The 54610-nt window shown below is 60.8% G+C and carries 57 protein-coding genes and 1 riboswitch (2 of these 58 running past the window's edge); of the genes, 26 read left to right on the forward strand and 31 right to left on the reverse strand.

Translation table 11 applies throughout. The annotated features are described in order from the left end of the window. The 4 genes from prmC to KBY08_RS07450 form a co-directional block, all read left to right on the forward strand. Nucleotides 1-535 carry the 3' portion of a peptide chain release factor N(5)-glutamine methyltransferase gene (prmC, locus tag KBY08_RS07435; protein WP_096134981.1) on the forward strand. Its footprint begins 299 nt before the window's first position, so only the last 535 of its 834 coding nucleotides appear in the window; its start codon lies beyond the left edge, outside the window; it ends in the stop codon at nt 533-535. After that, nucleotides 529-1299 (forward strand): molybdopterin-synthase adenylyltransferase MoeB, encoded by a 771-nt coding sequence (locus tag KBY08_RS07440; RefSeq protein WP_161806352.1) that lies wholly within the window; start codon nt 529-531, stop codon nt 1297-1299. The genes prmC and KBY08_RS07440 overlap by 7 nt, the downstream gene beginning before the upstream one ends. Further along, complete coding sequence (gene murI / locus KBY08_RS07445) at nt 1292-2107, forward strand: glutamate racemase (protein WP_111522467.1); 816 nt, start codon at nt 1292-1294, stop codon at nt 2105-2107. The genes KBY08_RS07440 and murI overlap by 8 nt, the downstream gene beginning before the upstream one ends. Before the next feature lie 118 nt (nt 2108-2225). After that, nucleotides 2226-2744: an acyloxyacyl hydrolase gene (locus KBY08_RS07450; protein WP_002552154.1), complete on the forward strand. Its 519-nt coding sequence runs from the start codon at nt 2226-2228 to the stop codon at nt 2742-2744. A gap of 303 nt (nt 2745-3047) precedes the next feature. On the opposite strand, the gene KBY08_RS07455 is transcribed toward KBY08_RS07450, so the two are convergent. The 12 genes from KBY08_RS07455 to KBY08_RS07510 all read right to left on the reverse strand — a co-directional run bounded on the left by KBY08_RS07455 (nt 3048) and on the right by KBY08_RS07510 (nt 12999). After that, nucleotides 3048-3404, reverse strand: a complete 357-nt coding sequence (locus KBY08_RS07455; RefSeq protein ID WP_046722219.1) for a YkgJ family cysteine cluster protein — start codon at nt 3402-3404, stop codon at nt 3048-3050. After that, nucleotides 3359-3868, reverse strand: coding sequence for a DUF2878 domain-containing protein (locus KBY08_RS07460; protein WP_024641569.1), 510 nt, complete (start codon nt 3866-3868; stop codon nt 3359-3361). Before KBY08_RS07460 ends, KBY08_RS07455 begins: the two co-directional genes overlap by 46 nt. Next, nucleotides 3861-5129, reverse strand: a complete 1269-nt coding sequence (locus KBY08_RS07465) for an SAM-dependent methyltransferase (RefSeq protein WP_111522468.1) — start codon at nt 5127-5129, stop codon at nt 3861-3863. Before KBY08_RS07465 ends, KBY08_RS07460 begins: the two co-directional genes overlap by 8 nt. Further along, nucleotides 5116-5916 carry a DUF1365 domain-containing protein gene (locus KBY08_RS07470; protein WP_004406949.1) on the reverse strand — a complete coding sequence of 267 codons (801 nt, stop codon included), beginning with the start codon at nt 5914-5916 and terminating at the stop codon, nt 5116-5118. Before KBY08_RS07470 ends, KBY08_RS07465 begins: the two co-directional genes overlap by 14 nt. Next, complete coding sequence (locus tag KBY08_RS07475) at nt 5913-7160, reverse strand: NAD(P)/FAD-dependent oxidoreductase (protein ID WP_024641570.1); 1248 nt, start codon at nt 7158-7160, stop codon at nt 5913-5915. The genes KBY08_RS07470 and KBY08_RS07475 overlap by 4 nt, the downstream gene beginning before the upstream one ends. Beyond that, nucleotides 7157-7945, reverse strand: a complete 789-nt coding sequence (locus tag KBY08_RS07480) for an SDR family NAD(P)-dependent oxidoreductase (protein WP_004406947.1) — start codon at nt 7943-7945, stop codon at nt 7157-7159. Before KBY08_RS07480 ends, KBY08_RS07475 begins: the two co-directional genes overlap by 4 nt. Next, nucleotides 7942-8364, reverse strand: a complete 423-nt coding sequence (locus KBY08_RS07485) for a nuclear transport factor 2 family protein (protein WP_111522469.1) — start codon at nt 8362-8364, stop codon at nt 7942-7944. Before KBY08_RS07485 ends, KBY08_RS07480 begins: the two co-directional genes overlap by 4 nt. Further along, nucleotides 8357-9805 carry a deoxyribodipyrimidine photo-lyase gene (gene phrB, locus KBY08_RS07490; RefSeq protein ID WP_004406945.1) on the reverse strand — a complete coding sequence of 483 codons (1449 nt, stop codon included), beginning with the start codon at nt 9803-9805 and terminating at the stop codon, nt 8357-8359. The genes KBY08_RS07485 and phrB overlap by 8 nt, the downstream gene beginning before the upstream one ends. Nucleotides 9806-9814: 9 nt before the next feature. Beyond that, nucleotides 9815-10717: a MerR family transcriptional regulator gene (locus KBY08_RS07495; RefSeq protein WP_004406943.1), complete on the reverse strand. Its 903-nt coding sequence runs from the start codon at nt 10715-10717 to the stop codon at nt 9815-9817. 3 nt (nt 10718-10720) lie between these two features. Beyond that, complete coding sequence (locus KBY08_RS07500; protein ID WP_024640149.1) at nt 10721-11683, reverse strand: YbgA family protein; 963 nt, start codon at nt 11681-11683, stop codon at nt 10721-10723. Between the two features lie 117 nt (nt 11684-11800). Next, a complete protein-coding gene (locus KBY08_RS07505; RefSeq protein WP_004406940.1) occupies nt 11801-12016 on the reverse strand; it encodes a TIGR02450 family Trp-rich protein in 216 nt (71 codons plus the stop codon). Then, the gene (locus tag KBY08_RS07510; RefSeq protein WP_111522470.1) at nt 12013-12999 is read right to left on the reverse strand and encodes an NAD(P)/FAD-dependent oxidoreductase; all 987 of its coding nucleotides are present in this window, start codon (nt 12997-12999) and stop codon (nt 12013-12015) included. Before KBY08_RS07510 ends, KBY08_RS07505 begins: the two co-directional genes overlap by 4 nt. A 288-nt stretch (nt 13000-13287) precedes the next feature. On the opposite strand from KBY08_RS07510, the gene KBY08_RS07515 reads away from it, so the two are divergent. Together KBY08_RS07515 and hemH are read left to right on the forward strand one after the other, a co-directional pair. Beyond that, the gene (locus KBY08_RS07515; protein ID WP_024640147.1) at nt 13288-14190 is read left to right on the forward strand and encodes a TIGR01777 family oxidoreductase; all 903 of its coding nucleotides are present in this window, start codon (nt 13288-13290) and stop codon (nt 14188-14190) included. Nucleotides 14191-14217: 27 nt separating this feature from the next. Then, on the forward strand, nt 14218-15240 hold the full coding sequence (gene hemH, locus KBY08_RS07520; protein WP_004406934.1) for a ferrochelatase: 1023 nt from the start codon (nt 14218-14220) through the stop codon (nt 15238-15240). Between the two features lie 177 nt (nt 15241-15417). On the opposite strand, the gene KBY08_RS07525 is transcribed toward hemH, so the two are convergent. Both KBY08_RS07525 and upp read right to left on the reverse strand, forming a co-directional pair. Continuing rightward, complete coding sequence (locus tag KBY08_RS07525) at nt 15418-16695, reverse strand: uracil-xanthine permease family protein (RefSeq protein WP_011266747.1); 1278 nt, start codon at nt 16693-16695, stop codon at nt 15418-15420. 4 nt (nt 16696-16699) lie between these two features. Beyond that, complete coding sequence (gene upp / locus KBY08_RS07530; RefSeq protein WP_024642275.1) at nt 16700-17338, reverse strand: uracil phosphoribosyltransferase; 639 nt, start codon at nt 17336-17338, stop codon at nt 16700-16702. Between the two features lie 207 nt (nt 17339-17545). Between upp and KBY08_RS07535 the strand changes: the two genes are divergently transcribed. From KBY08_RS07535 to KBY08_RS07545, 3 genes are all read left to right on the forward strand, one after another. Beyond that, entirely contained in the window at nt 17546-18103 is a 558-nt protein-coding gene (locus KBY08_RS07535; RefSeq protein WP_003318214.1) for a hypoxanthine-guanine phosphoribosyltransferase, read from the forward strand. Between the two features lie 66 nt (nt 18104-18169). Then, nucleotides 18170-18673, forward strand: coding sequence for a hypothetical protein (locus tag KBY08_RS07540; protein WP_004406917.1), 504 nt, complete (start codon nt 18170-18172; stop codon nt 18671-18673). A gap of 66 nt (nt 18674-18739) precedes the next feature. After that, nucleotides 18740-19027 carry a PA4642 family protein gene (locus tag KBY08_RS07545; protein ID WP_004406914.1) on the forward strand — a complete coding sequence of 96 codons (288 nt, stop codon included), beginning with the start codon at nt 18740-18742 and terminating at the stop codon, nt 19025-19027. Nucleotides 19028-19326: 299 nt separating this feature from the next. On the opposite strand, the gene KBY08_RS07550 is transcribed toward KBY08_RS07545, so the two are convergent. Both KBY08_RS07550 and KBY08_RS07555 read right to left on the reverse strand, forming a co-directional pair. Beyond that, nucleotides 19327-20160, reverse strand: a complete 834-nt coding sequence (locus tag KBY08_RS07550; RefSeq protein ID WP_057458246.1) for an amino acid ABC transporter permease — start codon at nt 20158-20160, stop codon at nt 19327-19329. Further along, complete coding sequence (locus KBY08_RS07555) at nt 20157-20978, reverse strand: ABC transporter substrate-binding protein (RefSeq protein ID WP_054091882.1); 822 nt, start codon at nt 20976-20978, stop codon at nt 20157-20159. Before KBY08_RS07555 ends, KBY08_RS07550 begins: the two co-directional genes overlap by 4 nt. A 110-nt stretch (nt 20979-21088) precedes the next feature. On the opposite strand from KBY08_RS07555, the gene KBY08_RS07560 reads away from it, so the two are divergent. Further along, complete coding sequence (locus KBY08_RS07560; protein WP_058398340.1) at nt 21089-21985, forward strand: homocysteine S-methyltransferase family protein; 897 nt, start codon at nt 21089-21091, stop codon at nt 21983-21985. An 85-nt stretch (nt 21986-22070) separates the two neighbouring features. Here the strand turns inward: KBY08_RS07560 and mqo are convergent, their stop codons facing one another. From mqo to KBY08_RS07575, 3 genes are all read right to left on the reverse strand, one after another. Further along, nucleotides 22071-23579, reverse strand: coding sequence for a malate dehydrogenase (quinone) (mqo, locus tag KBY08_RS07565; protein WP_111522471.1), 1509 nt, complete (start codon nt 23577-23579; stop codon nt 22071-22073). A 362-nt stretch (nt 23580-23941) separates the two neighbouring features. Then, nucleotides 23942-24118 carry a hypothetical protein gene (locus tag KBY08_RS07570; RefSeq protein ID WP_154232346.1) on the reverse strand — a complete coding sequence of 59 codons (177 nt, stop codon included), beginning with the start codon at nt 24116-24118 and terminating at the stop codon, nt 23942-23944. A gap of 182 nt (nt 24119-24300) precedes the next feature. After that, nucleotides 24301-24534 carry a hypothetical protein gene (locus tag KBY08_RS07575; RefSeq protein ID WP_060400323.1) on the reverse strand — a complete coding sequence of 78 codons (234 nt, stop codon included), beginning with the start codon at nt 24532-24534 and terminating at the stop codon, nt 24301-24303. Between the two features lie 228 nt (nt 24535-24762). Here KBY08_RS07575 and KBY08_RS07580 point away from each other — a divergent pair, with 228 nt between their 5' ends. Further along, the gene (locus tag KBY08_RS07580) at nt 24763-25344 is read left to right on the forward strand and encodes a YajG family lipoprotein (RefSeq protein ID WP_004406899.1); all 582 of its coding nucleotides are present in this window, start codon (nt 24763-24765) and stop codon (nt 25342-25344) included. A gap of 75 nt (nt 25345-25419) precedes the next feature. Here the strand turns inward: KBY08_RS07580 and KBY08_RS07585 are convergent, their stop codons facing one another. After that, the gene (locus KBY08_RS07585; protein WP_003346138.1) at nt 25420-25626 is read right to left on the reverse strand and encodes a hypothetical protein; all 207 of its coding nucleotides are present in this window, start codon (nt 25624-25626) and stop codon (nt 25420-25422) included. A 258-nt stretch (nt 25627-25884) separates the two neighbouring features. Further along, nucleotides 25885-27051 carry a 1-acyl-sn-glycerol-3-phosphate acyltransferase gene (locus KBY08_RS07590; protein ID WP_003421706.1) on the reverse strand — a complete coding sequence of 389 codons (1167 nt, stop codon included), beginning with the start codon at nt 27049-27051 and terminating at the stop codon, nt 25885-25887. A gap of 103 nt (nt 27052-27154) precedes the next feature. On the opposite strand from KBY08_RS07590, the gene KBY08_RS07595 reads away from it, so the two are divergent. The 4 genes from KBY08_RS07595 to KBY08_RS07610 all read left to right on the forward strand — a co-directional run bounded on the left by KBY08_RS07595 (nt 27155) and on the right by KBY08_RS07610 (nt 29259). Further along, complete coding sequence (locus tag KBY08_RS07595) at nt 27155-27337, forward strand: CPXCG motif-containing cysteine-rich protein (protein WP_004406898.1); 183 nt, start codon at nt 27155-27157, stop codon at nt 27335-27337. Continuing rightward, complete coding sequence (locus tag KBY08_RS07600) at nt 27337-27597, forward strand: putative signal transducing protein (RefSeq protein ID WP_003318203.1); 261 nt, start codon at nt 27337-27339, stop codon at nt 27595-27597. Before KBY08_RS07595 ends, KBY08_RS07600 begins: the two co-directional genes overlap by 1 nt. A 29-nt stretch (nt 27598-27626) precedes the next feature. Continuing rightward, entirely contained in the window at nt 27627-28256 is a 630-nt protein-coding gene (locus KBY08_RS07605) for an SOS response-associated peptidase (protein ID WP_004406897.1), read from the forward strand. Nucleotides 28257-28440: 184 nt separating this feature from the next. Further along, on the forward strand, nt 28441-29259 hold the full coding sequence (locus KBY08_RS07610) for a M48 family metallopeptidase (protein ID WP_004406896.1): 819 nt from the start codon (nt 28441-28443) through the stop codon (nt 29257-29259). 54 nt (nt 29260-29313) lie between these two features. Here KBY08_RS07610 and KBY08_RS07615 read toward each other — a convergent pair whose 3' ends face one another. Further along, nucleotides 29314-29898 carry a TMEM165/GDT1 family protein gene (locus tag KBY08_RS07615; RefSeq protein WP_024641248.1) on the reverse strand — a complete coding sequence of 195 codons (585 nt, stop codon included), beginning with the start codon at nt 29896-29898 and terminating at the stop codon, nt 29314-29316. Between the two features lie 13 nt (nt 29899-29911). After that, a riboswitch (yybP-ykoY riboswitch) is annotated at nt 29912-30105 on the reverse strand. A 39-nt stretch (nt 30106-30144) separates the two neighbouring features. Then, complete coding sequence (locus KBY08_RS07620) at nt 30145-31143, reverse strand: class I SAM-dependent methyltransferase (protein WP_003346154.1); 999 nt, start codon at nt 31141-31143, stop codon at nt 30145-30147. A 301-nt stretch (nt 31144-31444) separates the two neighbouring features. On the opposite strand from KBY08_RS07620, the gene KBY08_RS07625 reads away from it, so the two are divergent. The 5 genes from KBY08_RS07625 to KBY08_RS07645 all read left to right on the forward strand — a co-directional run bounded on the left by KBY08_RS07625 (nt 31445) and on the right by KBY08_RS07645 (nt 40508). Next, entirely contained in the window at nt 31445-32077 is a 633-nt protein-coding gene (locus tag KBY08_RS07625; protein ID WP_024660939.1) for a LysE family translocator, read from the forward strand. Between the two features lie 169 nt (nt 32078-32246). After that, nucleotides 32247-33929, forward strand: a complete 1683-nt coding sequence (locus KBY08_RS07630; protein WP_024640140.1) for a fatty acid--CoA ligase — start codon at nt 32247-32249, stop codon at nt 33927-33929. A gap of 309 nt (nt 33930-34238) precedes the next feature. Further along, nucleotides 34239-36176, forward strand: a complete 1938-nt coding sequence (locus KBY08_RS07635) for a DUF1302 domain-containing protein (RefSeq protein WP_004406890.1) — start codon at nt 34239-34241, stop codon at nt 36174-36176. Nucleotides 36177-36204: 28 nt separating this feature from the next. Beyond that, on the forward strand, nt 36205-37569 hold the full coding sequence (locus KBY08_RS07640; protein WP_024660938.1) for a DUF1329 domain-containing protein: 1365 nt from the start codon (nt 36205-36207) through the stop codon (nt 37567-37569). A gap of 209 nt (nt 37570-37778) precedes the next feature. Beyond that, on the forward strand, nt 37779-40508 hold the full coding sequence (locus tag KBY08_RS07645) for a LuxR C-terminal-related transcriptional regulator (RefSeq protein ID WP_024660937.1): 2730 nt from the start codon (nt 37779-37781) through the stop codon (nt 40506-40508). A 24-nt stretch (nt 40509-40532) separates the two neighbouring features. Here the strand turns inward: KBY08_RS07645 and KBY08_RS07650 are convergent, their stop codons facing one another. The 6 genes from KBY08_RS07650 to rutA form a co-directional block, all read right to left on the reverse strand. Then, nucleotides 40533-41714 (reverse strand): HD-GYP domain-containing protein, encoded by a 1182-nt coding sequence (locus tag KBY08_RS07650; protein ID WP_004406885.1) that lies wholly within the window; start codon nt 41712-41714, stop codon nt 40533-40535. Nucleotides 41715-41970: 256 nt separating this feature from the next. Then, complete coding sequence (gene rutF, locus KBY08_RS07655) at nt 41971-42507, reverse strand: NADH-dependent FMN reductase RutF (protein WP_024652678.1); 537 nt, start codon at nt 42505-42507, stop codon at nt 41971-41973. 26 nt (nt 42508-42533) lie between these two features. Further along, a complete protein-coding gene (gene rutD, locus KBY08_RS07660; protein ID WP_096134975.1) occupies nt 42534-43313 on the reverse strand; it encodes a pyrimidine utilization protein D in 780 nt (259 codons plus the stop codon). A 41-nt stretch (nt 43314-43354) separates the two neighbouring features. Continuing rightward, on the reverse strand, nt 43355-43738 hold the full coding sequence (gene rutC / locus KBY08_RS07665; protein ID WP_003408714.1) for a pyrimidine utilization protein C: 384 nt from the start codon (nt 43736-43738) through the stop codon (nt 43355-43357). A gap of 10 nt (nt 43739-43748) precedes the next feature. Then, nucleotides 43749-44486 carry a pyrimidine utilization protein B gene (gene rutB / locus KBY08_RS07670; protein ID WP_011266760.1) on the reverse strand — a complete coding sequence of 246 codons (738 nt, stop codon included), beginning with the start codon at nt 44484-44486 and terminating at the stop codon, nt 43749-43751. Beyond that, complete coding sequence (rutA, locus tag KBY08_RS07675; protein WP_054092400.1) at nt 44486-45568, reverse strand: pyrimidine utilization protein A; 1083 nt, start codon at nt 45566-45568, stop codon at nt 44486-44488. The genes rutB and rutA overlap by 1 nt, the downstream gene beginning before the upstream one ends. Nucleotides 45569-45861: 293 nt before the next feature. Between rutA and rutR the strand changes: the two genes are divergently transcribed. From rutR to KBY08_RS07705, 6 genes are all read left to right on the forward strand, one after another. Beyond that, a complete protein-coding gene (gene rutR / locus KBY08_RS07680; protein WP_024640133.1) occupies nt 45862-46590 on the forward strand; it encodes a pyrimidine utilization regulatory protein R in 729 nt (242 codons plus the stop codon). Between the two features lie 213 nt (nt 46591-46803). After that, nucleotides 46804-47895, forward strand: coding sequence for a BMP family ABC transporter substrate-binding protein (locus KBY08_RS07685; protein WP_004406878.1), 1092 nt, complete (start codon nt 46804-46806; stop codon nt 47893-47895). Next, nucleotides 47892-49403: an ABC transporter ATP-binding protein gene (locus KBY08_RS07690; protein ID WP_011266762.1), complete on the forward strand. Its 1512-nt coding sequence runs from the start codon at nt 47892-47894 to the stop codon at nt 49401-49403. Before KBY08_RS07685 ends, KBY08_RS07690 begins: the two co-directional genes overlap by 4 nt. Next, nucleotides 49396-50505 (forward strand): ABC transporter permease, encoded by a 1110-nt coding sequence (locus KBY08_RS07695; protein ID WP_011266763.1) that lies wholly within the window; start codon nt 49396-49398, stop codon nt 50503-50505. Before KBY08_RS07690 ends, KBY08_RS07695 begins: the two co-directional genes overlap by 8 nt. Beyond that, entirely contained in the window at nt 50505-51431 is a 927-nt protein-coding gene (locus KBY08_RS07700; protein WP_003316999.1) for an ABC transporter permease, read from the forward strand. Before KBY08_RS07695 ends, KBY08_RS07700 begins: the two co-directional genes overlap by 1 nt. Nucleotides 51432-51537: 106 nt before the next feature. Beyond that, on the forward strand, nt 51538-52227 hold the full coding sequence (locus KBY08_RS07705; protein WP_003319364.1) for an OmpA family protein: 690 nt from the start codon (nt 51538-51540) through the stop codon (nt 52225-52227). A gap of 246 nt (nt 52228-52473) precedes the next feature. Here KBY08_RS07705 and KBY08_RS07710 read toward each other — a convergent pair whose 3' ends face one another. Next, complete coding sequence (locus KBY08_RS07710; protein WP_024640129.1) at nt 52474-53379, reverse strand: acyltransferase; 906 nt, start codon at nt 53377-53379, stop codon at nt 52474-52476. A gap of 63 nt (nt 53380-53442) precedes the next feature. After that, nucleotides 53443-54610 carry the 3' portion of a phosphate acetyltransferase gene (gene pta, locus KBY08_RS07715; protein ID WP_003408730.1) on the reverse strand. Its footprint extends 923 nt past the window's final position, so only the last 1168 of its 2091 coding nucleotides appear in the window; the start codon falls outside the window, past its right edge — the gene reads right to left on this strand; the stop codon is at nt 53443-53445.

A 54610-nucleotide genomic window follows, 5' to 3' on the forward strand; every position in this document is an offset into this window, starting at 1 on the left:
GGCACTGGAACTGGTGCCTGCCTTCGCACCCGCTCAGGTGCTGGACCTCGGCACCGGCACCGGCGCAATTGCGCTGGCGCTGGCCAACGAACGCCAGCAATGGAAGGTCACCGCGGTTGACCGTGTGCCAGAGGCCGTCGCCTTGGCTGAACGCAACCGGCAGCGCTTGCAACTGAACAACGCCGAAGTCTTCGAAAGCCACTGGTTCAGTGGCCTGCAAGGTCGACAGTTCGACCTGATCATCAGCAACCCGCCGTACATCTCCGACGCCGATCCGCATCTGTCGGCCGGTGACGTGCGTTTTGAGCCGAGCAGCGCGCTGGTGGCCGGTTCCGACGGGCTGGATGACTTGCGCACGATCATCGAACAGGCGCCTGCACATCTCAATGCGGATGGCTGGCTGCTGCTGGAGCACGGCTACGATCAGGGACCTGCGGTGCGTGAGCTGCTGATTCGCCAGGGCTTCGAGCGTATTCAGACGCGCCGTGATCTGGGCGAGCATGAGCGCATCACCTTCGGATGCAAGCTGTGCTGAGTGATCAGGAGCTGCTGCGCTACAGTCGCCAGATTCTGCTGCAACATGTTGATATCGATGGCCAGCTAAGACTCAAGCAAAGTCGTGCGCTGGTCGTGGGCGTCGGCGGGCTTGGCTCGCCGGTGGCCCTGTATCTGGCCGCCGCCGGGGTTGGTGAGCTGCATCTGGCGGATTTTGATCACGTCGACCTGACCAACCTGCAACGCCAGATCATCCACGACACTCAGAGCATCGGGCAGGCCAAGGTAGATTCGGCCATCACCCGGCTCAATGCGATCAATCCCGAGATCACCCTTGTCGCTCATCGTGCAGCGCTGGATACCGACTCACTGGACGCGGCGGTACAGGCTGTCGATCTGGTGCTCGATTGCTCGGATAATTTCGCCACTCGCGAAGCGGTCAACGCCGCCTGTGTCGCTGCCGGCAAGCCGTTGGTCAGTGGTGCGGCCATTCGGCTTGAAGGGCAGTTGTCGGTGTTCGACCCGCGTCGTGCGGACAGCCCTTGTTACCATTGTCTGTACGGGCATGGCAGCGAAGCCGAACTGACCTGCAGCGAGGCCGGTGTCATCGGGCCGCTGGTCGGTCTGGTTGGCAGCCTGCAAGCGCTGGAGGCGTTGAAACTGCTGGCCGGCTTTGGCGAACCCATGGTCGGTCGACTGTTATTGATCGACGCCTTGAGCACGCGTTTCCGTGAACTGAAGGTCAAGCGTGACCCGGCGTGCAGCGTCTGTGGTCCGGCCAGTGTGCAGCGCGAGCATGCTTGACGTGCATATGAGCCATGGCGGCGATGCACCGGTCGGAATCTTCGATTCCGGGGTCGGTGGTCTGTCGGTGCTCAATGAAATCCGCCAGCTGTTGCCCAGCGAGTCGCTGCTGTATCTGGCGGACTGCGGGCACATTCCCTACGGTGAAAAGACTCCCGAATTCATCATCGAGCGATGCCTGACGATTGCCGGGTTTTTCCGCGAGCAGGGGGCCAAGGCGCTGGTCGTCGCCTGCAACACGGCTACTGCCGCAGGTGTGTCGCACCTACGTCAGCGCTACCCGGACTGGCCGATTGTCGGTATGGAGCCAGCGGTCAAACCGGCTGCCGAGGCGACCCGCAGCGGCGTTGTCGGTGTGCTGGCGACTACCGGAACGCTGCAAAGCGCCCGCTTTGCGGCCTTGCTGGACCGTTTTGCCAACGATGTGCGGGTCGTGACCCAGCCGTGCCCCGGGCTGGTCGAGCTGATCGAAACCGGCGACCTGGTCAGTCCGCAAATCCGTCAGCTGCTGCAGCACTATGTCGAGCCATTGCTGGCAGCGCGCTGTGACACGATCATTCTGGGCTGTACTCATTACCCGTTTCTCAAGCCATTGCTGCGCGAAATGCTCCCCGAATCGGTCACCCTGATCGATACCGGAGCCGCAGTGGCGCGGCAGCTGCAGCGTCTTTTGGCGCGGTCCGGCCTGCTTGCCAGTGGTGTCGCCCGAGACACTGTGTATTGGTCTAGTGACATACCGGACAATTTCAGAAAAATCCTACCTTTTTTGTCGCAAAACGTCGGCAATGTGAGAAGCTTCTGTTTGTAAAAAAAACGTGAAAAAAAGCGCTTTTGGGGTGAACTTACGTCGCCTCCGCGGCTTCTATAAAAGCGGCTGATGAATTCCAACACTTTTCGTACAATTTAATATATTTAGGACGTTTCTCATGAAGAGACTCTTTTGCCTGGCCGTGATTGCGGCCGCTTTGGCAGGGCAAGCTTCAATCGCGCAGGCTGATGGTGTTGAGTTTTCGGTCGGTCAGACCGGCGAGTCGACCATGACTTATCGTCTGGGCGTGCAGTTTGATTGGGATAAAACCTGGCTGCAAAGCGACATCGGTCGTCTGACCGGCTACTGGGATGGCGCTTACACCTACTGGGATGGCAAGGACTACAAGGATAACCACAGCCTGTCGTTCTCCCCGGTTCTGGTCTACGAGTTCGGCAACGGCAACGTCAAGCCATACGTAGAAGCCGGTATCGGCGTCTCGGTGTTCTCCAACACCCAGGTCGAAGACCGCAAGTTCGGTTCTGCCTTCAACTTCGAAGACCGTATCGGTTTCGGTCTGCGCTTCGCGGGCGGGCATGAAGTCGGTATCCGTGCGACCCACTACTCCAACGCCGGCATCAAAGAGCCGAACGACGGTATAGAGAGCTACGCACTGCACTACAAGATGCCGTTCTGATAAAACAGCTGCCTCTCATGCCAGCGCCCCGCGTTGGCATGCATTTCGTGACGCTCCGCTCCGGACCATCCCCCCCCCCGCAGAAGAGCCCGGGTGACGGCGCTTTCAGGCTTCTGCCCGCAGGGCGTAGGAGCGAACTTGTTCGCGAAAGGGCCGGTATATTCACCGAAAATACTTCGTCTGAACTGACGCCTTCGCGAACAAGCGAAGCGTCGCCCGGTCCGCTCCTACGGCCTTCGGCCAGAATCAAGAACAGATTTGTGTATAACGCTTAGCACAGCGCGTGGGGACGATAGTGATGAATCAAAGATAAGCCGTCGCAATCCCTTTGCGTTCGTTCAGGCAGTCTTCCGCACCCGCTTCGAATTCACGACAGATCAACGGGCGTTTCTCGTAGATCGTGCACATCATCGTGTTGCGATCCAGCGCAGCGCACCAGCCGTCATCCAGGCGCAACATGACCTCGCCACCCCACTCATCGGTATCGATGTAACGCTCAGGCACGCCCGTGTCGGTGATCAGCATCACTTCCAGTTGGCAGCAGCAGGCTGCGCAGGTCGAACAAGTGACTGCCGGTTCGCCGTGGACCTCGGCGAGCGGAATGAGTGTAGCGTTCAGAGCGTTTCTCCCGAGTGTCTGGCGGCGCGGGCTGCCAGCCATTGCAGCAGGGGAAATATACCCGCCCAGACCAGCCCCAGCACCAGCATGCCTGGCCACACTCCGAGGGGAAGGTGGACCTGGGCCAGTTGCGAGCCGGCATAGTACGACATCGGGCCGCCAATAGCGCCCAGCACGACTGCACGCCATAGCGGCTTCGCCGTCCAGGCCAGGCAATGATTGAGCGTGGTGCCCAGCACCGCCCACAACAGCGCCAGCCACAACGGCAAGAGGTAGCCGCCCGTGCCGAAATCAAAAACGCCGAGTGTCATCAAGGTACTGTCCAGCACGATACCGATCAAGGTCACCGTCAGAATCAGCCGGCCTTCCGCTGCCCATGAGCTGATCCACAGAAAATGCACCGCCAGCACGCCCACGGCGATCAGCAGCCAGAAGCTGTTGCCGCCCAGTACGCAGGCGAACCAGCCGATCTGAAACAACAGCGCGTTGGCAATGGATTTAAGCATTGAAGCGCCCAAGCAGCGGTTCGCGCAGCGCTTCGGGCTTGGCGAGCAGCAGTTGCGCGGTGCCTATGGTCCGCTCCAGGAAGCCGCCTTCGCAGTAGCACATGTAAAACTCCCACAGGCGCAGGAAATGCTCGTCGTAACCCAGCTCGGCGAGTTTGCCGTGGGCGTTTTTGAAGTTGTCGTGCCACAGGCGCAGGGTGCGCGCGTAGTGCAAGCCGAAATCTTCCATGTGCAGCAGGTTCATGTCGGTATCGCTGCCGACGATGTCGAGCATCTTCGCCACCGAGGGCAGGGCGCCACCGGGGAAAATGTAACGCTGGATGAAGTCCACAGTGCGCTTGGCCTGTGCGTAACGCTGTTCGCGGATGGTGATCGCCTGCAGCAGCATCATGCCGTTGCTTTTCAGCAGGTTCGCGCATTGCTTGAAGTAGGTGGGCAGAAAGCGATGGCCGACCGCTTCGATCATCTCGATGGACACCAGCTTGTCGTACTCACCGGTCAGGTCCCGGTAGTCGGTCAGCAGCAACGTCACGCGATCCTGCAGGCCCAGTTCGATCAGTCGTCGCTCGGTGTAGGCGAACTGCTCCTTGGACAGGGTCGTAGTGGTCACCTGGCAGCCGTAGTGCTGCGCCGCGTAAATAGCCATGCTGCCCCAGCCGGTGCCGATTTCCAGCAAGTGATCGGTGGGCTTCAGGGCGAGTTTCTGACAGATGCGCTCGAGCTTGTTCAACTGCGCCTGTTCCAGCGTGTCGTCTTCGCTGAGGAACTGTGCGGCTGAATACATCATGGTCGGGTCGAGAAACTGCTCGAACAGCGTGTTGCCCAGGTCGTAGTGGGCCGCGATATTTTTCTGCGAGCCTTCGCGTGTATTGCGGTTGAGCCAGTGCAACGCGTGAATCAGCGGGCGGGTCAGGCGCGCCATTCCGCCCTCCATCGCATCCAGCACATCCAGATTGCTGACAAACACCCTGATCACCGCCGTCAGGTCTGGTGTCGTCCAGTAGCCATGAATGAAGGCCTCGCCCGCACCGATGGAACCGTTACTGGCGACCATGCCCCAGGCTGCCGAATCGAGAAGGTGGATTTCAGCCTGAATCAGCGCGCCGTTCTTGCCGAACACATGGCGCTCACCCCGTTCGACAATCACCAACTGGCCGTTGCGCAGTCCGGCGAGTTGCCGCAGCACGCCTCGGCGCAGGAGGTTGGCAGTCAAACCATTAGTGCCCAGATTGGCAGAAAAACTACTGCTACTGCTTTTCATGGAGTGAGTCCTTGGATTGCGCGGCGGCAGCACGGTACTCGCCGTCAGCGGCCTGATGGGAAAAGATGGGTATGCGTTTGACCAACAGGCGCATGGCCTGCCAATAAATGGCCAGACAGGTTTTCGCGGTCATCCATGGATAAGCGATCAGATAGCGATGCAGCGTCTTGCGGTTGAGACTCTGGCGGGTCAGATTGAGCGTGGCGTCAAACATCTTCAGTTCGCCTTGCCAGTCAGCCATGTGTACACCGATCCGTTCGGCGGGCTGGCTGAAGCTCATGCGGTACTCGAGATCACGTGGCAGAAACGGTGAAACATGAAAGGCCTTGGCCACGGCGAAATGCTGATGGCCTTCGCCGGTGGCGGGCAGCACATAGCTGTAGCGCTCGCCCCACGGGGTATTGGTCACTTCACACAGAATGCCGGCCAGTGTGCCGTCAGCTTCGTGGCAGTAGAAAAAACTCACCGGGTTGAACGACAGCCCCCAACTGCGCGCCTGCGTCAGCAGGCAGACGCGGCCAGACGGGATGCGCCCCAACGCTTTGCCGACCCGCTCGCGGACCGCCTCGATGAGCGTCAGTCCTTGCCCGGTCAGCTCTGGCAGATAGTCTCGCTCACGAAACGAGAACGGCGCAAAACGCCCCCGGCCTGCCAGTGGGGAGAGCCCCAGCACGCTGTCCTGTTCATCCAGATCCAGATAGAGCAGGCCTATCCGATAGGTGAACTCATGGGCGCGCGGTGCAAACCGCCGGTGGCTGATCCAGCCACTGTAAAGGGCGCTGTTCACAGCGTTTCACCAAAGGCCTGGGCGACACGCAGGCCGCTGACCACGCCGTCTTCGTGAAAGCCATTGGCCCAGTAGGCGCCGCAGTACCAGGTGTGGTCGACACCGTTGATTTCCTCCCAGCGCGCCTGTGCAGTGATCGCATCGAGGCTGTATTGCGGATGGGCATAGCGGTAGCGGCCAAGGATTTTGGCCGGGTCGATGGCCGCAGTCTGGTTGAGGCTGACGCAGAACGTCGTGTCGCTCTCGATCCCTTGCAGAATGTTCATGTCATAGGTGACGGCGGCCGACTGCTGTTCGCCGCCGCCCAGGCGATAGTTCCAGCTCGCCCAGGCCAGTTTGCGCTTGGGCAGCAGTCGCGTGTCGGTGTGCAGCACCACATCGTTTTCGGCATAGCGCAGCGCGCCGAGAATCGACTGCTCGGCACTCGATGGCTGTGCCAGCAGGGCCAGGGCCTGATCGCTGTGACAGGCAAACACCACCTTGTCGAAACGTTCGCTGCCCATGGCGCTGTGCAGCGTCACACCTTCGCTGTCACGCTCGACACGTGTGACCGGGCAGGACAGACGAATGCGCTCGCGGAACGAGGCTGTCAGCGGTTCCACATAACTTCTGGAACCGCCTTCGATCACGCACCATTGCGGCCGATGAGTGACTGAGAGCAGGCCGTGATTCTTGAAAAAGCGCACGAAGAACTGCAGCGGGAAGCCGAGCATGTCGGCCAGCGACATCGACCAGATCGCCGCGCCCATGGGCACGATGTAATGATCGATGAAGCGCTGGCCATAACCGCCGTTCTTCAGGTACTCGCCCAGCGTGGTGTCTGCCGCGATGCGCTGGTTTTCCAGATCATCGACCGATTGACGATTGAAGCGCAGGATATCGCGCAGCATGCCCCAGAACCGCGGCGACAGCAGGTTGCTGCGCTGGGCGAACAGGCTGTTGAGGTTGTTGCCGTTATATTCCACGCCAGTACGCGGATCATGTACCGAAAAACTCATTTCCGCAGGCTGGAAGCCGACACCCAGCTGGCCTAGCAGGCGAATGAAATTGGGGTAGGTCCAGTCGTTGAAGACAATGAAACCGGTGTCGATCGCGTAGGCGCGGCCTTCGACCTGCACATCCACCGTGTGAGTATGCCCGCCGATCCAGTCCGAAGACTCGAACACGGTCACCTCATGCGCGCGGTTGAGCAGGTAGGCACTGGTCAGGCCAGAAATCCCGCTGCCAATGACTGCGATCTTCATTGCGCGTCCTTATTCGACGATTCGCTGCGCGCCATGCGTTTGCCGAGGGCCAGTCGGGCGCGTGCCGGGAGCAGGGCCAGTAAGCTCATGCTGAAGATGAACAGCGCCGGAAAGGCGATATCCAGCGGACGTTTGTTGCGCCCCAGTTTGCTGGCGATATGTTTGGCTGCCTTCTCGACAGGCCAGCGCATGGGCATGGGGAAATCATTTTTCTGCGTCAGCGGCGTGTCGACGAACCCGGGGCTGACCACTGTCACGTCGATGTTTTCGCTGGCCAGGTCCAGCCGCAGCGCTTCGAGCAGATAACGCAGGCCGGCTTTCGACGCGCCGTAGGCTTCGGCGCGGGGCAGGGCCAGGTAGGTCACCGCACTGGCCACGCCGACCAGGTGCGGCTGATGACCTTTGCGCAGCAGCGGCAACGCGTGCTCGATGCAGTAACTGCTGGCCAGCAGGTTGGTGCGTACCACGCGTTCGACCATGGCCGCTTCAAACTGTCGGGCGTCGATGTATTCGCAGGTGCCCGCGTTGAAGATGGCCGTGTCCAGGGCTCCCCATTGCCGGGCGATGTCGTCGGCAATCGCCTTGACTTGCTCGGGGTCGGTGATGTCACCGGTCACCAGCAGCACCTGCGTGGGATAAACGTTCGCAAGGTTCTGCAATGGCTCAAGCGTGCGGGCGGTCAGCGCGAGCCGGTGACCGGCGTTGAGCAGTTCTTTGGCCAGTGCCAGGCCAATGCCGCTGCTTGCTCCGGTCAACCAGATGCGTCGTGCAACAGGAGTGCTCATCCCAACCTCTTCTTCAACCAATGGATGACTCGACCCATGATGGGCAGATGTTCGTAGAGCAATGCACCGGCATCGAAGTAGTCCCGGTGTCGATAAACCTTGTCGCGCCACTTCAGTTGCGAACAGCCTTCTACCTGAATTGTCCGGCCGGCGGCCAGACGCGGGTGCGAATAACTCATGGTCCAGACCAGATAGCCCTCGCCGGGGCGCACCTCGTCGAAGGCGTGGAAGTCGAAATGCAGGTCCTGGACGTTGGCGTACAGCTCGCCGAAATAGCGGCGCATGGCGGCAAGGCCGTGGATATCGTGCATCGGGTCGCTGAACGACACGTCTTCGCTGTACAGCTCGGCAACCTGATCAAGGTTGTCCTTGTTCAGCGCGGCAAAACCCTCGGCGAAGCGATGCAGGAAATCAGCCATGTTCGACTCCTGCGGCCGGCTGTCGAGCCGGGAGCGCCTTGAACGCTGCCAGGGCGCGGGCGCGGCTCTTGCTCAGGTCGACGATGGGTTTCGGGTAGTCGGCAGCGCCAAATAGGTCACCGATTAACGACGGGTCGTGAATCTGCTTTTTATTCATATCCGCCAGTTCCGGCAGCCAGCGCTTGATGAACACGCCCTCGGGGTCGAAGCGTTCCGACTGCGACAGCGGATTGAAAATACGGAAGTAGGGCGCCGAGTCGGTACCAGTGGACGAGCTCCACTGCCAGCCGCCGTTGTTGGATGCCAGATCACCGTCGATCAGGTGGCGCATGAAAAAGCGCTCGCCCTCACGCCAGTCGATCAGAAGATTTTTGGTGAGAAACATCGCAACGACCATCCTTAGCCGATTGTGCATCCATCCGGTTTCCAGCAACTGGCGCATCGCTGCGTCAATGATTGGCAGCCCGGTACGCGCTTCTTGCCAGGCGCGCAGTTCTTCAGGTGCATCGCGCCACTTCAACGCCTCGGTTTCCGGGCGAAAGGCGCGATGACGCGAGACGCGTGGGTAGCCGACCAGCGTGTGTTTATAGAACTCTCGCCATAATAGCTCGTTGATCCAGGTCACGGTGCCCACGTCGCCAGTCTCGAACTCGCCCTGATTACTGGCCAGTGCCGCGTGCAGGCACTGGCGCGGCGAAATCACCCCGGCCGCCAGATAGGCCGACAACTGGCTGGTGCCGGGCTTGGCCGGAAAGTCGCGTTCGGTCTTGTAGTAGCTGATCTGCTCGTCGGCGAAGGCGTCCATGCGCCGTCTGGCTTCGGCCTCACCGGCCGGCCACAGGTCACGCAAGGCTTTCGAGGGCGTGGCAAAGCCCTTGACCTGCTCGGGAACCGCATCGCTTTTCATCGACTGTGCCGCCTGCGCTTGCGGGGTGCGCACCGGGTGCGGCATGGCCTCGTGCAGTCGGGTGTAGCAGACCTTCTTGAACTGGGTGAATACCTGAAAATAGTTGCCGGTCTTGGTCAGGATGCTGCCAGGCTTGAATAACAGCTGATCGAGGTAGCTGTTGAAGTGCACACCGGCTTTTTCCATTGCCTTCTGCACCGCCTGGTCGCGGCGGGTTTCGTTGATGCCGTATTCCTGATTGAGGTGCAGGCCCTCGACCTTGAACTGTGTGCACAGTGTTGCCAGCACTTCAGGCGCCTGATCCCAGGTGTCCGCCTCGCGGATCAGCAAAGGAACGTTCAACTCGCCCAGCGCCTTCTCGAGCTCGACCAGATTGCGCAGCCAGAAGTCTACCTTGCAGTCGGCATCGTCATGGCTGCGCCACTGCGCAGGACTGAGCAGGTAGACCGCCAGCGTCGGACCGCGCTCCATGGCGGCGGTCAGGGCAGTGTTGTCTTGAGCGCGCAGGTCGCTACGCAGCCAGATCAGTTGCATGAGAAGTCCTTAGATAAGTCCGAGCTTGCCCAGCTCGATTTGAGCGCTGAGTACGTCGTGGGCAAGGGTCAGTCCAGATATCTCCGTGGCCTGTACGAGCAACTCGGCATTATGGATCTGCACCGTTGGTCCGCCCAGCACGACAGGGCAGGTGATATTGGCCAGCAATCGGGGCAGATGGGGCACGTTCAGCGACTTGCTGGAATACAGCACTATGCCGCGTGGCTTCAGGTATTCGGCTGCCAGCGCCAGCTCGCCGACCGGCAACGGCCAGTCGAACACCTCGACCGGGCAATCGGCGCTGCTCACCAGCCAGGCCGCCAGCCACAGGTGCGGCTCCAGCGGCAGATCGGACTGATTGACCAGCAGCAACGGGGTGCCATTTAGCTGACGATTGTTGTGGTAGATGCGTGCGCCAAACTTGCTGCGCAGCCAGGAGTAGAAAAACGTGCGCTCCAGTTGTGCGCCGAACTTGCCTTGCCAGCGCTGTTCCAGTTCGGCCAGCAGCGGCAGCAGCAATTGCTCACACAGCGTGCGCGGCGGGTACAGCGACATCGCCTGATTGAACACGTCATCGACCCGGCGTTCGGCCAGCTCGCCGATCGCGACCAGCAAGGTCTGACGCAATGCGTCCCAGTCGTTGGTCGGCGGCAGGGCGTCCTTGCGATTGTCATCGATCAGCCCCTTGACCTGACTGACGGACACACCGCGGTTAAGCCAGGTCAGAATCTTCATGACGCGCTGCACATGCTCGTCCGAATACAGCCGATGACCTTTGGCGGTGCGGTGCGGGACGATCAGCCCGTAACGACGCTCCCAGGCACGCAGGGTGACGGCGTTGACGCCTGTCTGCCGTGCAACCTCGCGGATCGGCAACCAGTCGCCCGGTACCTCTGTGTCTGTTTCATTCATGAGTCAAATCGCATTGCGCAGGCTGAGGTTTTCCGGGTGGGGCTGCATGTACACCTGCAGCGCCACATACGGGTCCGGATGTTGGCGAAAATGATGCTTGAGCAGCGTCAGCGGCACGATCAGGGGCACGATGCCCTGGTGATACTGGGCGATGACCTGCTGGATTTCCTGCTTGTCTTCACTGGTAATGGTTTGTTTCAAATAACCACACAGGTGCTGCAGGACGTTGGTATGAGTGCTGCGCGTAGCGCACTTTTTCAAGGCTGCCATCAATTGGCTGAAGTACAGCGGCGCGATTTCGTTCGGGTCGGTGCGGCCCATGCTGCCGAGCATCTTGCCCAACGCCTTGTATTGCACCGGGTCGTTGGCCATCAGCTGGTATTTGTAGCGCGAGTGGAATTCGGTCAGGGCGCGCCGGGTGACGCCTTCTTTCAGCAACTGTTGCCAGGCCGCGTAGGCAAACACGCGGGTGACGAAGTTTTCGCGCAGCACGGCATCGTTGAGCCGGCCGTCTTCCTCGACGGGCAGATCGGGGTGACGTTCGCAAAAGGCCTGCGCATAGATCCCGCGACCGCCGCCATCGACCGGGGCGCCGTTTTCGCGGTAGACCTTGACCCGCTCCAGGCCGCATGAAGGGGATTTCTGCATGAAGATGTAGCCGCAGATATCGCCCAGCTCAGCGGCCATCTGTATGCCGTAATCCGCCAGGGCCTGGGTAACGTCCAGGTCACGATTGACCGTACCAAGCGCCTTGGGATTTTCTGCGTCGCCCACCAGCCTGATCGGCTCGCGCGGGATGCCCATGCCGATAGCGACTTCAGGACACGCCTGGACGAAATCGAAGTACTTGCTCAACGCCTGCGTACACAGATGAGATTCCTTGTGTCCGCCATTGAAGCGAACCTCGGCACCCATCAGGCAGGCACTGATGCCGAGTTTGGGTTTTTCGATTGCGGACGCCGCCATCAGTCACCTCTACAGAAGACTTGTACAGATAGTTCGTGCTGTACAACTTGTCTTCATCATAGGGGTGTAATTGTACAAGTCAAATTCTTTGTAGAGGGCGGTAAGGGCTGATTCCAGCTACTTCCAGCCCATCCGCCATGTATCTGACTGTTGCAGCACTTGCCACGGCAGTCGCTCGCTGCGCTGGGTCAGCACGGCCTGCAGCTCTATTTCCAGGACGGTGCCTTCTTCGTCCTTGAACAGCTCGGTGACCAGAAAGTGTTTTTCCCGGTTGAGCGGGGTGGCTGCTGTCCATTTCGACAGCAGCAGCTTGCGCGGGTTGATCTGATTCATTGCACGTGTTCCAGCAATCGACGCGCGGCTTCCTGCCCACTCAGCCATGCGCCTTCCACGCGTCCGGACAGGCACCAGTCGCCGCACACGTAAATGCCCAGATCGGCATCCGACAGGGCGCCCCATTCGTGAGAGCCGGCAGGCCGTGCATACAGCCAGCGGTGGGCGAGGCTGAACACTGGCGCGGGCATGGTGCAATCGATCAATTCCGCGAAGGCGCCGTGCAACTGTTCGGTCACCTGTTCTCTGGAGGCGTCGATATTCTGCTGGCTCCACTGGCTGGTGGCGTGCAGTACCCAGGTATCGAGCGTGGCGTCGCGCCCGGCTTTGCTGCGGTTGCGGGCCAGCCAGTCCAGCGGGCTGTCCTGCACGAAGCAACCCTGCATGGGCGTCTGCAACGGGGTTTCGAAGGCCAGCGCCACAGCCCAGGTCGGGTCCATCTTCACGCCTGCCACGACGCTTGCCAGTTTCGGCGCGGCAGCCAGCAGGGCTGTGGCCTGAGGGGCCGGGGTGGCGATGATCACATGGCTGAAAGGGCCGTGGCTTTCGCCTTCGGCATCCAGCAGGTTCCAGTGTTGTTCGCCGCGAAACACTTCAGTGATCCGGCACGAGAACGACACTGGCAGATCGCCGCGCATCGCCCGGGTAATAGCGCTCATGCCAGGCGTACCCACCCAGCGCACTTGCTCATCCGGTGAAGGGCTGAGTCTGCCGCCATGAAAGTTGTAGAGCGAGGGTGTCCACTCGGCGACGTGACCGGCGCTTTGCCACTGCTTGACTGCAGTGGCAAAGCGCCGGTCACGGGCGGTGAAATACTGTGCGCCCATGTCCAGCGAACCTGCGTCGCTGCGCTTGCTGGACATACGACCGCCGCTGCCGCGGCTCTTGTCGAAAAGGTGCACCTGATGCCCGGCGGCTGTAAGCGCCTGGGCTGCTGAGAGTCCGGCGATACCGGTACCGATGATTGCGATAGGGACAGTCATAGGGGCCTCGTTACCTTGTCTGTACAGACTACGCCGTAGTTAAAACCTGTACAATCTTCTTGTTTGGTATAACTTGCAGTGGTTTTGCAATTTAGCGATTGAGTCACATTGCCACTGGCAAGGTCGAACGGTTCAGCGACTCGGGCGAAGGCCTCGAGGCTGCGCTTCATTCTGCTGTGGCCTATGGTTCAGCTGACAGTTTCGTTTTCCGGACCAACGTCACGGACAGCGTCACTGGTAAAAATAAGACTACTCAATTGTCACCTACGCCACGCGAGGTTATCTGCCATGCACATATTGCTGACCGGTGGTACTGGTTTGATAGGACGAGCGCTCTGCCGTTTCTGGTCTGCTCAAGGCCATGAATTGACGGTATGGAGCCGAACACCCGCCGATGTCGTCGAGCTGTGCGGTCCCTCAGTGCGTGGCATTGCCAGCCTTGATGAGCTGGGCACGCAGCCGGTGGATGCAATCATCAATCTGGCAGGCGCGCCCATTGCGGATCGTCCCTGGACCCGCAAGCGCCGTCTGTTGCTGTGGGAGAGTCGCGTCGGCCTGACCGAGCAACTGCTGAAATGGCTGGGCACTCGCACGCAAAAACCTGCGCTGATGATTTCCGGTTCCGCAGTCGGTTGGTACGGCGACAGTGGCGAGCGCGAAATCGACGAAACCTCGCTGCCTGCCAAGGAAGACTTTGCCAGCCAGCTGTGCAATGCCTGGGAAGAAACCGCGCAACGTGCCGAGGCGCTGGGTGTGCGGGTGGTGCTGATACGCACGGGGCTGGTGCTGTCCGATCGCGCCGGTTTTCTGCAGCGTCTGTTGCCCCCTTTCAAATTCGGCATGGGCGGGCCGATCGGTAACGGCAGGCAGTGGATGCCGTGGGTTCACCTCCAGGATCAAATCGCCGCAATTGATTTTTTGTTAAATCTGAATGAAGCAAAGGGTCCTTATAATGTTTGCGCGCCTTCACCGGTGCGCAATCGTCAGTTTGCCAAGACCCTGGCCGGCATTCTGCACCGACCGGCGTTCATGCCGATGCCTGCGCTGGCCCTGAAGGTATTGCTGGGTGAGCTTTCGGTATTGCTGCTCGGTGGTCAGCGTGCGCGGCCGGAGCGTTTGCAGGAAGCTGGTTTTACATTCAAGTACACCGAACTCGACACCGCCCTGCAGGATTTGCTGGGTCGCCACTGAACGCTGTTGAAATGAATAGGATGTTGCATGACCGATCACGCTTTGTTGCTGGTCAATCTGGGTTCGCCTGCCTCTACTCAAGTGGCAGACGTGCGCAGCTATCTGAACCAGTTCCTGATGGATCCTTATGTGATCGACCTGCCGTGGCCAGTGCGCAGGCTGTTGGTCTCGCTGATTCTGATCAAACGGCCAGAGCAGTCCGCACACGCCTATGCGTCCATCTGGTGGGATGAAGGTTCGCCTCTGGTGGTGCTGAGCAAGCGTCTGCAGCAGGCGATGAAAAAGGAGTGGTCGCACGGGCCGGTCGAGCTGGCCATGCGTTATGGCGAGCCGTCCATCGAAACCGTGCTGACGCGCCTGGCAGAGCAGGGCTTCAAGAAGGTCACCCTGGCGCCGCTGTATCCGCAGTTCGCCGACAGCACGGTGACCACGGTCATTGAAGAAGCCAAACGTGTGGTGCGCGCCAAATCGTTGAAAATGCAGTTCTCGGTGCTGCAGCCGTTCTACGATCAGCCCGAGTACCTGAGTGCGCTGGTGGAAAGCGTGCGGCCGCATCTGGAGCAGCCTTACGACCATTTGCTGCTGAGCTTTCACGGTCTTCCCGAGCGGCATCTGCACAAGCTCGACCCGACCGGCAAGCATTGCCTGAAGGACGACTGCTGCATGACCGCCCCCGCCGAAGTGCTCGCCACCTGCTATCGCGCGCAGTGCATACAGTCGGCGGCGGCATTCGCCAAACGTATGGGCATTGCTGACGGCAAATGGTCGGTGTCGTTCCAGTCACGTCTGGGGCGTGCCAAGTGGATCGAACCCTACACCGAAGCGCATCTGGACGAACTGGCGGCGAAAGGTGTGAAGAAGCTGCTGGTCATGTGCCCGGCGTTCGTGGCCGATTGCATCGAGACGCTGGAGGAGATCGGTGATCGCGGTGCCGAGCAGTTCAAGGAAGCGGGGGGAGAGGAACTGATCCTGATCCCTTGCCTGAACGACGACCCCAACTGGGCGAAAGAGTTGAACAGACTGTGCGAGCGTGCGCCGTTGATGTTGTAGTGCTGCGAACGCCAGGGTGGTGATGATCGTTCCTACGCTCCGCGTAGGAATGCATTTCGTGACGCTCCGCGTCGCAAATCTGCGCTGCACCGCACATTCAGGGTCGGACGCAGAGCGTCCAGAACTGCATGCCAACGCGGAGCGTTGGCACGATGGTCAAGCCCACTCCGGGCAGGATTACGGCAACTGATCATCCAGCTGCTTGTTCTTCCAGCTGTCATTGCCCGGCAGGATCAGGTTCAGGGCGATGGCGGTCACGGCGCACAGGGCGATGCCCTTCAGGCCGAAATCGTTCGGGCCGTTGCCGGTGCCGATCAATACGCCGCCGATCCCGAATACCAGGGTGACCGAGACAATCACCAGATTGCGCGCTTCGGCCAGGTCGATCTTGTGGCGGATCAGGGTGTTCATGCCCACTGCGGCAATCGAACCGAACAGCAGGCACAGAATGCCGCCCATTACCGGCACCGGAATGCTCTGCAGCAGCGCGCCGAACTTGCCGATGAACGCCAGTGTGATCGCAAAGAACGACGCCCAGATCATGATCTGCGGGTTGTAATTCTTGGTCAGCATCACCGCGCCAGTCACTTCGGCGTAAGTGGTATTGGGCGGGCCGCCGAACAGGCCAGCCGCGGTGGTGGCGATGCCGTCGCCAAACAGCGTGCGGTGCAGGCCCGGCTTTTTCAGGTAATCGCGTCCGGTCACACTGCCGACTGCAATCACGCCGCCGATGTGCTCGATGGCCGGGGCCAGGGCCACCGGAACAATGAACAGAATCGCCTGCCAGTTGAATTCCGGTGCGGTAAAGTGCGGCAAGGCCAGCCAGGCGGCGTCAGCGATCTTTTTGGTATCGACCACACCAAAGTAGAACGACAGCGCGAACCCTACCAGCACGCCGGAGATGATCGGCACCAGACGGAAAATGCCTTTGCCGAACACCGCCACGATCAGCGTGGTCAGCAAGGCCGGCATCGAAATCAGCATGGCGGTCTGATAGGGAATCAACTGCACGCCATCGCCGGACTTGCCCATCGCCATGTTGGCTGCAATCGGGGCCATGGCCAGGCCGATGGAGATGATGACCGGCCCGATCACCACGGGAGGCAGCAGGCGATCAATGAAACCAGTGCCCTTGATCTTCACCGCCAGACCGAGAAAGGTATACACAAAGCCTGCCGCCATGACACCGCCCATGGTCGCGGCCAGGCCGAACTGGCCCTTGGCGAGGATGATCGGGGTGATGAAGGCAAAGCTCGAGGCCAGAAAGACCGGCACCTGACGCCCGGTGACGATCTGGAACAACAGCGTGCCCAGGCCTGCGGTGAACAGCGCCACGTTCGGATCGAGCCCGGTGATCAGCGGCATCAGCACCAGCGCGCCAAAGGCCACGAAGAGCATTTGCGCGCCGGATAAAATCGTGCGCCACAGTGGATCGTTGAACTCCTGCTGCGTCATCGGGTTACGCGTCCTTCTGTTTGGTGCCGAAAATCTTGTCACCGGCATCGCCCAGGCCCGGAATGATGTAGCCGTGTTCGTTTAGACGCTCGTCGACGGAAGCGGTGTAGATCATCACGTCCGGGTGCGCCTTCTCTACGGCAGCGATGCCTTCGGGCGCCGCGACCAGGACCATGGCGCGGATTTCCTTGCAGCCGGCCTTCTTCAGCAGATCGATGGTGGCGACCATCGAGCTGCCGGTGGCCAGCATCGGGTCGATGATCATTGCCAGGCGCTCGTCGATTTCCGGGACCAGTTTTTCCAGGTAGGTGTGCGCCTGCAGGGTTTCTTCGTTGCGGGCCACGCCGACCGCGCTGACCTTGGCGCCCGGAATCAGGCTGAGCACGCCGTCCAGCATGCCGATACCGGCGCGCAGAATCGGCACGACAGTGATTTTCTTGCCCGCGATCTTCTCGACTGACACCGTACCGGCCCAGCCTTGAATGTCGTAGTTTTCCAGCGTCAGGTCGGCGGTGGCTTCATAGGTCAGCAGCGCGCCGACTTCCTGAGCCAGCTCGCGGAAATTCTTGGTGCTGATGTCGGCGCGGCGCATAAGGCCGAGCTTGTGGCGGATCAGTGGGTGACGGATCTCACGAATGGGCATGGGGAAAGGCTCCAGCGGGGCAAAAATCGGTCTAGGTTAATCTATTCGGCACTGACTGTCTTAAAGCACATGCAGTATCGTTACGAAGCTTCGACGTTCGCGGCTTTTGCAAGACACTCGCAACGTTAGTCCAGAATCACTTGCTCTGGCTTGAACGGATGCGTACCTTTGCCCGCTTTTCTCAAACTGCCTTACCTGGAGAGCGTCATGTCCGCTGATCTCGAGCATATCCGTCAAGTCATGCGCGAAGCTGACTGCCTGTACACCGAGGCCGAAGTGGATGCGGCCATTGCCCGCGTCGGCGCGCAGATCAATGCCGAACTGGCCGAGCGCAATCCTGTCGTGTTCTGCGTCATGAATGGCGGCCTGATTTTCTCCGGCAAGCTGCTCACCCATCTGAACTTCCCGCTGGAAGCGTCCTACCTGCACGCGACGCGTTATCGCAACGAAACCACCGGCGGCGATCTGTTCTGGAAAGCCAAGCCGGAAGTCTCGTTCATGGACCGTGACGTGCTGATCATCGACGACATCCTCGATGAAGGCCACACCCTGGGCGCCATCATCGACTTCTGTAAACACGCCGGTGCCCGCGCTGTGCACACGGCCGTGCTGATCGACAAGGACCACGACCGCAAGGCTCGCCCGGACCTGAAAGCCGATTACGTCGGCCTGCCGTGCATCGACCGTTATATCTTCGGCTTCGGTATGGACTACAAAGGTTACTGGCGTAATGCTGCCGGTATCTATGCGGTCAAAGGGATGTAAGGCATTCTGACGACCGCTTCTGCGAACAGGGGCGGTCGTCGATTGGCAATTATATGGAAACCCTCAATGAAGCTACTGATTCCCGGCGCCGTGGCGTTGGTGCTGTTGTCTGGTCTGGCCGTTGCCGCACCTGCTGCGCCGGTATCGGCCAGCCCCATGCACGATCAATACCTGCCGCCTGACGACCTGAGCCTGCGCGATGGTGTGCCCGAGCAGCAACAGTTGATGCGGGTCACCGAGTACACCATCGTTGCCGGTAACCAGCGGCAATCGAGTCAGCAGCCGATTCCGGTCACCTCGCCCTTGTCGCTGCGCCTCAAGGGCAAGTCGCTGAACAAGGGCGCATCCATCTCCCAGGTGCTCGTGCACTTCGATGGCGGTGATAGCAAAAGCCTTAAAAAGCCGACCTATGATGAGCCGTCGCGCACGTTGACGCTGTATTACCCGCTGTCCCAGTACCGCGTGCTGGTGGACTTGCTGCGCAACGAGAAGGTCTATTGCCAGTTCCTCAGTTATGCCAACGGACACATCTGGGCTGATCTGCACACCACCTCTGCACGTGCGCGTTGAGCGCGGCGCTCGCCGGAGGGTAAACTGCCCGCCCGTGAAAGTGTCTGCGACCTGCTGGAGCCTGTAATGCGTAAAGATAAGAAGCAGTTGATTGGCGATGAGATCGGCGATGAGCAGATCAAACTGTTCCTCGACTTCGAGCCGTATGATGCTACCTCGCCGTCGCTGCACAAGCTGATCAAGGCTTATCGTGGGCTGCGCATCAACGATTTCGAACGCTTTCTGGTGTTCTTCAAGGAAGCGGGCCATGACTTCGATGGCAAGGACGAGCACGGCAACGACTTCATCGCCCTGATCAAGGATCAGCGCAATGCTGACGAATACATCGAACTGATCGAAAAAGCCCGCAGTTGACTGTCGTGCCAATGCTCCGCATTGCCAGAGCTGGACGCAGAGCGTCCGGAACTGCATTCCCACGCGGAGCTCTCAGTCGTTATACACACGTCCTAGAGCGCCCGGAATAACGGGCTTCCGAGCTTCTGCCCAGAGGGCGTGGGAGCGAACTTGTTCGCGAAGACGGTGTTTTAGGCGATGCATTTTCGGCGATTATACGACCCCCTTCGCGAACAAGTTCGCTCCCACGGCCTTCGGCCAGAATCAAAAACAGACTTGCGTATAACACTGAGCGCAAAGCGTGAGGACGAACGCTGCAGTTATTTGCGTGCCTGATACGCCTTGCCGTAATGCCGCTCCAGTCGTGACTGCAACAACTCCAGCCCGATCGACATGATCCAGTACAGCACCGCTGCGGTGGTCAGCATTTCGATGTATCGATAGCTGGAGCGGCCGTAAGACTGCGCGAGAAACATCACTTCCCAGACGCCCATCACTGAAATCAGGGAAGAGTCCTTGAGCATGGAGATGAACTGGTTGGTGGTCGGCGGAATGATCGTGCGCATGGCCTGGGGCAGGGTGACGCGCCAGAAGATCTGCGTCGGGCGCAGCGCCAGGGCCAGTGCGGCTTCACGCTGCCCGACGGAGACGCCGATGATGCCGGCACGGAAAATCTCGCTCAGGTAAGCCCCGTAGTTGAGCGACAGCGCGATCACTCCTGCCGTGATGGCTCCGGGCACGATGCCAAGTTGTGGCAGACCGAGATAGATCAACAGGATCTGGATCAGCAGCGGCGTGCCACGAAAGAACGAGGCGTAGAAGCTGGCGATGCCAAACGCCACTGCGCTGCTGGAGAGCCGTGCGAGTGCAGTGACAAAGCCAAGCACGACCGAGACCACGATCGAGCACACTGACACGAACAATGTCAGCGCCGCGCCCTGCAGAAAGCCGTTGGGGGCCAGATGCAGCCCGATCAGGTTCGGCAGCTTGTCGAGGATGATCGACAGCTTCAGATCGAAGCTCAGGAAGAAGCCGGCGAACAGCACGAACATGACCAGCCAGGTCAGGTAAAGCCGCGTACGGAAGCCGAAAACTCGCTTGAGCAGGCTCTGCTCGGCCTGCTCGGGTGGGCGCTGGGGCTGAAAGGAAGTCATTTGCTGATGTCAGCACCGATCCACTTTTGCGACAGCTTGCTCAGGGTGCCGTCGCTCTTGAGTTCGGCGAAGACTTCGCGAACCTTGGCGTCCCATTCCGGATCGTCTTTTTCGATGGCCACGGAGTTGGGTTCTTCATACAGCGGCTCGCCCGCCAGTTTGAAGCGCTTGTCCTGATCCAGACGCGGTTTTGCGGTCACCAGATTGGTCAGTATCGCGTCCAGCCGCTTGCCAGCACCCAGCCCAAGGTCTTGAAAGGCCACGTTGTCGTTGTCGTACGGGGCGATCTGTACGTCTTCGAACGGGTACTGCAGGGGCTTGTCTTCGGCGCCATCGATGACCAGGTTCTTGTTCAGGTAACTTTCGTAGCTGGAGGCGCTGGTCAGGCCGACTTTCTTGCCGCTCAGGTCCTTGGCCGAATGGATACGATCATCCGAGGCGTTGACCACGATCACTGCAGGCGAGGCGTAATACTCGACCGGGAAGTTGAACACTTCGGCGCGGGCCTTGCTCGGTGTCATCGAGCAGACGCAGATGTCATAACGTCCGCTCCAGTGGCCCGCGGCGATCACGTCCCAGGACGGTGTTTCGAGGCGCAGCTTGACGCCCAGTTTCTGCGCCACGGCCTTGGCGACGTCGACATCGAAGCCGTCCAGTTCATTCTTGTCATTCAGGAAAGAGAAGGGCGGGTAACTTTCCATGAGGACGTTGACCAGCTCTTTGTTTTTCTGCACGCGATCCAGCGTGGCGCCGGCCAGAACTTGCGTGGAGGCTGCCAGAGTGACCAGGCCGATGCCCAGCAGAGCGCGATAATTCACAGATATCCCCTGAAAAAGTGTTTGTAGTTTGATGAAAGGGCCGTATTAAATACGTTATACAAGACTGACTCATAATGAGTTTTTTTCATATACATATAAGCAGATCACATATGACGCAAGGCACAACTGTAATTCTCGATGGCGGCATGGGCCGTGAACTGCAGCGTCGCGGAGCCCCGTTCCGCCAGCCTGAATGGTCGGCTCTGGCATTGAGTGAAGCACCGGAAGCGGTGAGTGCGGTACACGCCGCTTATATCGAAAGTGGTGCTCAGGTCATCACCAGTAACAGCTACGCCGTCGTGCCGTTTCATATTGGCGAAGAGCGTTTTGCCCGCGAGGGTCAGGCATTGGCAGCGCTGGCCGGGCAACTGGCGCGCGAATCGGCCGATGCTTCTGGCGGACGCGCCCGGGTAGCGGGCTCCATTCCGCCGCTGTTCGGTTCCTATCGCCCTGATCTCTATCAGCCGCAACTGGCTGCCGACGTTCTGAAACCACTGATTGCCGGGCTGTCGCCGTATGTCGATCTGTGGCTGGCCGAAACCCAGAGCTGCATTCTCGAAGCGCAGACCATCCGCGCCGGGCTGCCCAATGACGGCAAACCGTTCTGGCTGTCCTTCACCCTGCAGGATGAAGATACTGACGAGGTCCCGCGCCTGCGCTCAGGTGAGCCGGTCGCCGACGCCGCCAGGGCTGCCGCAGCAATGGGTGTCGCCACGCTGCTGTTCAACTGCAGTCAGCCAGAGGTGATCGGTGGCGCAATCGATGCAGCGCGTGAGGTGTTCACGTCGCTGAACGTCGACATTGCCATCGGCGCCTATGCCAACGCCTTCCCGCCGCAACCCAAGGACGCCACCGCCAACGACGGCCTGGATGAGCTGCGTGAAGACCTTGACCCGCAGGGCTATCAGCAGTGGGCGGCAGACTGGGTCAAGCGCGGCGCCACGCACATTGGCGGCTGCTGCGGGATTGGCCCCGAGCACATTGCCGTACTGTCCAGAAGCCTCTGACCGGCACCTGCAATAAACGCAATAAAAAGCCCCGTGGCTGGTAAAGGCTCACGGGGCTTTTTGTTACAGCACAGCAGCGACCGGATCAGGCGAAGCTGTGTTCCTGGCTGTTTTTCTCGACCAGTTCCAGCGCCTCGTCGTTCTGCGCGCTGATACGCTCGTAGAGCGGCGCATCGGTTTCGAGGATCTTCTCCCGGGCCGGGAAAATCTCTTCGAGCTTGGTCGCCCATTCCGTGCGGGTTTTCTCCGGGAAGCAGCGCTCGAGCAGCTCCAGCATGATCGACACAGTCACCGAAGCGCCTGGCGAAGCGCCGAGCAGTGCGGCCAGCGAGCCATCCTGTGCAGACACCAGCTCGGTGCCGAATTGCAGGACGCCGCCTTTTTTCGCATCTTTCTTGATGATCTGCACGCGCTGACCGGCGATTTCGAGACGCCAGTCTTCGGCTTTCGCTTCCGGGTAGAAGCGGCGCAGCGATTCCAGGCGTTGCTCCATCGACTGCATCACTTCGCTGACCAGGTACTTGGTCAGGTCCATGTTGTCGCGCGCCACCGCCAGCATCGGTTTGATGTTGGCCACGCGGACCGAGAGCGGCAGGTCGAGGTACGAGCCGTGTTTCAGGAACTTGGTGGTGAAACCGGCATAAGGTCCGAACAGCAGGGATTTCTTGCCATCGACCACGCGGGTGTCCAGGTGCGGCACCGACATCGGCGGCGAGCCCACGGCGGCCTGGCTGTAGACCTTGGCCTGGTGGTGCTTGACCACTTCCGGGTTGTCGCAACGCAGCCACTGGCCGCTGACCGGGAAGCCGCCAAAGCCCTTGCTTTCTTCGATGCCCGACAACTGCAGCAGTGGCAGTGCTGCGCCACCGGCACCGAGGAACACGAATTTGGCATCTATCTCGCGCGTGCCACCGCCATTCACGTCCTTGACGCTGACGGTCCAGCCGGCGCCGTTGCGGGTCAGGTTGGTCACACGGCTGCGGTACTTGATCTGCGTGCCTGGAGCGCTGGTCAGATGGCCAAGCAGTTGATTGGTCAGCGCGCCAAAATTGACGTCGGTGCCGTTCATCATGCGCGTTGCGGCAATTTTTTCGTCCGCAGGCCGGCCAGGCATCATCAATGGCATCCACTCGGCCAGTTTTGCCTTGTCCTCGGTGTATTCCATCGAGGAGAAGGCGTGATGCTTGCTCATGGCTGCAAAACGGGTCTTGAGGAACGAGACGCCTTTTTCGCCCTGCACGAAGCTCAGGTGTGGAACCGGGTTGATGAATGAGCGGGCTGAACCGAAGGTGCCCTTGCGTGCCAGGTAGGCCCAGAACTGTTTCGAGACTTCGAACTGGGTATTGATGTGCACCGCTTTCTTGATGTCGATGGAGCCATCAGCCGCAGGCGGCGTGTAGTTCAGCTCGCACAGACCGGCGTGGCCGGTGCCGGCGTTGTTCCACGGGTTGGAACTCTCCGCAGCACCGGAATCCATCAGCTCAACGACTTCCAGCGTGATGCCGGGGTCGAGCTCTTTTAGCAATACCGCCAGAGTGGCACTCATGATGCCCGCTCCGACCAGTACTACATCGACTGCTTCGTTATGCGCCATTAACGCGTCTCCAAAATCTGCAGCACCAAATTGACGGCATACGATCCTGAGGCTGGTTGCCAGGTGTTCGCGGGCTGGATCAACTCTCTACCCTCGCTTGCCTGGCCAGGATCGCCTGACCGATTCTTCGCAATTTTTCGCATCCAAAGCGCAGGTCCCGGTCAGGCCCGGTCATGGTTCATCAATGCTTCATGAACGCATTTCCAGGCCCGCGAGGCCATTCGACCATCGTCAGGGAGCCCCTTGTGCAACGGGCTCCTGTCGATGGCGTCAGGCTCCGGTCATGGAGGCGCGGCTGCGGTCAGTCCTGTTCAAGAGAGCCGGTTCAGACGCTGATGGTGCATTTACAAACGCGTACCTATTCATTTGCTCGCCACACTCTTGTGAAGTAGTGAAACCCGTTTTTCACGTCCTTTTGGGAACGCGAACCAAACCTCGAAATGGCTGCGATGACAGCGCTGGCAGGTCAGGCGCATAAAGAGTGAGGCGCTGGCCGGCGAGAAAGGTTCGATACGATTCGAGCATTCTTCACCTTTCATCGAGCACACTCGTGCGCAAATGACCTGTGTGGGCGGCTCTCTGTGGGCATTACGAAGGCGCTAATACGGCGATTAGCAGTGCTGCGAGGCCCGATCAGGAGACGTCCTTATAATCGGGGGGAGATTATAGCGATGAAATGGCAGGAATTGATCGCTTTAAATGACTTTTATTCGCTCCCCGGTCAGGCGGTGAGCAACTGGCCGCGCGGTGAGCGTTCGCTGCGCTGCGTCACGCGGGCGCTGGCGGGCAGGGCCTGATTCAGCCAGCTGAGCCGTTGCTCGGTCACTTCGACCCATTCCACGCCGGTCGGACGTTGCGCGCAGTGTTTGAACGCACGGCAGACGCCTGCCTGATCGATACGCGCGTAGTGGCGATGCTGTGGGCGTGCAGTGAACAGAGACCGGAACAGATTCATGGCGCAGCTCCTGTGACTTTAATGAGCGTCTGGGCGATGGAGGCGAGTCTGCCGCGTGGATGTGACGCCCTGATTACACTGTGCTGGATGAATCTTGCCCTGCGTTGCTGCGTGAACCCCGATGCGTGTCGAATGTCCGAGGCTTAACGGTCAGTGGCCTCTGGTTAGCGGCTGTTACAGGCCGCTATACTGCGGCACATTCAGTGTCTGGCCCATGGAGAAATGAGCATGCTGCGTCGCATTTTGTTCGGTTTGCTTGCTGTAAGCAGTTTGACCCTGGTGGGCTGTGCCCACAGTCCGCAACAACTCAGCCCCACGCCCAAGCTCAACGCGCAGCTGGCGGCCGTAGGGCGTGGTCAGCCTGTGGTGGTGCGTGTCGTCGACGGCCGTCCTGGGCCGACGCTGGGTACGCGCGGTGGCATGTACCCGGAAACCAGCGCAATCAGCGTCAACGGTGCTGATATCGTTCCCAAGCTTCAGGCTCAGGCTGAAGCGGCCGTGCGCCTGCTGGGCTTTACGCCAACCCAGAGCGGCAACGCTCCACAGCTGACCGTGACCCTGGCAGACTTGAAGTACCAGTCGCCGAAGGAAGGTCTGTACGTCACTGAAGCCACCATCAGCTCGACGTTCCGCGCTGACGTGCGCAATAACGGTCGCACCTACAGTGGTCGTTACGCCGCATCGCTGGACCAGCGTTTCGGTATGGCGCCGAACCAGGAAACCAACACCAAGCTGGTGAGCGACGTGTTGAGCGACGCGCTGACTCGCGTCTTCCAGGACCCGACCATCGGTTCGACCCTGTCGCAGTAAGCCTCTAACCGTCGCGATAAAAAAAGCCCGGCCCTTGTTGAAGGGGCCGGGCTTTTTGCTGTTCAGGGTTTGCTATCAGGCTGCCTGCTGGTAGAAGTCCAGGAAACTCAACCCCGTGTCCTGATCCAGATCCGGCAAATCATGATGAACATGCCCGCCCAGTGCGCAGTAGACCAGCCAGTGGCGGTCCTGAACATTGAAGGCCAGGCCATCGATCAACTCCTGCTGCTCATCGCTTGGGGCAATGAGATAAAGGCGATCCTGATTTTTTGCATGCAGCATGACAAGCTCCAAAGAGAGGGAAGTCCGTTTCTCGAGGAGCCACACAATGCAGGCGAAGTATGACGCTGGGGTGACAGCGGCAGAGAATTGTCATGCAGAATGTTTCGGGGGCGTATGACCACGCGGAGCCTGAGCAGGATGCGTGCTCTCCCGTACACCTATCGTTCCTCACGCTGACGCGCCCACGACCGGAGGCAAAGCGCCCGCAACGGCGTACCCACGCGGAGCATGGGTACGGTAGGCATTCTGGCGCAGGTCTTAAAGCGCCAGCCCTGCCTTGACGCGGTACTGGTTGCGCACCGGTGTCGCGTATTGCTGAATCATGTAAGGGCGGTGCTCGATCGGCGTGCCTGCCAGACGACTTTCCCACTCCTCCCTGGCACGTTCGAGTTCATCGGCCGGGAACAGGGCTTCAGCCTTCGGCACTTCAAGCGCCGGATCGGCATCGCTCCACTGCGCGTACGCCAGGTAATGCACCGGGAACAGCCGATAGCCGCCGAGAATCTGCCGGTCCATCTCGATGGCCAGTTGCTTGGTGTCCTCGAAGTGCTCGGTGATCGGCGGTGCAAAGTTCACATGCACACGGCCTTTATAGCCGGTGATCCCCAGGGCAATGCTCACGTCGTCTTCGCCCGGCGTCTTGGTGTAGGCGCCGGTTGTCGCACGAATGTACAGCTCGCGGGCCTTGGCGCTGTCGCACGGATCATACTCATAGCTGATCGACACCGGGATCAGGTTCAGCGAACGAATCACGTCGCCAAACGGCTCATCCTTGCGGCTCATGTGGAACATCTTGAGGATCGCTGACTCGGTACGGTCGTCACCGTCCTTGGCGCGGCCCTCGGCCTGAGCGATCCAGATCGACTGGCAGTCCTGGGTGATCGAGTGATTGATGTACGCCGACAGCAATTGATAAGCCGCCATCTTCTCGCGCCGCCCGGTGATCGAGCGATGCACGATGAAGCTCTTGTTCAGGCGCATCAGGTCGCTGACGAATGGCTTTTGCAGCAGGTTGTCGCCGATTGCGATGCGCGGAGTGGGCAGGCCTGCGTGGTACACGGCATAGTTGACGAACGCCGGGTCCATGACGATATCGCGATGGTTGGCCAGAAACAGGTAGGCGCAACCGGACTTCAGCTGTTCGACGCCAGTGTAGGTGACCCCGTCGGTGGCGCGTTCGATGGTGTGGTCGACATAATATTCAACCTTGTCCTGCAGCGTGGCGACCGAGTCGATACCGGCAAATTCGCGGCGCAGCTTGCGTGCCAGGGTTGGCTGCAGCAGCCAGCCGAATGCGCCCGCCAGGCGGGGAAAGCGGAACCGGGTCAGAATGGCGAGAAAGGCTTTGTCGCTCAGCAGACGTGCCAATACGGCGGGGACTTCTGCATCGTTGTAAGGTCGGATGGCATCAAATTCGCCCATCATGCTCTCTTGTTTGAATCGAATAGGGTAAAAAGAAGACGGATTTGTTAAAACTGCCTTCTGAAGAATGGGTCAATTATACGCATAACTGATCCCGGAGACCGTGATGCAGGAATTACAGAGTTACGACTGCCCTTATTGCGGCGAACCTGTCGAAGCCGTACTGGATATTTCCGGCGGCGATCAACAGTACATTGAAGACTGTCCGGTCTGTTGCCGCCCGATCGTTTTCGACCTGCAGACCGACGGCGAAGACTGGAATCTGGATGTTCGCAGCGAGAACGAGTGATGCAGAAGATCTACGAGCCCGAGAACCTGATGGAGGCCGAGTTGCTGCTGGCAATGCTTGCCAGCGAAGGCATCAACGCGCATCTGGCCGGTCGTGATCTGCTTGGGGCGATGGGCGAGCTGCCGGGGCTGGGGCTTCTGGCCCTCAAGGTCGAAGATGCGCAGGTCGCTCGCGCACGAGCGTTGATCACTGCGTACAATAGCGCCTCGCCCCTGTCTGGCGATGAGCCGGACGACTTCCCCGATGTGCTGGTGTGCTGAGCACCTTCAAACGAGTCTGATTAGCCCCCATGTGTGGACGCTATGCCCTGTTTCGCTGGACCCCTGCCTTTGCCGCCTTGCCCGGTTTCCCTGCCGATCAGCAGGCGCAATGGAATATTTCGCCAGCCGACTGGGTGTTGATCATGCGTGCCGCCGACAACGCGGAGGGCATCGAGCTGGTGCGCGCGCGCTGGGGCCTGACGCCGGCCTGGCTCACTGACCTGTCGAAAACGCCTGCCCATGCCCGCGCTGAAACGGTGGCCGAGCAGCCGATGTTTCGCGATGCCTTCACCCATCGCCGCTGTCTGCTCCCCGCCAACGGCTTTTACGAATGGCGCGGCACGGTACGCAAACGCCCGTTCTGGCTGACGCCGGGGGAGGGCGCCGCGCTGTTTTTCGCCGCGATCTGGGAAGCCTATCCGGTGCAGGGGCATACGTACCTGAGCGTCGCAGTAGTTACCCAGGCCGCGGCAACCCAGCGCCGGCCATTGATTCTGGACGCCAAGGGCCAGAAAGACTGGCTGGCCGCCGACACGCCGCTGCCGACCCTGCAAGCGTTGCTGGCTGCCCCGCAGACGGCGCTGCGCGAGCGGCCACTGGCCAATCTGGTCAATGATCCCAAGCTCAATGCCCCTGAGTGCCTTACGCCTCTGAGCTAGTCGGGCCAGGCAAAAAACGCCGAATCGGACAAATCCGATATCCGCGTTGAAGTACATCTGATACAAACTGGACACACCTGCGGGAACCATCAGCCCCTGTGCAAAGACCAAGATGCCAGCTGGCCGGTATCTGGCGCAGAGGTCTGCCCCGGGAATGACCGTTTCATACACTAGGAGATACACCATGCGTCCTTCATTTGCCTTCTGTGCCTTGAGCGCTGCGTTGCTGCTCGGCGGGTGTCAGGCAGTCAATACCACGAGTGGCGACTCGGTCGGTGTGGAGCGCAAACAGTACATGTTCAGCATGCTCTCGACGGATGAAGTCAACAAAATGTACGCCCAGTCCTACCAGCAGACCGTTGGCGAGGCGACCAGCAAAGGGGTACTGGACACCACCAGCGCAAATGCCAGGCGGGTCCATGCAATCGCCGATCGACTGATTGCCCAGGCGCCCAAATTGCGACCTGATTCGGCCCAGTGGCAGTGGGAAGTCAACCTGATCAAGAGCGACGAGCTGAACGCCAACTGTGGTCCTGGCGGCAAGATCATTGTCTACAGCGGCCTGATCGATACCCTCAAACTGACCGACGATGAAATCGCTGCGGTCATGGGCCACGAGATCGCCCATGCGTTGCGCGAGCACGGGCGTGAAGCGATGTCCAAGGCGTACGGTGTTTCGATGGCCAAGCAGGGCGCAGGCGCCTTGCTGGGATTGGGGCAGGACAGCCTGGCGTTGGCAGATACCGTGGTCAACTACAGCCTGACGCTGCCCAACAGTCGCAGTAACGAGAACGAAGCCGATCTGCTCGGTCTGGAACTGGCCGCACGCGCCGGTTACAACCCTAATGCAGCGATCACCCTGTGGCAGAAAATGACCCAGAACTCCGGCGGTTCGCAGCCTGAGTTCATGAGCACTCACCCGGCCTCGGAAAGTCGCATCGCCTCGTTGCAGGCTGCGATACCGAAAGTCATGCCGCTGTACCAGAAAGCCGCTAAATCCTGAGTGGATGAGTCGCCCGTAGCGTTGCGAGTGTTTTCGCAACGCTACGGGCCGGCATTACACCCAGCCGCTGACCTGCATTGCCTTGTAAACCGCCACCAGCGCCAGCACGAAGAACGCGCAGGCAGCCAGTCGGCGGATCAGGGTCAGCGGCAGCTTCTCGGCGGCGAAATTGCCCGCCAGCACCACCGGCACGTTGGCCAGCAGCATGCCCACCGTGGTGCCCAGAATGACCAGCCACAGATAGGAATACTGCGCCGCCAGCATCACCGTGGCGATCTGCGTCTTGTCACCGATTTCAGCGATGAAGAACGTGATCAGCGTGGTCATGAACGGGCCGAACTTGCGTGCCGTGCTGGCTTCGTCGTCGTCCATCTTGTCCGGAACCAGTGTCCACAGCGCCGTGGCGGTAAAGCTGGCGGCGAGGATCCAGTGCAGCACTGCGTCTGACAGATAACTGCTGAACCACGCACCCACTGCGCCGGCGGCTGCATGGTTGGCGAGGGTTGCGGCAACGATGCCGGCAATGATCGGCCATGGCTTGCGAAAGCGCGCGGCGAGAACGAGCGCGAGCAACTGCGTCTTGTCACCGATTTCGGCGAGCGCGACCACTGCGGTGGGGATTAAGAATGATTCCAGCATCAGGCTTCCTGAGGGGCGGGTCGACACGGCTATGACACGTACGACCTCCCCGCCCCGGGTAAGGTGTTCGTGTCATAGGTCTTGTCAAACCACCGATCCGTCTGAGCGGATTCCGGGTCGCACGTACCATGGTCTGAGGACCAAGTATGTTGATACGTGCCGGACGAGCATGGCGCTCGTGGGAGACTACTCCCCTAGGACGGAGCGGATTCTGCCTCCGCGAAAACGTTTCGGCAAGTGCTTATTTCAGGGGCGTTTGGCGCTGTAGATTTTGAAACCGTTACCCTGAGCCCTGACTTCGCACTGCCCGACATGCTCCTCGATCAGCGGCTGATAACGCAGGAAGTTATTCGCGACCAGGCGCAGTTCGCCACCTGATTTAAGATGTTGGCGTGCTTTTCTCAGCAGGTTTTCCGTTGCCATGTAATCGGTATGAACCCCGACGTGGAACGGCGGATTGCTCAGAATCGTGTTCAAGCCCATCGGGGCTGCGTCTATGCCGTCACCGGTCAGCACCTGGGCTTGCAGGCCATTGGCGGCAAGGGTCAGGCGCGAACTGGCGGTGGCGAAGGCATCGACATCGAGCATGATGACTTCGTTATGCGGGTAACGACGCTTGATCGCCGCGCCCAGCACTCCGGCGCCGCAACCGAAATCGAGCAGGTTGCCGCTGGGCAGCTTGTCAATGTTTTCCAGCAACAAGGCTGAACCACGGTCGAGCCGGCCATGGCTGAACACACCGGGCAGGCTGACGACGGTGAGCGGGCCGTCCTGCAATTCGATCTGGTAGGGCCTGGCGAGGCTTTCCAGGCTGACGGCTTGCGGTGCGTGCTCGACGGTGACCTGCCACAGTTGGCAGTGGCGGGCGCTGTCCAGCTTGCGCGCGCGGCCGAACGGGCTCAGTTGCTTGGCAGCCGCTTCGATGCCACCACGTTTCTCGCCGACCAGAAACAGCTCGCGTCCGGCCAGTCGCGAGGCCAGTGCATTGAGCAGGTAGTCGGTCAGATCACGTGCCTTGGGCAGGAACAGCACGGCGGCTTCGAAGTCAGTCTGTGGCGCCTCGACGCCGAAATCCACGCGCCCTTCAAAACGCGCATCCAGGGCCGCTTGATCACCGGCGTGCCAGCACCAACCACGTGCGTCCGGCAGTTTTCCGAGCAGGTCATCGGCGGGCAGCCCGACCAACAACAGCGAGCCCTGAAACAGCTCGGCCTGACGGAGTAACACTTCACTGCGCGGGTCCATGGAATGGCTCCTGAAAAAGCGCGCAGTCTAACAGGATATGGGCCGGGAGGACGCGGAGCGTCCGGAACAGCATGCGACGCGGAGCGTCGCACGATAGTTGCGATGATCGTTCCGCACGCTCCAGCGTGGGAATGCAGTTCACGACGCTCTGCGTCGTCACGAGGACGCGGAGCGTCCGGAAAGGCATGCGACGCACGATAGTTAGAGCACGCCCTGCGTCGCATCAATGCCGGCATCTGTTGCGAAGACATCAGACAGCGTAATCTGCCGGGTCAGACGTCAACCCTCCAGGAGGTCCCACATGTACTGGGCAGAATTTCTTACCGTTGCGCTGATTCACTTGCTGGCGGTTGCCAGCCCCGGTCCGGATTTCGCGGTGGTGGTGCGTGAAAGCGTCACTCATGGGCGCAAGGCAGGGACCTGGGCGGCGTTGGGCGTCGGCTCGGCGATCTTTCTGCATGTGGGCTATTCGCTGCTGGGGATCGGGATTATCGTCTCCCAGTCCATCGTGCTGTTCAACGCGCTGAAATGGGCAGCCGCGGCCTATCTGCTGTACATCGGCATCAAGGCGTTGCGCGCCAAGCCGGCCGCTGCAACGGGGGATACCGCCATCAAGGCCCCTCCCGGCGAGCGCACGGCACGCGGTGCCTACATCAGCGGTTTCGTCACCAATGGCCTGAATCCCAAGGCGACGCTGTTCTTCCTCTCGCTGTTCACCGTGGTGATCAATCCGCACACGCCACTGCTGGTGCAGGGCGGTTACGGCGTGTACCTCGCAGTGGCGACGGCGGCGTGGTTCTGTCTGGTGGCGCGACTGTTCAGCCAGGCCCGGGTGCGCGCAGGATTCGCGCGCATGGGGCACTGGTTCGACCGGGCCATGGGCGGCGTGCTGATCGCGCTGGGCATCAAGCTGGCGCTGACCGAAGTGCGCTGAAACCTGAGTTCAGTACGCCGCTTACCGAGCACATGCAGCAGTCCGGACGCCCCTTGCAGACAGCGCGGGGCGTCTCGAAAAATCATCCCTTTTACTGATTTCACTGGCAGCCCGAGGCCCTAGAGTGCATATTTTCAGCACGCTTATGGACTTTGAAAAAGGGCTTCATATGTTACAGACTCGCGTTCTTCCGCCCGCCGATGGCGCGTATCAGTGCCCTCTGTTGATCAAGCGCCTGCTGTTGTCGGGCGGTCGTTATGAAAAGACGCGCGAAATCATCTACCGTGATTCGGTCCGCTACACCTACGCGACCCTCAACGAACGCATCTGTCGCCTGGCCAACGTACTGACAGCGGCGGGCGTGAAGTCTGGCGATACCGTGGCGGTGATGGACTGGGACAGCCACCGCTACCTGGAATGCATGTTCGCCATCCCGATGATTGGTGCGGTCATCCACACCGTCAATGTGCGGCTTTCTCCCGAGCAGATCGCCTACACCATCAACCACGCCGACGACCGTCTGGTGCTGGTGAATAGCGAGTTCACGGGACTCTATCAGGCGATGTCCGGACACCTGAGCACGGTCGAGAAGACCCTGTTGCTGACGGATTTGCCAGACAAGACTGCCGAGCTGCCCAACCTCGTGGGCGAGTACGAGACCCTGCTGGCGGCGGCCAGCCCCGAATACGTGTTCGAGGATTTCGACGAAAACTCGGTCGCCACCACGTTTTACACCACCGGCACCACAGGCAACCCCAAGGGGGTGTATTTCACCCACCGCCAACTGGTGCTGCACACCATGGGCGTGGCGACCATCATGGGCTGTATCGACAGCACCCGGCTGCTGGGCACCGATGACGTCTACATGCCCATCACGCCGATGTTTCACGTGCACGCCTGGGGCATTCCCTATGCGGCAACCATGCTCGGTCTGAAACAGGTGTATCCCGGCCGCTACGATCCCGAGTTGCTGGTAGAGCTGTGGCGCAGAGAGAAAGTCACCTTCTCCCATTGCGTGCCGACCATTCTGCAAATGCTGCTGAACGCCAAGTCTGCCCAGAACGTCGATTTCGGTGGCTGGAAGATCATCATTGGCGGCAGCTCCCTGACCCGCAGTCTGTATCAGGCCGCCAAATCCCGCGGCATCCAGCTCACTGCCGCCTACGGCATGTCTGAAACCGGACCACTCATATCCGTAGCGCACATCAACGAAGAGTTGAAAGCCGGCAGTGAAGACGAGCGCATCACCTACCGGATCAAGGCCGGCGTGCCGGGAATGCTGGTGGAAGCCGCCATCATCGATCAGCAGGGCAACTTCCTCCCGGCCGACGGCGAAACCCAGGGAGAGCTGGTGCTGCGTGCGCCTTGGCTGACCGGAAGCTACTTTCGCGAGCCCGAAAAAGGCGCCGAGCTGTGGGCGGGCGGCTGGCTGCACACCGGTGATGTGGCGACGCTGGACGGCATGGGCTTCATCGACATTCGCGACCGCATCAAGGACGTGATCAAGACCGGTGGCGAATGGGTTTCGTCGCTGGAACTCGAAGATTTGTGCAGCCGCCACCCGGCAGTGCGCGAAGTGGCAGTGGTCGGCATCGCCGATCCGCAATGGGGAGAGCGGCCGTTTGCCTTGTTGGTGATTCGCGATGGCCACCAGCTCGATGCCAAGGGTTTGAAGGAGCACCTCAAGCCGTTTGTCGAGCAAGGTCACATCAATAAGTGGGCGATTCCCAGCCAGATCGCGCTTGTTACCGAAATTCCCAAGACCAGCGTCGGCAAGCTGGACAAGAAACGCATGCGCCTGGACATCGTGGAGTGGCAAAGCAGCAACAGTGCCTTTCTCTCGACCCTCTGACACCTCGGGCATGCCGTATCCGTTGGCGACGGCACGTGTCTGCGCTGCAGGTCCTGCTCTGTGACTTGCCAAATTTGCAAATTACGCCATCCTCCCCGCCACATGTTTTTTGGCGGCTTCCCGGAAACGGTCGGTCCAGAGGCGTTGGTCGTGCAAATCACACTTTAGAGGGATCTAGCGTCAGAGCGTGCTGGCTATAGTCAGCACCGGGAATGGCAAGAACGGACCTGGCGCGTGTGTTGATTCGATGACTGATTCGTTTCTGGATTTCCCCACCGCCATAACAATAAAACACAAGGAGTAGCGTCGATGACAAGCACATCCCCCTTCTGGCGTCGGGCCAGGCTGCCTCTGGCCGTCAGCCTTGCCTCGTCGCTCGCCGGCCCGGCCTTTGCCGTGACCTTCAATGTCGGCGAGATCGAAGGCAGTTTCGACTCGTCGCTGTCAGTGGGGGCGAGCTGGTCGACGGCCAATCCCAACAAGAACCTGATCGGCGCCAACAACGGCGGGCGTGGTCTGTCGCAGACGTCCGATGACGGTCACTTGAACTTCAAGCGTGGGGAGACGTTTTCGAAGATCTTCAAGGGCATTCATGATCTGGAACTGAAGTACGGCGATACCGGTGTGTTCCTGCGCGGCAAATACTGGTACGACTTCGAACTCAAGGATGAAAACCGCGAGTTCAAGGACATCAGCGACTCGGGACGCAAGGAGGGCGCCAAGTCGTCCGGGTTCCAGCTGCTCGACGCCTTCGTCTATCACAACTATTCGATTGCCGATCAGCCGGGCGCGGTGCGCTTCGGCAAGCAGGTCATCAGTTGGGGGGAAAGTACCTTCATTCAGGGCGGCATCAACAGCGTCAACCCGGTCGATGTCTCGGCCTTCCGGCGACCCGGTTCGGAAATCAAGGAAGGCCTGATTCCGGTCAACATGTTCTACCTGTCCCAGAGCCTGACCGACAACCTGTCTGCCGAAGGTTTCTACCAGCTTGAATGGGATCAGACGGTCGTCGACAACTGCGGCACTTTCTTCTCGCAACCCGATGTGATTGCCGATGGCTGCAACAACAACCTCGCGGTCTTGCGCAGCCGCAGCGGCCTGAACAGCTCGCTGACGGCGGCCGGTCTGCCAGCTGGCGCGCGCGGTGCGGTGTTCAATTCGCTGTCGCAGCAGGGCGTGGTGTTCGGCAACCCGGATGAGGGCGCGGTGGTGCGCCGAGGCCCTGACCGCGATGCGCGCGACAGCGGCCAGTTCGGTTTTGCCTTGCGTTACAACTTCGAACCGCTGGACACCGAGTTCGGCGCGTACATGATGAATTACCACAGCCGTGCACCGATTTTCAGCGGGCGCGGCGGCTCGGCTGCTTCGTTCAGCCCGCAAGGGCTGGTCGGTTCGCTGGTGCGCAACGGCATTCCTGCCAGCACTGCCGCCGCGCTGGCCCCCAGCCTGCTGCCGGTGGTGGTGGCGGGCAACTCCAGTTACTACGTCGAATACCCCGAAGACATTCGTCTGTACGGCCTGAGCTTCTCGACCACGCTGCCCACCGGCACGGCGTGGAGCGGCGAGATCAGCTACCGCCCCAACGCGCCGATTCAGGTCAATACCACCGACATCCTCTATTCGGGCATTTCGCCGCTCAATCCCAACGTGTCGCTGCTCAGCGGGCAGCCGAATACGGATCAAGCCGGTTATCGCCGCAAAGAAATCACCCAGATGCAGACCACATTTACCCAGTTCTTCGATCAGGTCATGGGCGCCGAGCGTCTGACGGTGGTCGGTGAAGTGGGCTGGACTCATGTGGGCGGGCTCGAAAGCACCTCCAAAATCCGTTACGGCCGCGATCCGGTGTACGGCCCCGGGCCGCTGCCTGGCGGCCAATGCGCAACGTTGAACGCCGGCACGCTGACCGGTGCCGAGCAGAACAACCTGACCCGCTATTGCGAAGACGACGGCTTTACCACGGCCAACTCCTGGGGTTACCGCGCCCGCGCCATCTGGGATTACAACAGCGTGTTCGCCGGGGTCAACCTCAAGCCGAGCGTGGCCTGGTCGCATGACGTCAAAGGCTATTCACCCGGCCCAGGCGGCAACTTCGAAGAGGGGCGCAAGGCGGTCAGCCTGGGGCTCGATGCCGAGTACCAGAACACCTACACCGCGAACCTTTCCTACACCAACTTCTTTGATGGCAAGTACACCACGGTCGATGACCGGGACTTCGTGGCGCTGAGCTTCGGCATGAACTTCTAAGAACATGGTTTTCAGGATGACGATGAACATGAAAATAACAAAAAATCTGTTGCAGGTCGGGGTTCTGGGTATGTCGCTGCTGGCGACGGGTGTGATGGCGGCGGTGTCCGAGTCCGAAGCGGCAAAGCTGGGCACCTCGCTGACACCGATGGGCGCGGAAAAGGCCGGTAATGCGGCCAACACCATCCCGGCCTGGAGCCCGATGCCGAAAAACGCCGGGGCGGTGGACAGCAAGGGTTTTCTTGCCAACCCGTACGCCAGTGAAAAACCGCTGTTCATCATCACCGCGGCCAACGTCGAGCAGTACAAGGACAAGCTGGCGCCGGGCCAATACGCGATGTTCAAGCGCTACCCGGACAGCTACCGGATTCCGGTCTACCCGACCCATCGCGGTGCCACCGTGCCGGATGACGTGTTCGCCGCGATCAAAAAAAACGCCACCACCAGCAAGCTGGTCGGTGGCGGCAGTGGTCTGGAAAACTTCGATACGGCCATCCCGTTCCCGATCCCGGCCAGTGGCGTCGAGGTCATCTGGAACCACATCACCCGTTACCGGGGCGGCAGCGTCAAGCGTCTGGTCACCCAGGCCACGCCACAGCCCAACGGCTCCTACAGCCTGGTGTATTTCTCCGATCAGTTCGTGTTTCGCGACAAGATGAGGGATTTCGACCCGAAAAATCCGGGCAACGTGCTGTTCTACTTCAAGCAGGAAGTCACCGCTCCGGCGCGTCTGGCCGGTGGCGTGTTGCTGGTACATGAAACCCTGGACCAAGTGGCCGAACCGCGCTCGGCGTGGCTGTACAACGCCGGTCAGCGCCGCGTGCGTCGTGCGCCGCAGGTGTCCTACGACGGCCCCGGTACTGCCTCCGACGGGCTGCGCACTTCCGACAACCTTGACATGTACAACGGCGCGCCGGACCGCTATGACTGGAAACTGATCGGCAAGCAGGAAATGTACATCGCCGCCAACAGCCACAAGCTGGACGATCCGACGCTCAAGTACGCCGACATCATCAAGGCCGGCCATATCAACCAGGACCTGACCCGCTACGAGCTGCGCCGCGTGTGGCACGTGACCGCCACCCTCAAGGAAGGGCAGCGTCATATCTATGCCAAGCGTGACTTCTTCATCGACGAAGACACCTGGCAGGCCGCCGTCATCGACCATTACGACGGGCGTGGTCAGCTGTGGCGCGTGGCCGAGGCGCACTCGGAAAACTACTACGACAAGCAAGTACCGTGGTACGCGGTAGAGACGCTGTACGACCTGCAATCGGGTCGCTATGTGGCGCTGGGCATGAAAAACGAAGAGAAGAAGGCCTACGAGTTCGGCTTCACGGCCGGCACCAGCGACTTCACCCCCAACGCGCTGCGCCAGGAAGGGGTTCGTTGATACCTGAACGGTACACGATGTAGCTCAGCGCCTGCCTTGTGCGCCTGAAAAGCCCCTTGATCGGGGCTTTTTCAGTTGTGGGAATTGGCCTTATAAGCTGTAGGAATTTTGTTACAGTCTTTTCGGTGATGGCCTTTTAAAAGTAGCGATTTACCCGCTAGTCTCCGAACACCGCGATGCCGAAACAACGATTCCTACACGAGCCGGCCATGACTGATCTGTCCCGAATGCAAGGGTTTGCAGACGGCGCGATTCCTGCGTTGGAAGGGCGGTTTTTCCGTCCACCTCTGCCTGAGGGTTATGTTCCCCGTGCGCGCCTGTGTCAGCGTCTCGATGCCGGGCTTGGCGGCCGACTGCTGCTGGTCTGCGCCCCGGCCGGGTTCGGCAAGAGTTCGCTGGCTGTCGAGTTCTGTCAGGGGCTGCCGGACAACTGGCAAAACGTATGGCTGGGTCTGAGCGCGCGGGACAGCGACCCGGGCCGTTTTCTCGAGCGTTTGCTGGCCAGCCTTCAACAGTTCTTCCCGCAACTGGGCGTGCAGGCGATGGCTTTGCTGAAGATGCGCCAGCGCCACCAGCCGTTTGCCTTCGAGGAGTGGCTCGACGGCCTGCTCGACGAGTTGGCCATGCACCTGATGCTGAGCAAGCCGCTGTTGCTGGTGCTCGATGACTATCATCTGGCCCAGGGGCCGGTACTCGATCGCTGCCTGCAGTTCCTTCTCAACCATTTGCCGGCCGGGCTGGTGGTCATGGTGACCAGCCGACAGCGCCCGGACTGGCATCTGGCACGCTTGCGTCTGACGCGGCAGTTGCTGGAAATCAACGAACAGGACCTGCGCCTCACGCACGCCGAATCCATGGCAGTGCTGGGGCGGCACAGCGGCTCGCTCGACAGCGAGGTGTTGCAAAGCCTGATTCAGCGCAGCGAAGGCTGGGTCGCCGGGCTGCGCTTCTGGTTGCTGGCGGCGTCCGAAGCCGGTGATGAAAGCGCCTTGCCCCAGACGCTGCGCGGCAGTGAGGTGCTGATTCGCGAGTACCTGCTGGAAGAAGTGATCGACTGCCTGCCGGCCGATGTTCAGGCGTTTCTCTACGACACCGCCTGCCTGGAGCGTTTTTGCGCCGAGCTGTGCGACGCCGCGCGGGATGGTCACGACAGCACCGAGATGCTGGGTTATCTGCAGGCGCATCAGGTCTTTCTGGTACCGCTGGACGAGCAGGGCCACTGGTTTCGCTACCACCATCTGTTTTCCGATCTGTTGCGCGCTCGGCAGGCGGCCGGTGCACCACCGACCCGCCTGCACCTGAATGCCTGCCGCTGGTTCAGCGCTCAGGGCCAACTGGATGAAGCCGTGGAGCAGGCGTTGCGCGCCGGGCATCTGGATGTGGCCGCCAATCTGGTGCAGAACCTCTCCGAAGAACAGCTGCTGGCCGAACAGAATGTCGGCATGTTGCTGCGCTGGAAGATGGACTTGCCGGACGACCTGCTGACCAGCACGCCACGCCTGATCGTGCTCTACGCCTGGGCGCTGGGGCTGGCCTGCCAGCTGGATGCCGCCGAAGAGCTGGCCAATCAACTGAGCCGCTTTCTGCCGGCGCCCTCGGCAACCGCTCAGAAATCCATGCTCGCCCAATGGCTGGCGCTCAGCGGCATCATCGCCCGTGGCCGCGGAGACAGTGAAAAGACTCAACATTATTGCACCGAAGCCCTGCTGAGCCTGCCGGAAAAACGCTATGGCCAGCGGCTGGTGTGCCTGTCGACACTGGCCAACCTCGCGGTCGCCAGCGGTGATCTGTGGCGCGCCCGCGTGTTGAATCGCGATGCGCTGGAGCTGGCGCAGCGGGTCGCCAATCCGTTGTTCGAGGCGCTGGCGCATTACGACCGCGCCAGAGTTCTGCAGGCGCGTGGCGAAATTCTCCGCGCGCTGGAGGAAGTGCGGCAGGGGCAGCAACGCCTCAAAGGCTTGTCCACCGTTCGGCTCTACGCGGTCCGCGCGCGCCTGACGCTGTATGAAGGCTACTTGCTGACCCTGCGTCTGCAGGTGGACGAAGGGCGGGTGTTATTGCTGGCCGGTCTGGCCGAGGCACGCGCCTGCCGCGACATCAGCGTGCTGATCGGTCACTGTGTAATAGCCACCATGGAAGGCTGCACCGGCCGCTTTGCCGAAGCCTTCGCCGAACTCGCCGAGGCCGAACGGCTGATGCACATCTGGGACGTGCCGCCGATCTACTACCTGGCGATGATTACCCTGGTCAAATGCGAGCTGTGGCTGTTGCAGGGGCGCATGGACCTTGCCGAAGCGTGGCTGCTGCGCCTGACGCAGACCTACAACGGCGGTCTCGGTGCTGCGGCCCCCGAGTGCCATCCGCAACTGCCGCAACACATTGAGTTGCAGCGTGCCGTACTCGAACGACAGCAGGGTGACGGCGTTGCCTGCGAGCAGCGCTTGCAGGCGCTCGAGCGGCGCGCTCAGGAGGTGGGGGCGAAACTGCTTGGACTGATCGCCATGACCCAGCAGATCGGCTTGCTGCTGAGTCAGGCGCGACGCGACGAGGCGCGGGCATTGTTGCTGCGCAGCCTGCCCGCAGCGTCCGGCGGTGCATTGATGCCGTTCAAGGCGCTGCTGGGCGAGCACCCCGAGTGGCTGCATGAGCAACTTGTGCAACTGCCACCCTGCCGGGTTCAAGCTGCATTGCTGGAAAAGCTTCCGGCCTGTTGCACGCCGTCGCCCGAGGCGGCACATGGCGGCGATTGCCTCAGCGTGCGCGAACTGGGTGTGCTGCAACTGATTGCACAGGGCTGTTCCAATCAGGAAATCAGCGAGCAGCTGTTCATCTCCCTGCACACCGTCAAGACTCACGCCAGTCACATCAACAGCAAACTGGGGGTCGAGCGTCGCACTCAAGCGGTGGCGCGGGCCAAGACACTGGGCTTGCTGGGTTGACGTCAACGGCGTTCACCGGGCCACTCAGGCCGGGCTGCCCGCCCACAGCGTATCAACTTCTTCCAGCCCCCAATCGGTGGTTTTTTCGATTCTGGCGATCCTGTCCGGGTCGGAAGGGCAGTCCAGGTCGATGACTTGTGCGGCGAACGTCTTGCCGGTGCGCGCTGACATGAAAACCTTCACTTTCGGTTTCAACAGCGACGCTTGACCTTGTTCGACCACCACGCCGAGGCGCCCGCTTTCCAGGCGTACCAGTGTGCCGATCGGGTAAATACCCACGGTCTTGACGAAGCTTTGAAACACCACGTCGTCAAAATGTCCCTGCCACGACGCCATCTCGCGAATCGAATGGGCAACGCCCCAGCCCTTTTTGTAGGGGCGGTCAGAGGTGATGGCGTCATACACGTCGCAGACCGCGCCCATGCGCGCGAAGATGCTGATCTGGTCGCCTTTCAGGCCGTGCGGGTAGCCCGAGCCGTCGACCTTTTCGTGGTGATGCAGGCAGACGTCAATCACCGACGCGGCCACGGGCTGCGTGTCCATGAGGATCTTCACGCCCAGTTCGGGGTGGGCCTTCATGATCTCGAATTCGTCGCGGGTCAGGCGGCCCGGTTTGTTGAGCACCGCCGGGGCAATCATCATTTTGCCGACATCGTGCATCAGCCCGGCCACGCCAGCTTCACGGACCTGATCGTCAGACATGCCCATGCGTTTGGCCAGCGCGACCATCAACGCGCAGACCGCCACCGAGTGCATGTAGGTGTACTCGTCGGACGTTTTCAGGCGTGACAGGCTGATCAGCGCGTGCGGATGGCGCAGGATCGAGTTGGAGATTTCCTCCACCAGCAACTGCACATTGTCGACATCCATGGCCCGGCCCATGCGCGCTTCGGTAAACATGCACATGACCGCATCCCTGGCCCGTCCGCAGATCAGCCTGGCGCGCAGCATTTCCTTTTCGAGGCTGGCCGGCGTTGTATCGTCGCTGGCCGATGGCGCTGAGGGCCGGGGGGCCAAGACGCGGCTTTTGCCGGTTTCGATCCAGACTTCTTTGGTGCCTGATTGCTGAATGCGCTCAAGCACTTCAACGTCATCGAGCATGACTTCGACCAGGCCGATCCAGAATGGGTCATTGCTCCAGCGGCGGCAGATTTTGTGGATATACATGCCCAGGGCAAGATCAGCCACCGGTATTTTCTTCAGCATGCTCAGCCACCTGCGTGCGTAGGCATGCCAGGTGGCGGGTAAGCGCAACGAGCATACGATGGACTGCTGGCGGCTATCAGCAGAATGCAGGCGCTGTTGATCGACATGACTTCACCTCGTTGACTGCAAGGATTGTTCTGATCTCACAGTGCCAGTATACGGAGCTGTCGCAAAAAATCATGTCTATTTGGTACATTCCGGCGGGCTCATTCTGGCTGGTTCATTCTGCAAGTCTGCCAGTCAACCGGCAAAGCCCTCAGGCCGCTGGCGTTTCGCTCGGCAGGTGATGATAGCGACGGCCGAAGTAGACCAATGCATCTGCACCGCTCTGATGCCTGATATCCACCACCTCGCAGAACAGAATGTCATGTGTGCCGACGCTGACTGACTGGCTCACTTTGCAGTCGAGCGCCAGTTTTGCACTGTCCAGGACCGGTGCGCCGGTCACTCCGGCCTCCCACTGCCCGCAGGCAAAGCGCTCCTGCTGGGAGCTCTTGCCGCCGAACAGGTTGGACAAGTCCTGCTGACCGTTGCCCAGCGTATTCACGCACAACGTGCCGTTCTCGATGAAGGCGTCATACACCGACGCACTGCGGTTGATACAGACCAGCAGCGTCGGCGGTTGATCCGTCACGCTGCACACGGCGGTCGCGGTAAAGCCGGCGCGTCCGCCAGGGCCGTCGGTGGTGATGAGGTTGACGGCGGCGGCCAGGCCGGACATCGCATCGCGAAACGCCAGCTGGCTGACAGCGGCGATGGGCAGAATGGCGGGAGTTGCAGAGGAGGTAGGCATTGGAAGAGTCCTTTCAGGGGTGTGTGTCAGGGTTGTGTGCTGAGAAAAGCACGCAGGGCGCGTTGGAAGGGCAGTGGATCGGTAATGTTCGAGGCATGGCCGCCATATTCCAGCAGCACCAGCGTTGCATTCGGCAGGGCGTTGGCCAGGTGCCGTGATTGCTGCCAGGGCACCAGCATGTCGTCGCGGTTGGCAATCAGCAGGGTCGGGGTGTGAATGCGTGAAAGCTCGGCCGCCACGTCGAAGGTTTCCAGCGCATGGATGCGCCGCAGCAGGTTGTCGGTGTCGGGGAAATGCGCCAGAGCGTGGGCTTCGTCGTCGGCCAGACGCGGGCCGTTGGCGGCGATCCAGTCTGCCGGGTAGAGGAACAGCGCCTGAGCCTGTACGTAGGCCTCCGATCCGCTGTTCAACAGCAGTTTTTTGCGCACTGAAAAGCAGCGCGCGCTGTGCGGGTTCGGACTGCTCCAGGCATTGATCAGTACCTGGCTTTGCAGCAGTTCCGGGCGCAGCAGGGCCAGTTCCAGACCCACCAGGCCGCCCAGTGCATGGCCCATGAAATGGCAGCGCTGGATATCGAGTGAGTCGAGCAGGGCCAGCAACTCGATAGCCATGTGCCGGATCGAGTAATCCGCCGGCAACACCGCAGGGCTGCGCCCGGTTCCGGCATGGTCATAGACGAGCACGCGGTAGTCGCGGGTCAGCAGTGCCAGGTCATCCGCCCAATAGCGGCCAGACCCGCCCAGCCCGGAACTGAGCACCAGGGTCGGTGCATCGGCATGCTGGCAGGCATGAAACTCATGGAACATGGGTTTTCTCCGGGTGGGCGTCAACTGCCCACGGTCGCGATTCAGCCGATGTGGGCGATGCTGGCGATTTCGATCAGCGCCTCGGGTTTGACCAGGCCGCACTGGATGCAGTAACGGGCTGGCTTCTCGCCCGCGAAATACTCGGCATACACCTCGTTGACCTTGGCGTAGTCGGCCCAGTCACGAATCATGATCATGTTGAAGGTGACATCGTCCAGCGTCCCGCCCGCGGTCTCGACCACACTTTTGATGGCTTCCAGCACGTGACGGGTCTGCGCAGTGGCGTCGCCGACGTGTACCACGTTGTTGTCCTTGTCGAACGGCAGCGTGCCCGAGACATAGAGCACGCCGTCGGCCATGGAGCCCGGTACGAAAGGCGCGATGGGTTTGCTGGTGCCGGCAGGGATGATCGCTTTCTTGGTCATGCTGGTGTCCTCACGAAGGTTGCCCGACAGGGCTGAAAGTGGTGCAGAAGTCATCGACGCTGGAAACCCAGCCAAAGAAGGTTTCGATGTTGAACAGCGCGGCTTGCTGAGCGAATTCGGGGCCTGCCTGATGGGTCGCGTCAGCCAGCACCACGCCGAAATATTCCAGGTGAAAGCCGTCGCGCAGGGTCGACTCGACACAGACATTGGTGGCGATGCCGGTGAACACCAGGTTGCGAATGCCGCGGCTGCGCAGCACGCTGTCGAAGCTGGAATTGAAGAAGCCGCTGTAGCGGATTTTCGGCACCACGATGTCGCCAGGCTGTGGCGTCAGTTCGTCGACCAGCTGGTAGTCCCAACCGCCCTTGGCGAGCAGTTGCCCTTCGAGCTCCGGGCGCTTGCGCATGGTTTTCAGGGCATTGGATTTGTGCCAGTTCGGTGAGCCGGGGCCACCGGCTTCGACATAGGCCGGGTCCCAGCCATTCTGGAAAAAGATCACCGGAATGCCTGCTGCACGCGCGGCGGCACAGGCCTTGTTGATATTGGCGATGACCGGCCCGGTGCTGCTGACATCGAACCCGGCCAGGTCCAGATACCCGCCGAGCGAGGCGTAGGCGTTCTGCATGTCGACCACCACCAGCGCGGTTTCGCCGGGTTTCATGCGCAGCGGCTCGGGACGGGCGGGCAGCTCGCGGGCGGGCTGCAGGTCCGGCAGGTCAACGCCTGCGACGGTTGTCGGGGTTGTCATCAGACCACCTCCCTGAGCTGCGCGATGTGCTTGCGGCTGGTCATCAGTGGCTGGATCTTCTCGCCGAAATCCTCGACCCCTTTGACGAAATCATCGAACGTCAGCATCACGCCCTGAGTCCCCGGCACACTGGCCACCTCGTCGAGCATTCTCGCCACCGTGGCCCACGAGCCCACCAGCGTGCCCATGTTGATGTTGACCGCCGAGGTCGGGTCGGCCATCTGTCGCAGGTTGGAGCCGGCACTTTTATCCGCCGAGCCTTTTTCGCTCAGCCAGGCAATGGCTTCTTCGTCGGCACCGTCCTTGATGTGCTCCCAGCGAGCGCGTGCGGCTTCGTCGGTATCGTCGGCGATGATCATGAACAGCACGCAGGAGGTGACATTGCGGCCGGTCTTTTCATTGGCTTCGAGCAGTTTCTGTGCGGTCGGCGCGAAGGCCGTGGGCGTGTTGACGCCTTTGCCGAAGCAGAAGTTGTAGTCGGCGTATTGCGCCGAGAACGCCATGCCCGCTTCACTTTGACCGGCGCAGATCAGCTTCATGTCGGCCTGTGGGCGAGGGCTGACGCGGCAGTCCTGCATGCTGAAATGTTCGCCCTTGAAGTCGCTGCTGCCGGTGGCCCACAGGTCGCGCAGAACCTGAGCGTACTCGGCCAGGTATTCATAGCGGGTGTGGAAGAACTCGTCGCCCGGCCACAGTCCCATCTGCTCGTATTCCGGCTTCTGCCAGCCGGTGACGAGGTTGATCCCGAAGCGACCATTGGAGATCGAGTCGATGGTCGAGGCCATGCGCGCGGCAATGGCGGGCGGGATGGTCAGAGTGGCAACGGTGGCGAACAGCTGGATCCGGCTGGTGACTGCGGCCAGACCGGCCATCAGCGTGAACGACTCCAGGTTGTGTTCCCAGAACTGCGTCTTGCCGCCGAAGCCACGCAGTTTGATCATCGACAGCGCAAAGTCGAAGCCATAGCCCTCGGCCTTCTGCACGATCTGTTTGTTCAGCTCGAAGGTCGGCATGTACTGCGGAGCATTGCTGGAAATCAGCCAGCCGTTATTGCCGATGGGGATGAAGATTCCAATGTCCATATGAGGCCTCTCTGCGTGGGTCGATGCGTGCCAAAGCGCGACTGGCGGCACTTGAATCGCCTTTCAATCGTCTCTCAATAAGCTTTTGCATTAAGCGGGCCATAAATTTTTATTGTTTTTATTCAATAGCTTGTGAATTTTTCCTGTTCGTTTCAGACCATTTGGTCCGAATCAGAGCACTTGGTTTGTGCGCGGCGCACGCAGATGGGGCAGGGCGGACGGCGCAGGCAATCCGTATCGACAAAACAGCTGCGCCCGTTAAGATGCCCGCTCATTTCGGCATCACTGGATGGATGTGCGTGAACAAGAAACCTCCCCTGGCTGACCCGGCGAACAAACGCGTACGCAAGGCCAAGCCAGAGACTGTGGTCAAGACGACCCGCGAACCCAGTGCGACGTCCCTGAAGCGGCGCATGCGCCTGATGGAAGGCAAGCGCACGCTGATTCTCGATGCGGCGCTGGAGATATTTTCCCGCTATGGCGTGCATGGCAGCAGCCTGGATCAGGTCGCGAGCCTGGCGGACGTCTCCAAGACCAACCTGCTGTATTACTTCAGCAGCAAGGACGACCTGTACCTGAACGTGCTGCGCCAGCTGCTCGAGGTATGGCTGAGCCCGCTGGTGCACTTCACCGCCGACAAGGAGCCGGTGCAGGCGATCAGCGCCTACATCAAGGCCAAGCTGGAGATGTCCCGCGATCACCCGGCCGAATCCCGGCTGTTCTGCATGGAAGTGATGCAGGGCGCACCGCTGATTCAGGGCGAGTTGCAGCACCCGTTGCGTGACACGGTGCAGGCCAAGGTGGCGGTGATTCAGCACTGGATCGACAGCGGTCAGCTGGCCCCCATCAATCCGCACCACCTGATTTTTACGCTGTGGGCGACCACCCAGCATTACGCCGACTTCCGTACTCAGGTCGAGGCCGTGACCGGCAAGACCCTGGATGATCCGGCGTTTTTCGACGAGGTGCTGACGAGCCTGCGCAGCATGGTTCTGGACGGGATCCTGCCGCGCAAGGCGTGAATGGACCTCGCCGGACCTGACCCGCGCACCCCGCTCGCGCAGTGCGCGGGCGTCCTGCACAAACCAAGTGCTCCGATTCAGACCATTTGATCTGCTTTCTTCATCTCGATGGCGTCAGGTCGTTGTTCCATAGCGCTTTTCCTGTACTGGCATGGATGCTGCTAATGCCTGCCTGTGCGGTCCTCATCGGCCATTACCCTCAGGAAAACGTCTATGTACAAGAAACTGTTGCCCGGGACATTGTGTGCGGCCGTAGCGTTGGGAGCGGTCAGCCTTGCTCAGGCTGAAGGGTTGACCCTCGAAGGGAAGCCGAAAATCGCCATGGTGTATATCAGCCCGCGCAATGATGGCGGCTGGACTCAGGCCTTCGACGAAGCGCGCGTGAAGCTGGAAAAGGATCTGGACACAAAAATCCAGTACGTCGAGAGTGTGCCCGAGAACGCGGCAGCCATTACGCCGGTGGTCGACCGACTCATCGCACGCGGTGCCAACATCATCGTCGGCACTGCATTCGGTTACTCCGACACCTTTCTTGCACTGGCCAGGAAATACCCGAAAGTCGCGTTCCTGAATGGCTCGGGCACCACCAATGCACCCAACCTCGAATCGTTTTACGGGCGTACCTACGAGAGCCAGTACCTGTGCGGTATGGCCGCAGGCGCGGCCTCGAAGACCGGCAAGCTGGGGTTTGTCGCCGCCAACCCGTTCGGCCAGGTCAACTGGACTATCAACGCCTATGAACTGGGCGCCCGGCAGATCAATCCGAAGGCCACCGTCACCGTGGTCTATACCGGTGCCTGGAACGACCCGGTCAAGGAACGCGCAGCAACCATGGCGCTGATCGACAATGGTGCCGACGTGGTCGGTCAGCACGTCGACAGCCCGACACCGCAGATCGTCGCTCAGGAGCGCGGCATTCATGGCACCGGCCACCATCGCGACCTGAGCGAGTTCGCCCCCAAGGCGACGGTCTGTTCTTCGCTGTGGGTCTGGGATCGCTTCCTCGGGCCTGAGCTGAAGAACATCATTGCCGGCAACTGGACGCCGCCCGCCAACGGCGCGCTGCTGTCGATGCAGCAGGGCGGTACCGATATCAAGCTGACTGCGGACACGATCATTTCCGATGAGGACCGCAAGAAGATCGAGGCCGAGCGCGCCGAGCTGCTGGCCGGCCGGAAAATCATCTACAGCGGCCCGCTGGCCGATCGTGACGGCAAGGAGCGGGTGGCGGCCGGTCAGCAGTTGTCTGACCCGGATCTGTGGAAAATGGACTGGTTCGTCGAAGGCGTGAAGACTCAGCAATGAGTCAGGTCAATGCGCTGCAACTCACCGGCATCAGCAAATCGTTCGATGGCTTCAAGGCGCTGATCGACGCCGACTTCACCGCCTGTTGGGGGGAAGTGCACGCGCTGCTGGGCGAGAACGGTGCAGGCAAGTCCTCGCTGATGAACATCGCCGCCGGGCTGTATGCACCGGAAACCGGCACCCTGCTGCTGGACGACAATCCGGTTCAGCTTCAGGGCCCGAGGGACGCCAGCCGCTACCGGATCGGCATGGTTCACCAGCACTTCAAGCTGGTGAAACCGTTCACGGTGGCGCAGAACATTCTCCTGGCACTGCCCGAGCAACCCGGTGAAGGCAGCTATCGCAAGCGGCTGCGTGCGCTGGAACAGGAAATTGTCGGCAAGGCCGAGACGCTGGGTTTTGCGATTGACCCGGCGCGCACCGTCGACAGCCTGTCGGTCGCCGAGCAGCAGCGCGTCGAGATTCTCAAGGTGCTGCTGGCCGGTGCGCGGATTCTGATCCTCGACGAGCCGACGGCAGTGCTGACCGATCAGGAAGCCGAGCGTCTGCTGCTGACCGTTCAGGCATTCGCCCGGCAGGGTGCGGCGGTGGTTCTGGTTACGCACAAGATGGCTGACGTCAAACGCTATGCCGACCGGGTAACGGTCATGCGCGGCGGGCGCACGATACAGACCCTTGATCCGCAGCGTGTCAGCGTCGAGCAACTGGTGCAGTTGACGGTGGGCGAATCGGTGCCGGTTGCCGAGCATCAACCGGCGACACCCGGTGAGGTGCGTTTGCAGGTCAAGGAGTTGCGCAGCGTCGGCAGCAGTACGCTCAACGGCGTCAACCTGACCCTGCACGCCGGGCAGATTTACGGCATCGCAGGCGTGGGTGGCAATGGTCAGGCAGAGCTGGCCAACGCGCTGATGGGGCTGGCGCAAGCGACCGAGGGTGAAATCCACATGGCCGGGTTTGGCGATTTGCGCGACGCGTCGGCCGATCAGCGTCGGCAGTTGCGCATCGCCTCGATCCCGGCCGACCGCTACGGCGCGGCGCTGGCCGGGTCGCTGTCGGTGGCCGAGAACTTTGCTATCGGCAATATCCACAGCGGGCAGTACGGCTCTTTCTGGCGTCTGGGCTACAAGCGCCTGAAACAGGATGCACAGCGCGCCGTGGCGGACTTCGACGTACAAGGCGTGCGCTCTCTCGATCAGAAAGCTGCGCTGTTGTCGGGAGGCAACGCACAGAAACTGGTGATCGCCCGCGAATTCAGCCGCGACCCGCAATTGGTGCTGGTGCACAGCCCGAGCCGCGGCCTGGATGTGCGTGCCACCCAGGCGGTGCACGCCCGTTTGCGAGCAGCACGGGACGCGGGTGCTGCGGTGCTGGTGATCAGCGAGGATCTGGACGAGGTATTGGCCCTGGCTGACCGTGTTGGCGTGATGAACGGCGGGCGCATCGTCGCCGAGTTCGCGCACCCTGCCGACCGGCAAGCCATCGGCAAAGCGATGGTGAGCCATGACTGAATCAGTACAACCGATGAAATCCGCACGGCAACCCTTGCTGGTGCGGCGCTACACCCTGGAGCTTCGTCAGCAGACCGGCTGGCTATTGCAGGCGCTGATCATTGCTCTGGCGTTGCTGATCGGACTGACGATCTGCACCGTGATTCTGATTCTTGCCGGCGTGCCTGCTGACGAGCTGCTCAACGAGTTCGTCGTGCAGACGGTGTTCGATGGGCAAAACTTCAAGGCAGTGCTGTTTCAGGCATCGCCGATGATCATGGTCGGGCTCGCCGGGTGCATGGCGTTTCGGGCGCGCTTCTGGAACCTGGGGCTGGAAGGCCAGATGATCTGGGGCGCGATTGGCGCCACGGCGATTTCGCTGTTTCAGGTGGGCCCGGAGGCTTTGCGTCTGCCGCTGATGATGGCGGCAGCCGTGATCTGCGGATTGTTGTGGAGCCTGGGGCCGGTGCTGCTGAAGCTCAAGTGGCAGGTCAACGAGATCATCTCGACGCTGATGCTCAATTACATCGCCGCCAATTTCCTCCTGCACCTGGTGTACGGCAGTTGGAAGGACCCGCGAGACAACTTTCCCTATTCCCCCGCGTTCCAGAGCTTCGAGCGGCTGCCCGACCTGTTTGCCGGATATAACGCGGCGATCCCTCTGGCGCTGCTGGTCACTGGTCTGACCCTGTGGTTCGTCGGTGTTTCGCGGGCCGGGCTGTACCTGCGCTTTGTCGATGCCAACCCGAAAGTTGCCGGAGCGGTGGGCGTACCGGTGCGCAAGATGATCATCGGCACCGTGCTGCTGTCGGGCGCGCTGGCCGGGCTTGCAGGTTTTGTCGTGACCTCGGGGCAGGAAGGGCGCCTTACTCAATCGTTCTATCAGGGCTACGGTTTTTCCGGGATTCTCATCGCCTTTCTGGCCCGCAACAACCCGGTGGCCGCCACCGTGGTCGCGTTGCTGATCGCCATGTTGTTCGTGGCCGGGCGCAACCTGCAGGTGTTCTATCAGATTCCGTTTTCGATGGTGCAACTGATCCAGGCGATTCTGGTGATCTGCGTCGCGTCGTCGGATTTTTTCATCCGCCATCGTCTGCGGCGCATTCAGGCAGGAGAACGTTGATGGAGCTTATTTCCCACTGGCTGGGCAGCGCACCGGATTTTGCCGTGCCGTTCGCCCTGGCAGCGCTTGGCCTGATCCTCATCGAGCGCAGCGGTGTACTGGCACTGGGCGTCGAAGGGCTGATGCTGGTCGGCGCACTGGCGGGCATCGGCATGCAGTTGAGCCTCGGCTCGCCGGGCCTTTCGCTGCTGGCGTCGATGGCGGCGGCAGGTCTGGTGTCGTTGCTGTTTGCGCTGATGGTGCTGGTGTTGCGGATCAACCAGGTGATCGCCGGGCTGGCGCTGGTGTTCTTTTGTCAGGGCTTGACCGGGCTGCTGGGCACGCTGCTGGGCTGGACCAACCGTCCGGTCAGCGGCCTTCAGGCGGTCGAGCTGTGGCCGTTGTCCGAGCTGCCCGTGGTGGGCCGGGTATTTGTGCAGAACCCGCTGGTGTACCTGACCGTGGTGATTTTCATCGCGGTGGTCTGGCTGCTCGATCGCACGCGCACCGGGCTGCGTTTGCGCGCGGTGGGCGAGAACCCGCAGGCCGCCGATGCCGCAGGTATTTCCGTGCTCGGTTACCGCCTGGCGGCGATTGTCGCCGGCTCCGCGTTGATGGGGCTGGCCGGCGGTTTCATTGCCGTGCTCAGCACCAAGATGTGGATCGCCGACATGACCGGCGGACGCGGCTGGATCGCGGTTTCACTGGTGATCTTCGCGCGCTGGTCGCCGTGGCGTGCGCTGGCCGGTGCCTTGCTGTTCGGCGGTATCGAGGCGCTGATTCCGCAGTTGGCGGCAACCGGCGTGCGCCTGCCTCAGTATTTCGTCTTGATGACGCCCTATGCGGTCACCCTGTTGGTCATGGTCTGGGTGGCGAGCGGCAAGCGTCAATCGAGCAGCCAGCCCGGTGCGCTGGGCGAACCCTACATTCGCGAGGAGCGCCGCTGAGCGCAGAAGCCCGCAAGACGGGCGGTTCAGCACGGGTTAAGGAATTTTTGATAGCGGGTATGCTCTAATCCGGTTACCAGCGTTCGTCAAAACCAGGAGCACCTGAATGTTTACCTCGCGTCGTTTGATCATTGTTGCCACCGCCGTAGCCATGCTTTCCGGCTGTGCAACATCCAATCCCTATGACAATCAAGGCCAGGCGCAAAGCTCCGGTGGTATGAGCAAAACGGCCAAGTACGGCGGACTCGGCGCATTGGCCGGTGCGGTAGCCGGCGCGGCCATCGATCACAATCATCGCGGCAAGGGTGCCCTGATTGGCGCAGCAGTGGCAGGTGCCGCATCGGCGGGTTATGGCTACTACGCAGACAAGCAGGAAGCTGCGCTGCGCGAGAGCATGGCCAACACCGGTGTCGAGGTACAGCGTCAGGGTGACCAGATCAAACTGATCATGCCGGGTAACATCACGTTCGCGACGGACTCTTCGGCCATTGCCAGCAGCTTCTATTCGCCGCTCAACAATCTGGCCAGCTCGCTCAAGCAGTTCAACCAGAACAACATTGAAATCGTCGGTTACACCGACAGCACCGGCAGCCGCCAGCACAACATGGACCTGTCGCAACAGCGCGCCCAGAGCGTCGCGACTTACCTGACCTCGCAGGGCGTCGATCAAGCGCACCTGTCAGTGCGCGGTGCAGGGCCTGATCAACCGATTGCCAGCAACGCCGACGTCAACGGCCGCGCCCAGAACCGTCGCGTAGAGGTCAACCTCAAGCCGATTCCGGGTCAGCAGTACTGATCGACACCGCTGCGTCCACCTGACGGCGGACGCAGAGTATCAGCACGATAGTTGAGATCATCGTTCCTCACGCTCCAGCGTGGCAATGCAGTTCGCGACGCTCTGCGTCGCAAAGAGGACGCAGAGCGTCCAGAACGGCATGCCAACGCGGAGCATTGGCACGATGGATGGCTGAAACGTCAGGCTTGCGGCGGCCTTGATGGCCTCTTCGCGAGCAAGCTCGCTTCCACTTCCCACAAGTCAATATCAATGCGGCGCCGGATACTGCTCATGCAGGCTGTCCAGCAGTCGGTCTTTCTCTTCCCATAGCGTATTGATCCACTGCTGGAATTCCAGGCGGTATTCGCCGTCCTGGTCGTAATTTTTGCCTAGAAACTGCTGCGGGATTTTGATCTCTTCGAAGTGGGCGACCACTTCCTTCACGTTGCCGCACAGCAGGTCCCAGTAGCCGGGTTGTCCGCCAGGGTAGTGGATGGTCACGTTGATGATCGATTCCAGCTGTTCGCCCATCGCATCGAGCACGAAGGCAATGCCGCCGGCCTTGGGTTTGAGCAGGTGGCGGAAGGGTGAGTTCTGTTGCGCGTGTTTGCCGGCCGTGAAGCGCGTGCCTTCTGCGAAGTTGAAAATCCCCACCGGGTTATGGCGAAACTTCGCGCAGGTGCGGCGAGTGGTTTCCAGGTCCTTGCCTTTCTTTTCCGGGTGTTTGGCAAGGTACGCCTTGGAGTAGCGCTTCATGAACGGAAAGCCCAGCGCCCACCACGCCAGACCGATCACCGGAACCCAGATCAACTCCTGCTTGAGGAAAAACTTCAAGGGGCGAATACGTCGGTTGAGCACGTACTGCAAGACCATGATGTCGACCCAGCTCTGGTGATTGCTGGTGACCAGATACGAGTGCTGGTAATCCAGCCCTTCCAGGCCGCTCAGGTGCCAGCGGGTGTGGCACAGCAGTCTGATCCAGGCATTGTTGTTGCCGATCCAGGTTTCATGGATGTGGCTCATCAGCCAGTCGGTGAAACGCTGTGCCGCAGAGAAGGGCAGGCAGATCTTGAGGATCGTGACCGCGAACAGCACCGTGCAGCAGACGATGGTGTTCAGCGCCAGCAACAGCGAGGCAATGACGCCGCGTAACGGGGCAGGCAGAAAATCCATTAGGAAGATGGCTCCGCAAGTTATCGGAAGCCGCAGACTGCTCTGCGGCACTCGGGTCAGGTATCAGGACAGCGTGTCGGCCTGTATGGCTGTCAGCGCGATGGTGTAGACAATGTCGTCGACCTGCGCGCCGCGCGGCAGATCGTTTACCGGTTTGCGCAGGCCCTGCAGCATCGGGCCGAGGCTCACACAGTCGGCACTGCGTTGCACCGCCTTGTACGTGGTATTGCCGGTGTTCAGGTCGGGGAACACGAACACGTTGGCGCGTCCTGCGACCGCGCTGTCTGGAGCTAGCTGCCGGGCGACCTGTTCGTTGGCGGCCGCATCATACTGCAGCGGCCCGTCGATCAATAGATCGCGGCGGGTTTCGCGTGCCAGTTGCGTCGCTTCGCGGACCTTTTCGACTTCTTCGCCGCTGGCCGAGTTGCCGCTGGAATAGCTGATCATCGCCACACGCGGCGAGATGCCGAACGCAGTGGCCGAATCGGCGCTCTGCAAGGCAATCTCGGACAGCTCGCTGGCACTCGGATGCGGGTTCATGATGCAGTCGCCGTACATCAGCACCTGCTCGGGAAAGAGCATGAAGAACACTGAAGACACCAGCGTGCAGCCTGGCGCGGTCTTGATCAGTTGCAGGGCCGGGCGGATGGTGTTGGCGGTGGAGTGAATGACGCCGGACACCAGCCCGTCGACCTCATCCAGCGCCAGCATCACCGTACCGATCACCACCGGGTCTTCGAGCTGTTGCTCAGCCATGGGCGCGTTCAGGCTTTTGCTTTTGCGCAGTTCCACCATCGGCGCAACGTAGCGTTCACGAATCAGGTCCGGGTCAAGAATTTCCAGCCCCTGCGGCAGCTCGATGCCGTGCGCCTGCGCAACGGCGTGCACTTCCTCGGGCCTGGCCAGCAACACGCAACGCGCGATACCGCGTGCCTGGCAGATGGCGGCAGCCTGAATGGTCAGCGGTTCGTTGCCTTCAGGCAGCACGATGCGCTTGTTGGCCGCCTGCGCGCGCTGGATCAACTGATAGCGAAACACCGCGGGCGACAGGCGCAGCTCACGGGGTGTGCCGCAGCGCTGGTGCAGCCAGTTGGCGTCCAGATGACTGGCAACGAAGTCGGTGATGTTTTCCGCGCGCTCGCGGTCATCGATGGGGATTTCCTTGTTCAACTGATTCAGGCGATTGGCCGTGTCATACGAACCGCTGCTGACCGACAGCACCGGCAGCCCC

Origin of the sequence: Pseudomonas sp. P135 (assembly GCF_020312125.1) — a bacterium.
GTDB lineage: Bacteria > Pseudomonadota > Gammaproteobacteria > Pseudomonadales > Pseudomonadaceae > Aquipseudomonas > Aquipseudomonas fragariae.

What these genes read in the sequence shown, in the direction of transcription:
- murI (WP_111522467.1), top strand. Translation starts at nt 1,292, where the DNA reads ATGCTTGACGTGCATATGAGCCATGGCGGCGATGCACCGGTCGGAATC.
- KBY08_RS07450 (WP_002552154.1), top strand. Translation starts at nt 2,226, where the DNA reads ATGAAGAGACTCTTTTGCCTGGCCGTGATTGCGGCCGCTTTGGCAGGG.
- KBY08_RS07455 (WP_046722219.1), bottom strand. Translation starts at nt 3,404, where the DNA reads ATGGCTGGCAGCCCGCGCCGCCAGACACTCGGGAGAAACGCTCTGAAC.
- KBY08_RS07460 (WP_024641569.1), bottom strand. Translation starts at nt 3,868, where the DNA reads ATGCTTAAATCCATTGCCAACGCGCTGTTGTTTCAGATCGGCTGGTTC.
- KBY08_RS07465 (WP_111522468.1), bottom strand. Translation starts at nt 5,129, where the DNA reads ATGAAAAGCAGTAGCAGTAGTTTTTCTGCCAATCTGGGCACTAATGGT.
- KBY08_RS07475 (WP_024641570.1), bottom strand. Translation starts at nt 7,160, where the DNA reads ATGAAGATCGCAGTCATTGGCAGCGGGATTTCTGGCCTGACCAGTGCC.
- KBY08_RS07480 (WP_004406947.1), bottom strand. Translation starts at nt 7,945, where the DNA reads ATGAGCACTCCTGTTGCACGACGCATCTGGTTGACCGGAGCAAGCAGC.
- KBY08_RS07485 (WP_111522469.1), bottom strand. Translation starts at nt 8,364, where the DNA reads ATGGCTGATTTCCTGCATCGCTTCGCCGAGGGTTTTGCCGCGCTGAAC.
- phrB (WP_004406945.1), bottom strand. Translation starts at nt 9,805, where the DNA reads ATGCAACTGATCTGGCTGCGTAGCGACCTGCGCGCTCAAGACAACACT.
- KBY08_RS07495 (WP_004406943.1), bottom strand. Translation starts at nt 10,717, where the DNA reads ATGAATGAAACAGACACAGAGGTACCGGGCGACTGGTTGCCGATCCGC.
- KBY08_RS07500 (WP_024640149.1), bottom strand. Translation starts at nt 11,683, where the DNA reads ATGGCGGCGTCCGCAATCGAAAAACCCAAACTCGGCATCAGTGCCTGC.
- KBY08_RS07505 (WP_004406940.1), bottom strand. Translation starts at nt 12,016, where the DNA reads ATGAATCAGATCAACCCGCGCAAGCTGCTGCTGTCGAAATGGACAGCA.
- KBY08_RS07510 (WP_111522470.1), bottom strand. Translation starts at nt 12,999, where the DNA reads ATGACTGTCCCTATCGCAATCATCGGTACCGGTATCGCCGGACTCTCA.
- KBY08_RS07515 (WP_024640147.1), top strand. Translation starts at nt 13,288, where the DNA reads ATGCACATATTGCTGACCGGTGGTACTGGTTTGATAGGACGAGCGCTC.
- hemH (WP_004406934.1), top strand. Translation starts at nt 14,218, where the DNA reads ATGACCGATCACGCTTTGTTGCTGGTCAATCTGGGTTCGCCTGCCTCT.
- KBY08_RS07525 (WP_011266747.1), bottom strand. Translation starts at nt 16,695, where the DNA reads ATGACGCAGCAGGAGTTCAACGATCCACTGTGGCGCACGATTTTATCC.
- upp (WP_024642275.1), bottom strand. Translation starts at nt 17,338, where the DNA reads ATGCCCATTCGTGAGATCCGTCACCCACTGATCCGCCACAAGCTCGGC.
- KBY08_RS07535 (WP_003318214.1), top strand. Translation starts at nt 17,546, where the DNA reads ATGTCCGCTGATCTCGAGCATATCCGTCAAGTCATGCGCGAAGCTGAC.
- KBY08_RS07540 (WP_004406917.1), top strand. Translation starts at nt 18,170, where the DNA reads ATGAAGCTACTGATTCCCGGCGCCGTGGCGTTGGTGCTGTTGTCTGGT.
- KBY08_RS07545 (WP_004406914.1), top strand. Translation starts at nt 18,740, where the DNA reads ATGCGTAAAGATAAGAAGCAGTTGATTGGCGATGAGATCGGCGATGAG.
- KBY08_RS07550 (WP_057458246.1), bottom strand. Translation starts at nt 20,160, where the DNA reads ATGACTTCCTTTCAGCCCCAGCGCCCACCCGAGCAGGCCGAGCAGAGC.
- KBY08_RS07560 (WP_058398340.1), top strand. Translation starts at nt 21,089, where the DNA reads ATGACGCAAGGCACAACTGTAATTCTCGATGGCGGCATGGGCCGTGAA.
- mqo (WP_111522471.1), bottom strand. Translation starts at nt 23,579, where the DNA reads ATGGCGCATAACGAAGCAGTCGATGTAGTACTGGTCGGAGCGGGCATC.
- KBY08_RS07570 (WP_154232346.1), bottom strand. Translation starts at nt 24,118, where the DNA reads ATGAAAGGTGAAGAATGCTCGAATCGTATCGAACCTTTCTCGCCGGCC.
- KBY08_RS07575 (WP_060400323.1), bottom strand. Translation starts at nt 24,534, where the DNA reads ATGAATCTGTTCCGGTCTCTGTTCACTGCACGCCCACAGCATCGCCAC.
- KBY08_RS07580 (WP_004406899.1), top strand. Translation starts at nt 24,763, where the DNA reads ATGCTGCGTCGCATTTTGTTCGGTTTGCTTGCTGTAAGCAGTTTGACC.
- KBY08_RS07585 (WP_003346138.1), bottom strand. Translation starts at nt 25,626, where the DNA reads ATGCTGCATGCAAAAAATCAGGATCGCCTTTATCTCATTGCCCCAAGC.
- KBY08_RS07590 (WP_003421706.1), bottom strand. Translation starts at nt 27,051, where the DNA reads ATGATGGGCGAATTTGATGCCATCCGACCTTACAACGATGCAGAAGTC.
- KBY08_RS07595 (WP_004406898.1), top strand. Translation starts at nt 27,155, where the DNA reads ATGCAGGAATTACAGAGTTACGACTGCCCTTATTGCGGCGAACCTGTC.
- KBY08_RS07600 (WP_003318203.1), top strand. Translation starts at nt 27,337, where the DNA reads ATGCAGAAGATCTACGAGCCCGAGAACCTGATGGAGGCCGAGTTGCTG.
- KBY08_RS07605 (WP_004406897.1), top strand. Translation starts at nt 27,627, where the DNA reads ATGTGTGGACGCTATGCCCTGTTTCGCTGGACCCCTGCCTTTGCCGCC.
- KBY08_RS07610 (WP_004406896.1), top strand. Translation starts at nt 28,441, where the DNA reads ATGCGTCCTTCATTTGCCTTCTGTGCCTTGAGCGCTGCGTTGCTGCTC.
- KBY08_RS07615 (WP_024641248.1), bottom strand. Translation starts at nt 29,898, where the DNA reads ATGCTGGAATCATTCTTAATCCCCACCGCAGTGGTCGCGCTCGCCGAA.
- KBY08_RS07620 (WP_003346154.1), bottom strand. Translation starts at nt 31,143, where the DNA reads ATGGACCCGCGCAGTGAAGTGTTACTCCGTCAGGCCGAGCTGTTTCAG.
- KBY08_RS07625 (WP_024660939.1), top strand. Translation starts at nt 31,445, where the DNA reads ATGTACTGGGCAGAATTTCTTACCGTTGCGCTGATTCACTTGCTGGCG.
- KBY08_RS07630 (WP_024640140.1), top strand. Translation starts at nt 32,247, where the DNA reads ATGTTACAGACTCGCGTTCTTCCGCCCGCCGATGGCGCGTATCAGTGC.
- KBY08_RS07635 (WP_004406890.1), top strand. Translation starts at nt 34,239, where the DNA reads ATGACAAGCACATCCCCCTTCTGGCGTCGGGCCAGGCTGCCTCTGGCC.
- KBY08_RS07640 (WP_024660938.1), top strand. Translation starts at nt 36,205, where the DNA reads ATGAAAATAACAAAAAATCTGTTGCAGGTCGGGGTTCTGGGTATGTCG.
- KBY08_RS07645 (WP_024660937.1), top strand. Translation starts at nt 37,779, where the DNA reads ATGACTGATCTGTCCCGAATGCAAGGGTTTGCAGACGGCGCGATTCCT.
- KBY08_RS07650 (WP_004406885.1), bottom strand. Translation starts at nt 41,714, where the DNA reads ATGCTGAAGAAAATACCGGTGGCTGATCTTGCCCTGGGCATGTATATC.
- rutF (WP_024652678.1), bottom strand. Translation starts at nt 42,507, where the DNA reads ATGCCTACCTCCTCTGCAACTCCCGCCATTCTGCCCATCGCCGCTGTC.
- rutD (WP_096134975.1), bottom strand. Translation starts at nt 43,313, where the DNA reads ATGTTCCATGAGTTTCATGCCTGCCAGCATGCCGATGCACCGACCCTG.
- rutC (WP_003408714.1), bottom strand. Translation starts at nt 43,738, where the DNA reads ATGACCAAGAAAGCGATCATCCCTGCCGGCACCAGCAAACCCATCGCG.
- rutB (WP_011266760.1), bottom strand. Translation starts at nt 44,486, where the DNA reads ATGACAACCCCGACAACCGTCGCAGGCGTTGACCTGCCGGACCTGCAG.
- rutA (WP_054092400.1), bottom strand. Translation starts at nt 45,568, where the DNA reads ATGGACATTGGAATCTTCATCCCCATCGGCAATAACGGCTGGCTGATT.
- rutR (WP_024640133.1), top strand. Translation starts at nt 45,862, where the DNA reads ATGTGCGTGAACAAGAAACCTCCCCTGGCTGACCCGGCGAACAAACGC.
- KBY08_RS07685 (WP_004406878.1), top strand. Translation starts at nt 46,804, where the DNA reads ATGTACAAGAAACTGTTGCCCGGGACATTGTGTGCGGCCGTAGCGTTG.
- KBY08_RS07690 (WP_011266762.1), top strand. Translation starts at nt 47,892, where the DNA reads ATGAGTCAGGTCAATGCGCTGCAACTCACCGGCATCAGCAAATCGTTC.
- KBY08_RS07695 (WP_011266763.1), top strand. Translation starts at nt 49,396, where the DNA reads ATGACTGAATCAGTACAACCGATGAAATCCGCACGGCAACCCTTGCTG.
- KBY08_RS07700 (WP_003316999.1), top strand. Translation starts at nt 50,505, where the DNA reads ATGGAGCTTATTTCCCACTGGCTGGGCAGCGCACCGGATTTTGCCGTG.
- KBY08_RS07705 (WP_003319364.1), top strand. Translation starts at nt 51,538, where the DNA reads ATGTTTACCTCGCGTCGTTTGATCATTGTTGCCACCGCCGTAGCCATG.
- KBY08_RS07710 (WP_024640129.1), bottom strand. Translation starts at nt 53,379, where the DNA reads ATGGATTTTCTGCCTGCCCCGTTACGCGGCGTCATTGCCTCGCTGTTG.